We start from the raw sequence: 54,686 nt of genomic DNA, 5'->3' as shown, positions 1-54,686 counted from the left end.
TTCATGATCGTGTGCTCCGGGGTGTATTGGGTTGGTATGGAGCTGATGTTACGCCGCGGATTTTTTATGAGAACTTCATTGGCGTGATGGTGACTATCGACGCCAGCGATGTATGCCGCAAGTCCGGATTCAGAGCTTCTGCGCCCGAATGCATAGTTCTCCGGTGGCGCGGGTCAGGGCCAGATCATGCAGTGTGTCGTGTGTCAGGCCCTGCCGGGCCTTGGCCAGCCAGACCGGGCAATTGGGGTCGCGGCGATGGGGCGCGAAGTCGGCGTACTGGCGCAGCAGGCGGGTTTGCAGCTCGTCCAGGCGCGGACGAATCTGCCCGGCCAGATCCGGTCGCGGGGTGTCCGGCGCCGCACCAGCCGCCTGCCATTGCGCGAGCAATCCGTACTGCACCAGTTTGTTTGCCTCCATTTGTGCAGCGATCAACTGGGCGACTTCTTCGGGGTCGAGCTGGTGTTCGGTCGCCAGGGTGCGGGCATTGGCGATGACCTGGGCTTCGCGCGGGCTGTCCTGAATCGGCTTGCCACTGTCCCATTTGGTCAGGGCGACGAGGTCGCCGATGTTCAGGCGTTCGTTCAAGGTTGTCAGCAACGGACGCAACGATTCGGAGGAAACAGGGGGCTCGGCGGCGTGCGCCATGTGACTGAAAAGAACCAGCAGGGAACAGGTCAGAGCATTTCGCAACGGAGTCATGGGCAGGCGCGTTCCACAAAAAATAGTGCCGACATTTAAGCCTTGAGCAGAGGCGATGTCGACCGACTTTATCCCGCCCATCTAGCGTAATATCCCTCGCATCTCCCACCCCGAGAACGATCCTCAATGCAAACCCCCAGCACCATCAAACCGCTCTGGCAAACCTACCTGCTGTTCCTTGCGCCGATGGTGTTGTCCAACTTCCTGCAATCGATGTCGGGCACGGTCAACAGCATTTACATTGGGCAGATGCTCGGTACGCAAGCGCTGGCGGCGGTGTCGGGGATGTTTCCGGTGATCTTTTTCTTTATCGCGTTGGTGATCGGCCTGGGCGCGGGCGCCGGGGTGTTAATCGGCCAGGCGTGGGGGGCGCGCGAGGCACACATGGTCAAGGCGATCGCCGGGGCAACGCTGTTGCTGGGGGTGTTGATCGGCTTGCTGGCGGCGGTGCTGGGCAGTGTGTTTGCGCGGCAGGCCTTGCAGGGGCTGGGGACGCCGGCGGATGTGCTGGACGATGCGGTGGCGTATGCGCACGTGATGATGTGGATTCTGCCGTCGATGCTGGTGTTTGTGCTGTTCACGCAATTGCTGCGCGGAGTCAGCGACACCGTGTCGCCACTGTTGGCGCTGATTGTGTCGACCTCGGTCGGGCTGGCGCTGACCCCGGCGTTGATTCGCGGCTGGTTCGGTCTGCCACAGTTGGGCATTCAGAGTGCCGCCTTCGCCGGACTGGCCGGTAACCTGTCGGCCATGACGTGGCTGGCGTGGCGGCTGATTCGCAAGGACCATCCGCTGGCGCCGGACCGCGAGTTCTTCGCGGCACTGCGCCTGGACGCGGCGATTCTCGGCAAGGTGCTGCGCATCGGCCTGCCGACCGGGGTGCAGATGATCGTGTTGTCGCTGTCGGAGCTGGTGATTCTGGCGCTGGTCAACCAGCACGGCTCGCAGGCGACAGCGGCCTATGGCGCGGTGACGCAGATCGTCAACTACGTACAGTTTCCGGCGCTGTCGATTGCCATCACCGCCTCGATCCTTGGCGCCCAGGCCATTGGTGCCGGGCAACTGCAACGCCTGGCAGCGATCCTGCGCACCGGGCTGTTGATCAACGTGTGCCTCACCGGCGGTTTGATCGTGCTCGGTTACCTGTTGTCGCACTGGTTGCTGGGATTGTTCCTGACCGAAGATTCGACCCGGGCGATGGCTGAGCACTTGCTGCACATCATGTTGTGGAGCCTGTTGGTGTTCGGCTTCCAGGCGATCATCGGCGGCATCATGCGCGCCAGCGGAACGGTGCTGGTGCCGGTGATTATTGCGATTGTCTGTGTGGTCGGCGTGCAGTTGCCGGCGGCTTACTGGCTGGACGGTCAGTACGGTTTGCAGGGCGTTTGGATGGCGTTCCCGGTGGCGTATCTGGGCATGCTGGTGTTGCAGACGCTGTATTACAAACTGGTCTGGCAGCATCAGAAGATCGAGCGGCTGGTCTGAGCCCGAGCCACATCGGCAGACAAATGACATGGCACATTCGCCGGTTGTTTGCTTAAGTCAGTCGAGGCCTCGAAGGTTTGCCCTGTCCGGAGAATCCCATGCGTCCCCGATTCACCGCTGTGGCACTGTTTGCCTGCCTGTGCGTCACGAGCGCGGCGCAGGCCGCTGAATACAACCGCGTCAACACCACCGCCAGCCAGATCAGCTTTACCTACAACCAGATGGGCTCGCTGATGTACGGCACCTTCGGCAAGTTCGACGCGACACTGCAGTTCGACAGCGACAACCTCGCCGACGCCCACACCACATTGCACATCGACCTCAACAGCATCGACGCCGGCAGCACCGACGCCAACACCGAACTGGTGAAACCGGCGTGGTTCGATACGCAGCGCTTTCCCGTGGCGGTGTTCGAGTCCAGCCGTTTTACCCGGGTCACGGGCAATCATTATCTGATCGCCGGCCAGCTCACCCTCAAGGGCATCACCCGAGAGGTTCAGGTGCCGGTCGAGCTGAAACCGGACAGTTCGATCGGCATTTTCGACGGTGAACTGGTGCTCAAGCGTGACCTGTTCGGACTTGGGGCGGGGGAGTGGGCGGACACTGTGGTGTCCAACGACATCGCGATCAAGTTCAAGGTGGTGGCGCCACAGCAGTGACGCCAGCCGCTCAGGTCAATAGGCGCGCCAGTGTCCCGGTGCCCAGCGCCATTCACGTCCATCCCAACGATAGTGACCGGCGACCCAGTGATAACCGGGCGCTGGCATGACCGGCACGACTTCCACCGGCGGCGGTGGCCGATGCGGCCGTACCGGTTCGACAATGCAGCCCGACAGGGTGATCGCGACCAGTGAGGCGGCGAGCAGGGTTTTCAGGTTTCGCGACATGGTGATCTTCCCGGTAGATGAAGTTTGCAGGCGAGGCGGTTTCAACGGGCCCAGTGGCCTTCGACCCAGTACCAGTTAGGACCGCGCGCCTGCCAGTGGCCTGGTCGCCAGTGCGCGCCGTACCTCACCGGTTGCCAATGACCGGGCATCCACACGTAGCCGCGTCCTTCCCAGCGCCAATGGCCCTGATCCCAGACATAACCGGGGCGCGGGCCGGGCATCACTTCCATGCGCATCGGCGGCGGGGCTTGCTGAACGATCACCACCTGCTGGGCAAACGCAGGCGCACTGGCCAGCGCCGCCAGTGTCACAGGCACCAGCAACAGGGTTTTTCGCCATTTGAACAGTGAACGCAAAACGCTCATGACAACTCCTCAAGGCCTGCGTGAAAAAAGTGAACGCAGCTGAAGAATTGGACGCCAAATCGACGAAAGATCCGCTCCACGGAGGATGAAATTTTCTTCAGGTCAACCGCGAGCTCCTACATAAAGCAGGCGTCGGGACACGGTATGATGTCGCGGTTTTCCGCCGGAGTTCAGTTGTCATGCCACGCATCACCCACTACAAATCCCCATGCCCCGAAAGCGTCAACAGCCAGATTCTGCAACTGGTGGTCGATTACCTGACCGACATCAGCGCGGTCGGTCTTGGCCCGAGCAATCTGCTGTACAACGTCTATCAGTACGCGGTCGGCTATGAGGTGCATCTGTATCTGGAGGCGCTGAACGGTGAGAAGGGCACCGAGGTGGAGTTGCTGGTGGCGACGGCCGAGGATGATCCGGAGCAGGTCACCGGTTTCCTTTTGTACTTGCCGGTGCAGGGCGATTGGGAAGCGTGCAGCGTCGCCTACATGGCCGTGCGCGAAGGCTATCGGCGCCAGGGCGTGGCGCGGGCGATGATCGGCGAGATGGTCAGCCGTTATCCGCACGCCGAGCTGACCTGCAGTGTCGGCAAAGTGCCGTACTTCGAGGCGCTGGGGTTCGAGGTGATCGGCGCTCGCGAAACCCAGGTGTTGATGAGCACCCGGCATTACCGCAGCAATGGCCTGCGCGGTTTCATCGACACCACACCGATCTATCGCTCGCTGGAAGTGCAGCAGATCCACACCTACCTGCTGCAGAAAAACGGCAAGCGCGCGATGCTCGATGCCGAAAAACAGCGCGACCGGCATCTGGATCAAACTACCCGTCACGTCGAAGAATTTGTCCGTCAGCGCCTGACGCTGCACTGAGTCCTGAGTCCGGCGCAAAAAACGGACAAAAAAAGAGCCTCAAGGCTCTTTGATGGGGAGAAGTAGAGCCCATGAGGCTCAAGCTGCGCATGAAACAGGGAACAGGCTTGATTTGGGGTTCAGAACACCCGTTCCCTACGCAGTCGCTCAGGAGTCAAGCGCCTGCGTACCTTCATCATGGGAACGCGCGGGGGCTGACTCAAGTACCGCTAGTCGCACGGGCGGCGGCCCGTTCCACCATTGCGATGATGGTGGCGAACAATTCGTCCTTCGCTTGCCCGGCACTGATTTCAGCACTGGCGGCAGCATTCGACAACGCCTCGGCGGCACCGAGCATCGCGCGCAAACCGGCCTGGGTGATTTGCCCGCCAGCGGCCAGCGGTTGCAGCACACTGCGGCACTTTTCGAGGAAGATTGCCTCGTAGTCGCGCTTGATCTTTTCCAGCTCCGGCGTGCTGCCCAGCGCGGCAATCACTCCAGGAATCTCATTGCCCTGCAATAACACGCAATCGACGTACGCCGTGGCGATCACCGTCGCGGTGTCGATCAGCGTTGGCGGACACTGGTCGATCGCTGCATCCATCACCGCAGTCTGGCGAGTATCGAAGTCGCGATACAGCGCCGCGAGCAAGCCCGAGCGAGTGGTGAAGTGGTCGTAGACCACCGGTTTGGTCACCCCGGCCTTGTCCGCCAGATAACCCAGGGTCAGGGCATCGGTGCCCTCGGCCCGAATGATCTGCCAGGCGACGTCGAGCAACTGGCGGTTGCGATCTTCGCGCGACAGGCGACGTCGCGGTTGGGCAGGGGAATCGGCTTCGGTCATTTCTGTGGTTGACATCGGTTATATACCAAACGTAACTTACTGTTCGTAACTTACCAAGAGTACATAGCCCTTGGTCAGCGCAAACTTACAGGAGAATGACCATGCACGCATTGATTGTTGTGGCGCATCACGAACCGCGTTCGCTGACCCACAGCGTGGCAACGCAGATTGCCGAGGGCTTGACCCGCGCCAACCCCGCCAATACCCGGGAAATCGCCGATCTGTACGCCGAGGGATTTCAGCCGGTGTTCGACGCAGCGGATTTCGCCGTGCATCACCGTGAGGCGCGGCCGCCAGCCGACGTATTGGCGGAACAGGCACGGATTGATCGGGCCGACGCTCTGGTGCTGGTGTTCCCGGTGTACTGGTGGTCGATGCCGGCGTTGCTCAAGGGTTGGATTGATCGGGTGTTCAGCAATGGCTGGGCGTTCGATTTCGCTGGCGACCTCAAGCATGTGAAGAAGCTGCAGCGCCTGCGCGTGCATCTGGTCGGCCTTGCAGGGGCCGATGAACGCGCCTACGAACGCCACGGTTACGGGCCGGCGATGAAGGCGCAGATCGAACACGGGATTTTCGATTACAGCGGGGCGACGGTGGTCAGCTCGACGCTGATGGTGGAGTCGGAGGTGCGTGATCCGCAGGAGCATCTGCAAACGGCGCGACATATCGGCGCCCAGATGTTCATCTGAATCTCACCTCCTGCAGCAGCTGCCGAAGGCTGCGATCTTTTGATTTATGAAAGCAAGGTCAAAAGATCGCAGCGTGCCGCAGCTCCTACAGGTCAGCGGGCGCCGGGCCAGCCGGCCTTGGCGAGGGCGGCGAGCAGAGTTTCCTTATCCAGCCCAGGCACTGCATGCCCGTTGCCCGCGGTGCTCTCGCTGGCGAGCAGGGCGTTGATGATCGCTTCTTCGACCGCCTCGGTAGCCGCGAGGAACAGTTCGCTGATGTGGTCGTTGTTGACCATGCGCAAGCCGTCGCAGGTTGGCGCGCTTTTACCCTCGTAAGCGGCGGATGGCACCTGCTCGTTGCCGGTGGCAAAGGCAATGAAAATGTCGCCGCTGTGGTCTTCGTTACCGCCGCCGCTGCGCGCCAGACCGAGGCTGGCGCGCTGTGCCAGGCGCGTGCATTGATGCGGCAGCAGCGGTGCGTCGGTGGCCAGGCAGACCACGATCGAACCCATGCCCGGATGCGGCAGCGAAGCCCGCAGGAACGGCGAATCGACCTGCTCCATGTAGCGACCCACCGGATAACCGTCGACCCGCAACTCGCTGCGAATGCCGTGGTTGGCCTGGACGATCGCGCCCACCGTCCAGCCGCCCTGAGCGCTGCTCAAACGGCGTGAGGCGCTGCCGATGCCGCCCTTGAATTCATGGCAGATCATGCCGCTGCCGCCACCGACGGCGCCTTCTTCAACGGCACCGTCATGCGCTGAATGCAGCGCCTCGGCGACATGCTCGGGTTTGACGTGAAACCCATTGATGTCGTTGAGCAAGCCATCGAAGGTTTCCAGCACCACCGGCATGTTCCAGTAGAGGCGCCCGTCGTCCGGTTGCTGTTGGCGATCCAGCGCAATCAACGCATCGCGCACCACGCCGAGGCTGTGGGTGTTGGTGAAGGCGATGGGACTGGTCAGCAGCCCGGCCTCGCGAATCCACTCAAGGCCGGTGGCATCGCCATTGCCATTGAGCACATGCACCCCGGCGAAGCACGGTTGCTGGTTGGTCGAGCCGCGGCGCGGTTCGATCACTGTGACGCCGGTGCAGATGTCACGTCCGCTGTCGCTGCGGCCACGCACGTTACTGTGGCCGACGCGCACGCCGGGGACGTCGGTGATGGCGTTGAGCGGGCCGGGTTGCAGTTGGCCGATGCGGATGTTGAGGTCACGGGCACGGGGTTTCATGGGATGTCTCTCTATAAAAAGGCGGAAATGAATGAGCGGGACTGAACACAAAACCCTGTGGGAGCGTGGCTTGCCCGCGAAGGCGGTGTGTCATTCAAAGGAGATGTTGACTGACCCGACGCATTCGCGAGCAAGCTCGCTCCCACAGGGAACTGTGTTGGGGTTACTGGCCGTTCTTGACCTTGCTCCACACCCGCGTGCGCACGCGTTCGGTGGCTTTGGGCAGCGGTTCCAGGGTGTACAACGTGGCCATCGCCGCCGCGGACGGATACACCGCCGGATTATCCCGCGTGGCCGCAGCCACCAATGGCGTCGCGGCGCGGTTGCCGTTGGGGTACGACAGGTGATCACTGACCGGCGCGATGACTTCCGGGCGCAGCAGGTAGTCGATGAACGCCAGACCCTGAGCGCGGTTCGGCGCATCCTTGAGCAGCACCAGCGTGTCGAACCACACCGGCGCGCCTTCCTTGGGCAGGCTGTAGGCGATCTTCACGCCGTTGTGCGCCTGCTCGGCGTTGGTTTTGGCTTCGAGCATCGCCCCGGACCAGCCCACCGCCACACAAATGTTGCCGTTAGACAGGTCACTGATGAATTTCGACGAATTGAAGTAGGCAATGTGCGGGCGCAATTTGAGCAGCAGCGCTTCGGCTTTCTGGTAGTCCTCGGGGTTGGTGCTGTTGGGCGGCAAGCCCAAGTAGTGCAGGGCGACCGGGAGCATCTCCGACGGCGAATCAAGCATCGCCACCCCGCACTGGCCAAGCTTGGCGAGGTTCTCTTCCTTGAACACCAGATCCCACGAATCCAGCGGCGCCTTGTCGCCGAGTGCGGCGCGCACTTTGTCGACGTTGTAGCCGATGCCGTTGGTGCCCCACAGATAAGGCACGGCGTATTGATTGCCGGGATCGTTGTTGGCCAGTTTTTTCAGCAGATCGCTGTCCAGATTGTTCCAGCCCGGCAGTTGATCGCGCGGCAGCGGGGCAAGGGCACCGGCCTTGATCAGCGTCGGCAGGCTGAAGTTGCTCGCCACCACCACGTCGTAACCGCTGCGGCTGGTCAGCAGTTTGCCTTCGAGCACTTCGGCGCTGTCGAACGTGTCGTAAACCGGCTGAATGCCGCTGTCGCGCTTGAAGTCAGCCAGGGTCGTGGGGCCGATGTAGTCGTACCAGTTGTAGACGTGCACGCTTGGTGCGTCGGCGGCACTGGCGACGGATGCGACGCCAAAACAGGCGAGCAGGCCAAGGTTGATGCCCCGGTTGATATAGCCACGACGACAACGCATGATGCGGCACTCCTGGCCTGCGGCAGGCCGGTGATTGACAGGAGTGCTCAGCCTATCCGGGCGGGCACGCCTGACCCATTCCCATCATGGGTTACTCAAAAGGGGTAGAGCGTGGACGCGTTGTTGCAGGAGTTGCCGGTGCACCAAAGTCTGGCGCGGGTATTTGCCGCCGTCGGCCAGGACGCTTTCTGGCGCGCGCTGGTCGACACGCTGCGCCTGCTGTTGCCGCTGGACAACGCGCTGGTGGCGCTGATGAAGGCGGGGCAGGCACCGCAATTGCTGATCGACTTCGACAGCAAGGGCCGCGCCGATGAACAGGAAGAACTGGCCAGCTACAGCGCCGGGATGTACCTGCTCGATCCGTTCTACCAAACCGCCTCGACCGGCATCGCCGACGGCCTGCACAGCCTGGCTTCGGTGGCGCCGGACCAGTTTCTGCACAGCGAGTATTACCAGAGCTACTTTCGCTCGGTGGTCGGTGAGGACGAGTTGCAGTTCATGATCAACATCGAGGGCGGCGTGCTTGGCCTGTCACTCGGACGCTCGACGGCTTTCGATCTGGCCGAGCAGGGCCGTCTGCTGTGTGTGCGCGACTGGGTGTTGGCGGCGATGCGTCGCCATGTGCAACTGTTGCCGCCGCAAGGGACCGGCAGCGAGCCGGTGGCGGGGGATCTGGCAACGCTGCTCGATCGCTTCGATGCGCGCCTGACCACCCGCGAAGTCGACACCGCGCGGCTGATTCTGCAGGGCTTTTCCAGCAAGGCCATCGCCCAGCAGATGGGCATCTCGCCGGAGACGGTGAAGGTGCATCGGCGCAATCTCTATCACAAGCTCAATGTGAACGGGCATGGCGAACTGTTTGCGCTGGTGTTGCGTCCATCCACTGCCTGAACCTGTGGGAACTGGCTTGCCAGCAATGACGCCCTTAGAGCCAACCAATCCCCAAATGAATGCACGCATTCCAACTGTGGGAGCGGGCTTGCTCGCGAAAGCGGCCTCACAGTCGACCAGTCCCTGACTGAATGCACTCGATCAAATGGTGGAAGCTGGCTTGCCAGCGATGGCGGCCTGCCAACCGACCAACCTCCCACCTGAATGCACTCATTCCAACTGTGGGAGCGGCGGTGCGACGATTCGACTTGCTCGCGAAAGCGGCCTGCCAGACAACATCAAAACAACAGGGTAACTCTCGATACTCCCGCGCATATAAACCTAACCCCGCAACCACGTTTAAAGTACATGAACCGTTACGCCATACCGGCTACAACGCCTTGCGCCGTTACCTACGCGTACGCCAGAATCCGCCGGCTTACACGGCTATGCGACGGGCTTATCGTTTCCCTGTCACTGAAAATCAGTGATCGGGTTTGGTAGCCCGTCTGTAATAGCTGTATGGCAACACCTTTGCAGTCCCTTTGCGGGGCTCGGTTTTATGGTGGTCATGCGTGGGGCTCACTCGTGAGCGCCGGGTTCCTATTGCAGCCGGTCTACCAACCCGCGTATGGCCACCACCCCTCGTTTGGTAGCGAGAGTGATGGCTCCTGAATAACTGCAATAGGAGTACATCCATGTTCAAAGCCACACCCAACCCCCCAGACACCTCGATCCCGTACGACCCAGCCCTCGACCCGCAGAAGATAAAAGCGGCAACCGACCGCGCCATCAACTTCTACCTCAACCCCGGCGCACTGAAGATCTCGATCCCTTCAACCTCGTCATGCAAGGCGAACAGAATCTTCCTCATCGACCCCACCGTGGACGAGGAAACCTTGCTCGTCGAAGCCTGCGAATCGTTAGCCGCCGCCAGCGACATGGCCCGCGATATTGGCGATGTCGTCGACAACTCACAGCGCCGGGCCATGCTGATGCTGCATCAGGTGATCATGCTCAGTGAACTGATGGTCAACCGGGTACTGGACGGCCGCCGCGTGCCGAACTAATCACCCGGTCCCCTGTAGGAGCTGCCGCAGGCTGCGATCTTTTGATTTTGCTTCTAAAAACAAGATCAAAAGATCGCAGCCTTCGGCAGCTCCTACACGAAGTCATTCTTCCAAAGTACCTTGATCGGAGTTCCTGCTGATGTCCGAAACCCCACCCAATCCGCCGGCCACAGACTCGGTATCACCCTACGAATCCCTCAACTCCAGAAAACTCCACGAAGCCGCCGAACGCGCCCTCGACCACTACCTCGCGCCCGCAAACATCATGGCAACGCCGTACACCCCCAGCAGCATGTTCTTGGTCAACCCGCAAACCGACACCGAATCCCTGCTGGCCAACGCCTGCGAATCCCTGGCCTCTGCCACGGTCATGCTCGGCGATTTCGCCGGCACGCTGGAAGGGCCGAGCCGTAATATGGTGTTGGGCATTGCCCAAGTGGTGATGCTGGGCGAGTTGGCGGTGAATCAGGCGCTGGATAATGTTGTGCCCAAGGAATAGGCGCTGACAGTTCTGGCCTCTTCGCGAGCAAGCCCGCTCCCACAGTTTTAACCGGGTGTTGCTGTAACCATCGGCTCAGCGCATACCGATGTGGGAGCGGGCTTGCTCGCGAATGCGGTGTGCCTGCCAACACCTTAAGTGCCTGACACGGCCTCTTCGCGAGCAAGCCCGCTCCCACAGTTTTAGCCGGGTGTTGCTGTAACCATCGGCTCAGCGCATTTCGATGTGGGAGCGGGCTTGCTCGCAGCGGCAGTTCCTGCAGATCGGGCACCATCAAGCGGCGTGGGGTGAACCGGGCAGGGTGGCGGTATGTTCAGGCGAATACATCCAGCGCATCAACGAATGCCGGCCGCTGATCCCCAGCTTGATCGCGGCGCGCTTGAGGTAGCTTTCCACCGTGTTGACCTTCAACTGCAACTGTTCGGCCAGCTCCGGTGCGGTACGCCCGGCGAGCAGGCCGATGCACACTTCGGTTTCGCGATTGGACAGGCTCAGGCCCAGTTGCTGCAAACGCTCGTTGAAGCGCAGCCGCAGGTTTTCCAGGCCCTGTTGCGCGCCATCAGCGCTGGGCGACGGGTCTCCGGTGTTGGTCTGCTGGGGTTGCAGGGCGTGAATGTGTTTTTCCACCATCGGCAACAGCACCGGAGATATGTCCTGCAACAAACTCTGCTCTTGAGCCGAGAACCGTTGCGACTGGTCGTTGCGATACACCGAAATCACGTAGCGGTAGCCGTCCTTGCGCCGGGTCAGGTGTAATTGCGAGGCGTCGGCGCTGGCCGCGTCTGGCGTGTCCATCGGCTCGCTCGAGCGCGCGGCAATCTGTTCGCAGAATACCGTTTCAGCCTGCTGGGCCGAGTCTTTGCCGGTTTCCGGTGGGTGGCGATGGGCGGGGCGGCCCACCGGCTCGACGCGCATCTGGCGAATGTGTGTGGCGTCGACCGCCAGTTGTGTCTGGATCAGGTCATGCAGCATCCGCGGAAAATGCCGGCTGCCGGTGCTCGCAATGACTTTACCGATGTGGGGAAACAGGTGTGAATTCATAAACATCATCCATGAGTTGCAGGTGAAACAGTCCCATTCCTGACCTGCGTCGAGCATGTTCCCTGGTCGGCGCAAATGTCAGGAAGTGGATCCTATCCTAGTACAACGTTTGAAAGACGGTTTAATGAAGGCGTTATTAGCTCATAACTTCATCCACAGGATTGTGAGGTGAACCCAGGAATGGCGGCCTGTCGAGATCATTGTGGGAGCGGGCTTGCTCGCGAAAGCGGTGCGTCAGTCATTTGAGATGTTGCCCGGAATGACCCCTTCGCGAGCAAGCCCGCTCCCACAGGGTTATGCGGTGAACTCAGGAATGGCGGCCTGCCGAGATCCAGTGTGGGAGCGGGCTTGCTCGCGAAAGCGGTGTGTCAGCCATTTGAGATGGTGCCTGGAATGAACCCTTCGCGGGCAAGCCCGCTCCCACAGGGTTATGGGGCACCGCCTACCCGCAAGGCCTCAACTTGATTGGCGCAACGGTGGAGAGGGTCCTGAACCGGGCACCGTACAGTTTGATGATCGCCAAACCAATTCCCGAGGCGGATTGAGTTGGAGGCTGGCAAGCCTGTGTTGTGTCGCCAGGATTGTCCGTTATGAGTTGACAGTGAAACGCTTTTCAACCGATTTATCGGTTCCGGTTGTGTCAGTAATCTGTGCCCATGTTCAACGCAACGCCAACTACCTCAACAAAGAAAAGGGATTCAAACATGAGCACTGCAACCTACAACCGCCTGAACAAAGACGACGCCGTAGTCCTGCTGGTCGACCACCAGACCGGTCTGATTTCTCTGGTTCAGGACTTCTCGCCGAACGAGTTCAAGAACAACGTCCTGGCCCTGGCCGACCTGGCGAAATTCTTCAACCTGCCGACCATTCTCACCACCAGTTTCGAACAAGGCCCCAACGGCCCGCTGGTTCCGGAACTGAAAGAAATGTTCCCCGATGCGCCGTACATCGCCCGCCCAGGTCAGATCAACGCCTGGGACAACGAAGACTTCGTCAAGGCGATCAAGGCCACCGGCCGCAAGCAGATCATCATCGCCGGTGTCGTGACCGACGTCTGCGTCGCTTTCCCGACCCTGTCGGCACTGGCTGAAGGCTTTGACGTATTCGTCGTCACCGACGCCTCCGGCACCTTCAACACTACCGTCCAGCAAGCCGCGTGGAGCCGCATGACCCAGGCCGGCGCACAAATGATGAACTGGTTCTCGGTCGCCTGTGAACTGCACCGCGACTGGCGCAACGACATCGAAGGGCTGGGCAATCTGCTGTCGCAGCGGATTCCGAACTACCGGAACCTGATGAACAGTTACTCGGCGTTGACCACTCAGCAGAAGTGACTGCAGCGTTGTGAAAGTCAAAGCCTGCCCTGAAAAGCAGGCTTTCTCTGTTTGCGCCGCGGCATCAGCGTTACTACCCGGCGCGATGAACCGAGCGCTGACTTCTGCAGTTTTTTGATCAGACTCAGCTGGGTTTTCCGTGACGTTTACGGCTAATCTGCGCACTCGCTGACGACAATAAGACAACAACAGGAGTCACTGATGCAACCGATCCGTCTCGGTCTGGTGGGCTACGGCAAGATTGCCCAGGATCAACATGTGCCGGCGATCAACGCCAATCCCGGATTTCGTCTGGTGGCGGTCGCCACGCAAGGTAAACCCTGTGCCGGGGTGGAGAACTTTCACTCGTTGAGCGAGTTGCTGGAGAACGGCCCCGAGGTGGATGCGATTGCGTTTTGTACGCCGCCGCAAGGTCGGTTCGCACTGGTGCAGCAGGCGCTGGCCGCCGGCAAACATGTGTTGGTGGAAAAACCGCCGTGCGCCACGCTGGGCGAGGCTATGGCCCTGGTCAGTCAAGCGCAGCAACAGGGTGTCAGTGCGTTGTTCGCCTGGCATTCGCGCTACGCCCCCGGCATTGAAGCCGCCCGCGACTGGCTCGCCAGCCGCACGTTGCAAAGCGTGCAGATCGACTGGAAGGAAGACGTGCGCAAGTGGCATCCCGGTCAGACGTGGATCTGGCAACCCGGTGGTCTGGGCGTTTTCGATCCGGGCATCAATGCCTTGTCGATCGTCACCCGTTTGCTGGCGCAGCCATTGTTTGTCGACGCCGCCGAACTGCGCGTACCGGACAACTGCCAGTCGCCGATTGCCGCGTCGATCAAGATGTCCGACGCGAACCGGCTCGACGTGCAGGCCGAGTTCGATTTCGACCACGGTCACGACGAACTCTGGAGCATCGAGATTCGCTGCGCCGAAGGGGTGCTGCGCCTGGACAACGGCGGGGCGCTGCTGAGCATCGACGGCGTGCGCCAAGTGGTGTCGGAAGAGGGCGAGTACACCGCGGTGTATCGACACTTCCGGCAACTGATTGGCGATCGGGCCAGCGACGTCGATCTGCAGCCACTGCGGCTGGTGGCTGACAGTTTCTTTGTCGGTAGCCGGGTGGCGGTCGAACCGTTTTATGACCCGGCACGTTGATCAGTTGAAGCGGGAGAGCTGTCGCGTGATGACAGCGAACCTGAGCGTCAGGCCTAAGCTAATGCAAAAAAGGTATTTGTTCGTGGTTTTTAAGATCGTTTAGTTTTGTCTCACGACGAATCAAACGCATCAAACCGATAGACCCCCGATTGCCATGACGGCACACGCTGAATCGATCAAAGGCTCTTCAGGTTTGATTCACACGGGAGTGAATCATGCCGCATACCCTCGATATCACAGCGTTGCCGACGCTGGACCTTTCGTTGTTCGAAGGCACCGCGCAACAGCGTTATGAATTTCTTGAAAACCTGCGTCACGCCGCGCGTGACGTCGGCTTTTTCTATCTCACCGGCCATGGCATCGACAGCCACCTGCTCAAACAGGTGCAGGATCACGCCCGGCAGTTCTTCGCCTTGTCCGAGCAGGAAAAGACCGCCGTCGGCATGATCAATTCGCCGCACTTTCGCGGGTACAACCGTGCCGCTTCCGAGATCACCCGTGGTCAACCCGACTGGCGTGAGCAATTCGATCTCGGCGCCGAGCGCGAAGCGTTGCCGCTGGACGCGGACAGTCCGTTGTGGGCTCGGTTGCAGGGGCCCAACCAATGGCCGGCGGCGCTGCCAGAACTGAAACCGCTGCTGCTCGAATGGCAACAGGCGATGACGCGCATGGCGTTGCGTCTGCTGCGTGCCTTTGCCCAGGCGCTGTCGCTGCGGGCGGACGCGTTCGATCAGTTGTACGGCGACAAGCCCAACGAACACATCAAGTTGATGCGCTATCCAGGCCAGGCCGCCAGCGCGAGCCAGCAGGGCGTCGGCGCGCACAAGGATTCCGGGTTCCTCAGCTTTCTCCTGCAAGACCAGCAGGCCGGGTTGCAAGTGGAGGTCGAGGAGGGGCGCTGGATCGATGCGCTGCCCCGCGACAACACGCTGGTGGTGAACATCGGCGAACTGCTGGAGCTGGCCACCAACGGCTATCTGCGCGCCACGGTGCATCGGGTGGTGTCGCCGCCCGCAGGCAGCGAACGCTTGTCCATCGCCTTCTTCCTCGGCGCGCAACTCGATGCCGTGGTGCCGCTGTATCCGTTGCCCACCGCGCTGCTGCGCGAAGCGCGTGGCCCGGCGAGTGATCCGCTCAATCCGTTGTTTCGCGATGTCGGCTGGAACTACCTCAAGGGTCGGTTGCGTTCGCACCCCGACGTCGCCCGGCGCTTCTATGCCGACGCGCTGATGCCCGCCGCACCGGCTCGTAAAACCGCCAACGCCTGATTCATCACTCGCTCAAGGACTCCGCACATGTTGAAAAAAGCAGGTTTGACCCTGGCCGTGCTCGGCGCGCTGGTGACTTCGTTCGGCGCGCAGGCACTGGAGCCGTTGCGCGTGGCTGCCGACCCGGTGCCCCACGCGCAGATTCTCGCGTACATCCAGACAATCGATCCGCAACTCAAGCTCAAGGTCATCGAGATTCCCAACGGCGTGAACTCCAACGAGCTGTTGGTGCATGGCGATGTCGATGCCAATTACTTCCAGCATCTGCCGTACCTGAAATCCCAGGAACAAGCGCTGGGGCAGAAACTCGCGGTGGCCGCCACGGTGCATATCGAGCCGCTGGGCATCTATTCGCGCCGGCACAAAAGCTTCGCCGAGGTGCCGGAAAAAGGCACCGTCGCCGTGCCCAACAACGTCACCAACCTGAGCCGTGCGCTGTACCTGTTGCAGGACAACGGCCTGATCAAACTCAAGCCCGGCTTCAAGGATCCGGCAGCCGATCAGGCCACACCCAAGGACATCGCCGAGAACCCGAAACAGCTGAAGATCCTTGAGATCGAATCGCCGCAAATTCCTCGGGCGCTGGACGACGTCGACCTTGCGGTGATCAACGGCAACTACGCGCTGGAAGCCGGACTGGTGCCGGCCCAGGATGCGCTGGGGCTGGAGAAGGCCGAGCACAATCCGTACGCCAACATTCTGGTGACCACGCCGACACTGCAGAACGATCCGCGCATTGCGCAACTGGCCAAAGACCTGACCTCGCCGCAAGTGGCGAAATACATCACCGATAACTTCAAGGGCTCAGTGATTCCGGTGGAGGATGGCAAGCCATGATCGTCGTCGAGCAGTTGAGCAAGACCTACCCGGCGGCGCCGGCGCCGGCACTGGATCAGGTGTCGCTGAGTATTCCCGACGGCGCGATCTACGGCATCCTCGGGCGCAGCGGGGCAGGCAAGTCGACCCTGTTGCGTTGTCTCAATCTGCTCGAACGCCCGGACAGCGGGCGAGTCCTGCTCGACGGCGTGGACCTGCTGACCCTGTCCGCCAGCGACCTGCGCCGCCAGCGGCAGCGCATCGGCATGATTTTCCAGGGCTTCAATCTGCTGCATTCGCGCACCGTCTTCGACAACATCGCCGTGCCGCTGGAAATCGCCAACGTCGGCAAACCGTGGCGTCATGTGCGGGTGCGCGAACTGCTGGAACTGGTCGGCTTGACGGACAAGGCGCAAGCCTTTCCCTCGCAGTTGTCCGGTGGGCAAAAACAACGGGTGGGGATTGCCCGCGCCCTGGCCGCCGAGCCTGCGTATCTGCTGTCGGACGAAGCCACCAGTGCGCTGGACCCGGAAACCACCGCGTCGATTCTTGACCTGCTGCGCGACATCAACCGGCAACTGGGCGTGACCATAGTGCTGATCACCCATGAGCTGGAGGTGGTCAAGTCGATCTGCGATCACGCGGCGTACATGGCGGACGGGCGCCTGGTCGAGGCCGGCCCGGTGCCGCGTTTGCTCGCTGATCCGCAATCAAGTCTCGGCACTTCGTTACGTCCGACCTGCGGATTGCCGCTGGGCCACGACATCCCCGGGCTCAGCTTCCTCAAGCAATACGGCGTGCGGGCGGCTCAGTCATGAATCGCACGATCAACTGGGATGAAATCCTGCAACTGCTGTTCAACGCCACCGGCGAAACCCTGTACATGGTCTTGCTCGCGGGGCTGTTCACGCTGCTGATCGGTTTGCCGCTCGGGGTGTTGCTGTTCGTCAGTCGGCGTGACGGACTGTGGCCGCTGCCACGGCTCAATGCCGCGCTGGGTTCGCTGGTCAATCTGGGGCGCTCGCTGCCTTTTGTGGTGATGCTGATTGCGCTGATTCCGCTGACGCGTCTGCTGGTTGGTACGACCCTCGGCAGCACCGCTGCGGTGGTGCCGATCACCATCGGCGCGTTTCCGTTTTTTGCGCGGATCGTCGAGAACGCCCTGGATGAAGTCGACAAAGGCCGGATCGAAGCGATCCTCGCCATGGGCGGCGATATCCGTCATGTGATTTGCAAAGTGCTGTTGCCCGAAGCGCTGCCCGCGTTGCTGGCGGGGATCACTCTGACGCTGGTGATGCTGATCGGTTTTTCATCCATGGCCGGGGTGATTGGCGGTGGCGGCCTCGGTGATCTGGCGATCCGTTACGGCTATCAGCGTTTCAACAATGAAGTGATGGTCGCCACCGTGGTGGTGCTGGTCATTCTGGTGCAGGGTGTGCAGAGCCTGGGCGACCGGCTGGTGCGTTCGCTGGCCCATCGGCGTTAAGGAATTTTATGAGTGTCGTCGTGGCCCGCGCGCCGCTGATTCAGGTGCGTGAACTAAGCAAAACCTTCGGCTCGAACCGCGCACTGGATCGCGTCAGCCTGCAGATTCATCCCGCCGAAGTGGTGGCCTTGCTCGGTGCCAACGGTGCCGGCAAATCGACGCTGGTGAAAATTCTCGCCGGCAGCCAGCGCGCCGATAGCGGCGAGATTTACATCGACGGTCAGCCCCGGCAATTCAGCTCGCCGCTGTCGGCCCGTCGGGTCGGGATTGTCGCGGTGCATCAGCAGATCAACGAGGGCATTGCGCCCGGTTTGAGCGTGGCGGAAAACCTGTTGCTCGATGAATTGTGCAGGCCCGACGCGGAATTCTGGCTCAATCGCCAACGGGAGCGCGCCGCCAATATCGCCGCCGGGCTGGGACTGGTGCTGCCGCTGGAGCAGCCGATTGAACACCTGGGTCAGGCCGAACGGCAATTGGTGGTGCTGGCCCGGGCCTTTGCCTTGCAGCCGCGCCTGCTGATTCTCGATGAGCCGACCGCCGCGTTGTCGGACGCCGAGGCGCAACGGCTGTTCGGTCTGATCGACACCCTGCGCAGCCGGGGTGTGGCGATTCTGTACATCTCTCATCGCTTGTCCGATCTGCAACGGGTGGCGGACCGCGCCATTGTCCTGCGCGACGGGCGACTGGCCGGAGAGTTCAGTGCGCGGCAGTTGCCCGAGGCGGTGCACGCCATGCTCGGGCAGGCGCTGGACGGGCATGTCTACACGCCCGGCAGCGTGGGGCAAAAAGTATTGGGTGCGCGAGGTTTGCAGATTTTGCCGCGCTCCAGGCGTTTCGATTTCGACCTGCACCAAGGCGAAGTGGTGGTACTGACCGGGCTGCTCGGCGCTGGCAAAAGCGAGATCGCCGAAGTGCTGTTCGGCTTGCGCAAAGCCGTGGCTGGCAGCCTGCAACTGGACGGCATGGACTGGCTGCCGGGTTCGCCAAGGGCGGCGATTCGCAGCGGTGTGTTTCTCGCGGCGGAGGATCGCGCCAGTCAGTCGCTGGTGCCCGACTTTTCCCTGCGCCGCACACTGACCTTGCCGTTTCTGGAGCGCTTCACCCGTGCCGGTTTCATTCGCAACCGCGCCGAAGCCGCAGCGGTCGAGGCGCAAGTCGCGGCGCTGGGGATCAAGACCGCCGGCATCGAGGTGCCGATGAGTGCGCTGTCCGGCGGCAATCAACAGAAGGTCGTGCTTGGCCGCTGGCTGCTCGGAGAAGGGCGGGTGTTGATCCTCGACGAGCCGTTTCAGGGGGTCGACGTGCGCGCCCGCCGCGAGATCGGCCAACTGCTGCGCGACAGTGCCGGCGGCCGCGCGACCCTGGTGATTTGCGCCGATGTCGACGAAGCCCTGGAAATCGCCGACCGCATTCTGTTGGTGCGCGATCACGCGGTGGTCGCCGAATACCCGCGCGCCAGCCTTGAACGCGCGACCCTGGTCGCCGCGCTGGCCGGCAGCGACGCTAGCGAAAATCCCTTTCACGCCACGCCAAGGAGCAGAGCGAGTGCCTGATTCGAGTTCACTGTTGTCGTCCGCTACGGCACCCGCCGAGCGCCTGCTGCAAGCGCTGATCCGCTACGGCCTGTTGTGGCTGCTGGCGCTGATCGTGGTGTTTTTCAGTGTCGCGGAGCCGGCGTTTTTGCGCGTCGGCAATCTGTTCAGCATCTTGCAGTCGGTGTCGATCGTCGCGCTGCTGGCCCTTGGTGTGACGCTGACCATGGCCGTCGGCGGACTTGATCTGTCGATTGGGGCGGTGGCGGCGATGAGCCTGATGATCGCCAGTTACGTGATGGTGGTGCTCGGTTGGGGCGCGGTGCCGGCGGTGCTGATCAGTCTGGCCGGTGGCGCACTGGTCGGGCTGCTCAATGGCTGGCTGATCGTCAAGCTGCGGGTGCCGGACATTCTCGCGACGCTGGGCAGCATGTTTCTGGTGATCGGCGTGCAACTGATTCCCACGGGCGGACGCTCGATTGCGGTGGGCATGACCTTGCCCAGTGGCGTGGAAACCGAAGGCACGTTCAGTACGGCGTTTCTCGCCCTCGGCCGCGGACGCTTGTGGGACGTGGTGCCGGTGCCGGTGTTGATCACTGCGTTGGTGGCGCTGGCGGTGTGGCTGTTTCTCGAGCGCACGCGCATCGGCCGGTTGTTTTATGCGATTGGCGGCAACGAGCAGGCAGCGCGACTGGCAGGCGCGCCGGTGCAGCGCTTGAAGTTGCTCGCTTACGTACTGTCGGCATTGCTTGCCTCGCTCGGCGGATTGCTGTTGGCGGCGCGCCTGGGTCGGGGTGATGTCAGCTCCGGCAACGGTCTGGTGCTGGACGCCCTCGGTGCGGCGCTGATCGGTTTTGCCGTGCTCGGGGCGAAGAAGCCCAATGCGTTCGGCACGTTGGTCGGCGCACTGTTGGTGGCGTCGCTGCTCAATGGCCTGACCATGCTCAACGCGCCGTACTACGCGCAGGATTTCGTCAAGGGACTGGTGCTGGTGCTGGCCCTGATGTTCACCTTCGGCCTCGCGCATCGGGCGCGCTGAGCCGGTTCATTTGTCGCTGCAAGGAAGATGTATGCACGGTTCAATCAAGCAGTTCGCACGCCAATGCCTGGCCGGCGCGGTGCTCTCGGCATTGGCTTTGAGTGCTCAGGCCAAGGCATTGCCAGGTGCTCCGGCGCCGTTCGATAAAGGTCAGGTGCAGATAGCGCTGGTCGGCTATCTGTTTTCCGGGGACTTTCCCGAGGCGTACCTGCGCGGCGTGGAGAAACAGACCGAGGCGCTGGGGGCCAATCTGCGGGTGTTCGATGCGCGGCAGCAGGCGGCGAGTCAGGGCGAGATGATCGATCAGGCGATCGACCTCGGGGTCGACGGGATCATCGTGCAACTGGGCCTGGCGGAAACCCTCAAGGGACCGATTGACCGGGCGATCGCCAAAGGCATCAAGGTGGTGGCGTTCGACGTTGACCTGAACAGCCCGCAAGTGACTCAGGTCGAGCAGGATCACCATGCACTGGCGCGACTGGCGCTGGATCAGGCGATGAAGGACAACGGCGCGCGGTTCGATGCCGGTTACGTGTACATCAGCGGCTTCACCCCGATGGAGCGCCGCGACGAGATCTGGAGTCAGGTGAAACAGGCCAATCCGGGCATCATCGAGAAGGCGCGTTTCGGCACGCTCAACCCGCCGATTGCCAACTCGGTGGCGGATCAGGCCAGCGCGGTGTTGCGCGCCAATCCGGATATCAGCGTGATCTTCGCGCCGTTCGACGAGTTTGCCAAAGGCGCGAAGATCGCCGTCGACGAGGCCGGGCTGGGGCGCAAGGTGAAGATCTACAGCGCCGACATCTCCACCGCCGACATTCAGATCATGAAAGAACCTGACAGCGCCTGGGCGGCGACCGCCGCGGTCAATCCGCAAGTGGCGGGAGCGATCAGCGTGCGCAGTCTGGCGATGTTGATTGCCGGCGAAAATCCGGGACATCAGGTGTTGGTACCACCGACCCTGATCACCCGTCAGCAGTTGCTCGATCTGGACGTGAAAAACGTCCGCGACTTGGCGCAGAAACTCCCGGCGTTCGGTGATACCGCCAACGTAGCGCGGGCCGAGTGGATTCCTGTGGCGAACTGAATGCAGCCGTTATCACCGGGTGATGCGCTGTATGCGCGGCAGGCATCCTGACGCGCTTGGGAGTGAACATGCACAACAAAGCCATGCGTTTGCGCAACAGCCGCGCACCTAAGGCTGATCCGGCGCTCGGTCAACGTTTGCCGCCGGGGCAGGTGTTGACCGAGCGGTTCCCGATTCTCCACGAAGGCACGGTGCCGGAGTATGAATTGGCAACCTGGTCACTGCGCCTGTTCGGCAAGGTCGGGCGTGGCGTCGAGTTGAGTTTTGCCGACCTGCAAAGGTTGCCGCAGCGCGAGTTGCAATGTGACATTCATTGCGTGACACGCTGGTCGAAGTTCGACACGCAGTGGAGCGGGGTACATCTGCAGGATTTGCTGAGCGAGCTCGATATCCAGCCCGCTTCACGTTTTGTCATGGCCCACGCCGATCACGATTACCAGACCAACCTGTTGCTGGACGACCTGCTGCACCCGGACAGCCTGCTCGCCACCCATTACGCAGGCCAACCCTTGACCGCCCAGCACGGCTGGCCGCTGCGGCTGGTGGTCGCCGGGCGCTACTTCTGGAAAAGCGCCAAATGGCTGCGCGGCCTGGAGTTTGTCGACGAAGAACAACCCGGTTTCTGGGAACGCAACGGCTTTCACCTGCATGCCGATCCGTTTGCGGAGCAACGCTTCAGTGCTGACGCTTTGGACATTGCCGAAGATGCCTGGCTGGAAAAGGATTTCGACTAAGTTTTTTGCACTTGTTTGCAGTCAAGGTATCGGGTGACTGATCGACCGCTTTCGCGAGCAGGCTCGCTCCCACACTGGATTTCAGCCGGGAGTAAAAAGTCAGTTCACTCCAATAACAACTGTGGGAGCGGGCTTGCTCGCGAAGGGGCCAGCCCGGTCGATATTTTCGGTGACTGAACGACAGCTTTCGCGAGCAAGCCCGCTCCCACATTGGATCTGCGGTGGATGAAGGCAATGTGTTCACCCCGATCAACCTGTAGGAGTGAGCCTGCTCGCGATGAGGGTAGAACATTCAACTTCTTCAGTGGCTGATACACCGCTATCGCGAGCAGGCTCACTCCTACAAAAGATCTTTGGCTGATCTTGAATTAGTGGGTGTTAGTTAGGGTTTAAGTGTTTGCCCAGCAACACTTGTGTTGCTCTAAAAACAAATAATCCGCCCGATCTAACCTAAGTGTTATTGGTTCTTTTACGGCAAGCCTCCGCCCATCTAGCATCGGCGTTCAAGGGGAAACAACTAACTTTGGGGATTCTGCGCTTAACCAACTCAATACGTTTAACCAGCCTTCACCACCTTCCTGATTTCTAAAACTACAGCAGACATTGCCGTGCATTGATTGCCGAACCTTTATTGTCGGCAACGGCCGGGTATTAGCTGCGATAAAGGAGCTGTCCCATGTATCAGCGTTCCCGTTCATTACTGGCCATCGCGGTGGTCGGTGCGATCTGGCAAGTTCCGGCGCAAGCCGAAGACACTTCCACCCGCGTTGACGATGACACACGGCTGGGTACCGTGCTGGTCACTGGCACCCGTGGCACTGCTCGCACGGTTCTGGATTCTCCAGTGCCGGTGGACGTGTTGACCGCCGCCGATCTCAAGTCCACCGGCGCGGCCGACGGTGAACTGGGCCAGGCGCTGCAAACGTTGCTGCCATCGTTCAGCATGCCGCGTCAGTCCAACTCCGGTGGCGCCGACCACGTGCGCGCCGCACAGCTGCGCGGCATGAGCCCGGATCAGGTGCTGGTGCTGGTCAACGGCAAGCGTCGTCACACTTCAGCGGTGGTCAACGACTCGTCGAAAATCGGTCGCGGTACGGCGCCGGTGGACTTCAACTCGATCCCCATCAGCGCGATCAAACGCATCGAAGTGCTGCGCGACGGCGCCGGGGCGCAGTACGGTTCCGATGCGATTGCCGGGGTGATCAACATCATCCTCGACGACGCGCCCGAGGGCGGAGAAGTGTCCACCAGCTACGGCGCGTTTCACACCCATCAGGACGCCATCGGCAGAACCACCACCGACGGCCAGAACAGCGTGACCACCGCCAAGATCGGCACGCGCCTGGGCGAAGAGGGCGGGTTCATTCGTGGCGGCACCGAGTACAAAAATCGCAACCCGACCAACCGCGCCGGTTTCGATGGCTTTGCCGATACCCCGGACCAGCGCAATTACGTGATGGGCGACGGCCTGGCGCGGGACGTCAACCTGTGGTTCAACAGCGAGCTGCCGCTGGCCGGCGGCAAGGCTTACAGCTTTGGCACCTACAATCAGCGCCATACCACCGGCGCCGAATTCTATCGCTACCCCTACGAGCAGCCGCAGTTCTACCCCAACGGCTACCTGCCGCAGTCGCTGGGCGACAACAAGGATGTTTCAGCCACCGCCGGCTTCAAGGGCTTGATCGGCGAAGACTGGGACTTCGACAGCAGCGTCACCCATGGCCGCAACCGCTTCGACGGCTCCACCCGTCGCACGCTCAACGTCAGCCTCGGCGAGGACTCGCCGACGAAATTCGACACCGGCGATTACGAGCTGCGCCAGACCACCACCAACCTCGATTTCAGCCGCGAACTGCGCCTCGGCGGACGCTCGTTCGTGCTGGCGCTGGGCGGCGAATATCGCTACGAAAACTACCTGACCTACGCCGGTAACGAGGCCTCCTACATTGGCTCCGGCGCTGACGGTGCCAACGGTCTGCGCCCGAGCGAAGAATCGGACCTGGACCGCAACGTGTTTGCGACCTACGCCGAGTTGTCGGGCGATTTCACCGAGCGCTTCTTCGTCGACGCCGCCACGCGTTGGGAACATTACGACGATGCCGGCAGCAAACTCACCGGCAAGCTCAGCGGTCGCTACAAACTGACCGAGCAGTGGGCGCTGCGCGGTGCGGTGTCGAACAACTTCCGCGCGCCGTCGCTGGCGCAGAGCGGTTTCCAGAACACCACCAGCAACTTCGGCGAAGGCGGCACGCTCACCGATATTCGTGTGCTCTCGGTCAACGACCCGATCGCCCGCGCGCTGGGAGCCGAGAAGCTCGATCCGGAGACCTCGAAGAACTTCAGCCTCGGTCTGACCTTCCAGCTCAACGAACGCTTCGACGCTTCGCTCGATGTGTTCCGCATCGACGTCAAGGACCGCATCACCCTGTCGCAGCGCATCGGCAGCGACGCCATGGAGCAATACATCAACGACAACTTCGGCGTGGCCGGGGTGCATGACGTCAACTTTTTCACCAACGCCGCCGACACCAGCACCCACGGCGCCGAACTGGTGCTCAACTACCATCAGCCACTGTATGAAGGGCAACTGGGCTTGACCACCGCGTACACCTACAACCACACCAAAGTCACCAGCACCAAAGGCACACCCTCGCAATTGACGGCGTTGGGGATCGGCAACGATGCACTGGTCGGCGTTGAAGAAACCAACACCCTGACTGACGCCGCGCCCAAGGATCGTTTCGTGTTTTCCGCCAACTGGGCCAGCGAACACTGGGGCCTGCTCGGGCGTCTGACCCGTCAGGGCGAGACCACTCGCGTATTCGATTTCGGTGACTCGCAACCGGAGCAGACCTACGGCGCGGTGTGGCAACTGGACGCCGAGGTGACCTACAAATTTACCCCGAAATTCAGCGTCGCCCTGGGCGGCAACAACCTCACCGACAACTACCCGGAGCGCTCCGGCTCGGCGATCAACTATGGCGGCAACCTGCCGTATGACGTGCTGTCGCCGATTGGCACAAATGGCGCGTACTACTACGCCAGCGCCACTTACGGCTTCTGAGCCGAACCGCCACGGACGGCGGATTTTTTGCGGAACTCTGCATGAATAACTCCAACGGTCCCAAGCGTCACCTGCCGGTAATGCAGGCGTTGCTGATCACGTTGGGCATGGTGATCACCACCGACATCCTCAAGACCGCGCCGACCGTGGCGCTGAACGTCGGGCCGGCATATTTCTACTGGGTCTGGGTGCTCGGCGGCCTGGCGTCGATGGCCGGGGCGTTGTGCTTTGCCGAAATGGCCACGGCATTTCCACATCCTGGCGGCGACTATCACTTTCTGCGCACGGCCTATGGCGAGCGCATGGGTTTCCTGTTCGCCTGGTCGCGTTTTTCGGTGATGCACACCGGCTGGATCGCCTTGTCGGCGTTCATGTTTGCCGACTACGTCAATGCCGTGGTGCCGCTCGGTCGGTACGGCTTGGGGCTGTTTGCTGGCGGGGTGATCGCCGCGATGGTGCTGCTCAATCTGACCGGCAAGCACATCGGTTTCATCACCCAGACCTTGTTGGTTGGCTTGTTGGCGCTGGGCTTTCTGAGCATCGCCAGCGCCGGGGTGTGGCTGGCGTGGCAGGGGATTGAAGCAGCGCCAGCGAGCGTTTCGGTTGCGCTGGAAAACACCGGTATGGCCGGGTTTTCGACGGCGATGATTTTCGTGTTTCTGGCGTTCGGCGGCTGGAGCGATGCGGCGACCTTGTCGGCGGAAGTGCGCGATGGACGACGCGGAATCTTCATCGCCATGCTCGGTGCGCTGACGCTGCTGATGGCGATTTATCTGGCGCTGAACTGGGCGTTTGTGCGAGGCCTGGGATTCGCTGGACTGGCGGCGAGCAATGCACCGGCGGTGGAACTGTTGAACCGTGCATTCGGCGCGCCGGGGGTGCTGCTGATTCTGCTGATGGTGGGCATCGCGGCCATCGCTACCATCAACTCGACCTTGCTGGTCGGCGCCCGCACCACCTACGCCGCTGCCCGCGATGTGCCGCAGTTGCGTCGCTTCGGCGAGTGGCACGAACGCGACGGCGTGCCGCGCAAGGCCTTGCTGGCGGAGGGCGCGGTGGCGTTGTTGCTGGTGCTGTTCGGCAGTTTCACCCAGAGCGGCTTCAACACCATGGTCGAGTACCTGACCCCGGTGTACTGGCTGTTTCTGAGCTTCAGCAGTCTGGCGCTGATCATTCTGCGCCGGCGTTTCCCTGAGGTGCCGAGGCCGGTGAGGGTGCCGTGGTATCCGCTGTTGCCGCTGCTGTTTTTCGGGTTGTGCCTGTACATGCTCTATTCGAGCGTGACGGTGGTGGGGTGGGGCGCATTTCTGGGGATTGGCGTGTTGCTGGTCGGTGCGCTGCTGCTGGCGGGATTGAGCCGCGTGGCGTCGACGCCTCGGCAAGCTCTGGGGCAGATCAGCGATTAAAACGAAACGTCGGCCGGTTGCGACAGGCGCAGTACCGACAAGTCCCCGGTAATGCGTTTGTACGCCAGGCGAATCGCCTCGATGTTGCCGGCGTTCTGCGGATTGTTCTCGTGCAGGATCACGATCACTTTGGTGCTCAGCCGCTCCGGCTCCTTCGCCCCATGATCACGCCACTGTCCGTACGCATCGAACACGGTGAAACCGTCGGGAAACCGCGACGTCACTTCCTTGTCGAGAAACTCGCGCCAGCGCGCCGGACTGACCGCGCCTTCCTTGCCATCCACGGTGCCCACCGAGAAGTACAGCTCGGTGCGGATCCATTGCGCCTGTGCCGGACGCGTGGCGTCGCCTTGCAGGGTTGAACTGGTGGGGTCATGGGTGTGAACGGCGGCAGGCGGCGAGCTGGCACAACCGGCGACAGTGACGAACAGTGCGGCCAGTAACAGGCGTCTTTGCATGAAGCATCCCTTTTTATGAGTTGAGTACAGGGGCGCAATTATAGAGGGCGAGGTTAATAGCGATAAAAGATTAAAAAATGGTTTTGTGGTTGATTAGTGGAATAAGGAACGAACCAAGCCAGGATGCCAAATGTACCGCCGCCTTCGCGGGCAAGCCCGGCTCCCACAGGTCTCGTGGCGTGCACAAATCCCGTGATCCACACATCTCCCCCGTGGGAGCCGGGCTTGCCCGCGAAAGCGCTGGTTCAGTCAATAAAGATGTTGGATGCACCAGCGCCATCGCTGGCAGGCCAGCTCCCACAGGTTTTGTGGCGTGCACAAATCCCGTAATCAACACATCTCCCCAGTGGGAGCGGGCTTGCTCGCGAAAGCGCCGGTTCAGTCAATAAAGATGTTGGATGTACCGCCGCCTTCGCGAGCAAGCCCGCTCCCACAGGTTCTCGGTGCTTTCCAGCAGCGACGGCGTACTAACGCGTCGCTCAGCGCCCCTCATGCTGCTTGCGATAAGCCCCCGGTTGCACCCCCACCGACTTGGCAAACGCTCGGGTAAATGCGGCGATCGACTGATAGCCCACGGCCGCGCACACCTGTTCCACCGTGTGATTGGCCCGCAGCAACTGGCAGGCATGCCGAATGCGCAACGCCAGCAATACCTGCCCCGGCGATTGCCCGGCCAGTTCGTTGAAGCGTTTGAAAAACGCCGAGCGCGACAGGCCGATACTCGCCGCCATGCTCTCCAGCGACCACGGCAATTGCGGTTGTTCGATCAACTGGTCCAGCAACGGCGCGAACTGCGGATTGCGCGCCAAAGCCACGAGGCCGCCGAGGTTCTGGTTGTCGGCCATCTGTTGGCGCAACACATACAAAAACAGCAGATGACTCAAGCGTTCGAGCAGCGCCGAGGAGGGCGCCGGCAAGCGTTCGCACTCTTGCAGGATCAACTCGAACAAGGCTCGCGCCGCGCTCGAAGAAGGATCGCCCGCGCGCAGGATGATCCAGTCCGGCAGGCCTTCGATGATCAGCGACGACAATCCCGATTTGAAATGAAAGAACCCGCAGACCAGCCCGACACCGTCTTGCGCTTGGCTGTCGAGCGCGGTCATGGCTATGCGCGGCAGCGTTTGGGCGAGGGCCGGCTCTTCGGCGCTGGAGAGGCGGTAATTCAGATCCCGCAGCAGGAACACTGCATCCCCGGTGTTCAGCGGAATTGGCTGCTCCTGCCCGACAATGTGCAGCCAGCAACGGCCCTGCACGATCAGGTGAAAACTGGCGCGCGCCAGCCCGTGCGTACTCGCATGCCAGCCACCGCAATAGCGCCCGACGTGAAACAGGCTGGCATCGAGTTCGAGGCTTTCTAATAACCAATCAACCAGGGGGCTGGACGAAATCATCTAATGGAAACACTCAGGAGCAAGTAATCGCTACTTTAGAATATGGATCGAAATTTTTATAACCAACAGACTGGCCGGACACTCAACAGCAGGAGTCCACTCCATGTCGCGCGTCACTCTTCACACCGTGCAAAGCGCTCCCGAAGCCGCCAGACCGTTTCTGGAAAACGCTCAGAAGAACTCCGGATTCATTCCGAACCTGCTGGCCGTGCTGGCCAATGCCCCGGCCGCGCTGGAAACCTACGTTACGGTATCGGCGCTCAATGGCAAGTCCGAACTCAGCCTTGCCGAGCGCGAAGTGGTGCAACTGATTGCGGCCACCAACCATGGTTGCGATTTCTGTGTCGCAGGTCATACCGCCGTGGCGCTGAATAAGGCCAAACTGCCGCCGGAAGTGGTCAGTGCGCTGCGTGAGAAAGCCACCGTGCCCGTGGAAAAACTGGAAACCCTGGCCGCGTTTGCCCGCGAAGTGATTGCCACCCGGGGCAAGGTCAGCGACCAGACCTTCAACCAGTTCAAGGCTGCCGGCTACACCGAAGGCAATGCGCTGGAAGTGATCCTCGGCATCAGCCTGGCGACCCTGTGCAACTTCGCCAACGTGTTCGCCGACACGCCGCTCAACCCCGAGCTGGCGCCGTATCGCGCGTAATCGGCCAGCGCTTCAGGCTGCATCGTCTATGGTTGATGCGGCTGCGTACAAGGAGAGAAACGACATGCTCAATCAGGCATTGACGCAATGGCTGGAACACAACGCCCAGGCCCTGGATGCGGGCGACGGCGATCCACAACAGGTGCTGACGCAACTGGCGCAGGCCGGCGTGCTACGGGTCGGCATCAGCCCGGCGCTGGGCGGCAGCGGTGGTCACGTAAGTGATGCCGTGGAAACCCTGGCTGCCGTCGCCAGCCATTCATTGGCGGCGGCGTTTGTGTTCTGGGGCCAGCGGGCCTTCATCGAATATCTGTTGCACAGCCCCAACGCGGCGCTGAGGGAAAAACTGCTGCCGGCGTTGCTCCGCGGAGAGCTGGCCGGGGCTACCGGTTTGTCCAACGCGATGAAGTACCTGTCGGGCATCGAGGCACTGCAAGTGCGTGCCGCCCACACCGCAGACGGCTGGACCTTGAACGGGCGCCTGCACTGGGTGACCAATCTGCGCAAAAGCGGTTTCGTGGTGGCGGCGGCGATCGAGCACGAGGAGGGCGGTTCGCCGTTCGTGCTGGCGATCGCCGATGACGCTGCCGGCGTAAAACGTTCCGCCGATCTGCAACTGATGGGGCTGCAATCGAGCAACACGGCTGCGATCGATTTCGCCCAAGTGGCGGTCGGACGCGAATGGCTGCTGCATGAAGATGCGCGCAAGTTTCTGCCAGCGGTGCGCCCGGCGTTCCTCGGCTTGCAGTGCGGCATGGCGATTGGTCTGGCGCGACGGGCGCTGGCCGAGGTCGAAGGACATTTGCAGGACGGCCGTTCGATTCTGCTGGAGCCGTTGCAGGAACAACGCGAGCAACTGGCGCAGAGCGTCGATGCGCTCAAGCAAGGTTTGCACGACGGGCGTTTCCTGACCCAGCCGGGCGCCTTGTTCCAGATCCGCATCGCGCTGGCCGAATCCGCCGCCAACGCCGTGCAACTGGAACTGCAATCGAGCGGCGGCAAAGCTTATCTGACCGAGCACGGCAGTGGTTTCGCCCGGCGCTGGCGTGAGTCGGCGTTCGTGCCGATCGTCACCCCGAGCCTGGTGCAATTGCGCGCCGAATTGCAGCGGCAGAAACGGGAAGCGACGGCATGACGGCGCCGGTGCTGGAAGCGCAGGGCATCCGCCTCGGCTACCCGCGAGAGCAGGGCTGGCACACCGTGCTGGAGCACTTCGACCTGCAATTGCAACCCGGCGAAGTGGTGACGATTCTCGGCCCCAGCGGTGTCGGCAAATCCAGTCTGCTGCGAGTGCTGGCGGGTTTGCAGGCACCGCAACAGGGTCGGGTGAGCCTGCTTGGCGAGCCACTGACCGGCGCACATCCAAGGGTGGCGGTGGCGTTTCAGGACCCGAGCCTGTTGCCGTGGCTGACTTTGGAAAAGAACGTCGCCTTCGGTCTCGATTTCGCTCGCCAGCCGCACCTCACGGCCGAGCAGCGCAAGGCGCGGATCGACCACGCCATCGCTGCGGTCGGCCTCGAACACGCGCGGTTGCAGCACCCGGCGCAGTTGTCCGGCGGCATGGCCCAGCGCACCGCGCTGGCGCGGTGTCTGGCCCGTCAGCCGCAGGTGCTGTTGCTCGATGAACCGTTCGGCGCGCTGGATGAAATCACCCGCGCCGACATGCAGCAGTTGCTCCTGCAACTGATTGCCGAACACCACACCGCTGCCGTGTTGATCACCCACGACATCGACGAAGCCCTGCTGCTTTCCGAGCGGATTCTGCTACTGGGTAACAGCCCGGCGCACATCCTCGGCGAGTGGCGCATCGACCTGCCTCAGCCGCGTGCCGAGCTGGTCGAGGAACTGGGCGCGCTGCGCATCGACATCCTCAAAACCCTTCGGCGGGCAAGCCGCAACCCCCTCACTCAACCTGTGCCCGCTACGTCGGAGATTGACCATGTGCCTGGACGACTTCACTCACACACGTCGTGACTTCCTCAAACTCAGCGCGCTGCTGACCGCTGGCGGCGCGTTGCCGCTGCTCAACAGCCTCAACGCCCGCGCCGCGTCCGAGCCGAACGCGCCGGTGCGCATCGGTTATCTGCCGATCACCGACGCCACGCCGTTGCTGGTCGCGCACAACAACGGCCTGTTCGAGGTCGAAGGCATTCAGGCCGAGCGCCCGGTGCTGCTGCGCAGTTGGGCACAGGTGATCGAGGCGTTCATTTCCGGGCAGGTCAACGTGATTCACCTGCTGTCGCCAATGACCGTGTGGGCGCGTTACGGCAGCAAGGTGCCGGCCAAGGTCGTGGCGTGGAACCACGTCGGCGGCTCGGGCCTGACCGTGGCGCCGGGCATCACCGAGGTCAAACAACTCGGTGGGCAATCAGTGGCGATTCCGTTCTGGTATTCGATCCATAACGTGGTGGTGCAACAGCTGTTCCGCGACCACGGTCTGGTGCCGGTGAGCAAATCGGCGAGCGCCGCGCTGGCGCCGAACGAGGTCAATCTGCTGGTGCTGCCGCCGTCGGACATGCCGCCGGCCCTGGCGAGCAAACGCATTGCCGGCTACATCGTCGCCGAGCCGTTCAATGCGCTGGCCGAGGAACTCAAGGTTGGCCGGGTGCAGCGGTTTACCGGCGACGTCTGGCGCAATCACGCTTGCTGCGTGGTGTTCATGCATGAGCAGGATCTGAACAACCGTCCCGAGTGGTCGCAGAAAGTGGTCAACGCCATCGTCAAGGCGCAGGTCTGGACCCGCGACAACCGCGCCGAGGCGGCGAAACTGTTGTCCAAGGACGGCGCCAATCGCTACACGCCGCACGCGCAACCGGTGCTCGACCGGGTGCTGTCGCCGGCCACTAGCGACCGCGAGCAGTATCTGGCCAGCGGCGCGATCCAGCACAGCCATTGGGACGAGCAGCGCATCGATTTTCAACCGTACCCGTTCCCCAGCTACACCGAAGAACTGGTCAAACGTCTGAAGGACACGCTGATCGAGGGCGACAAGGGTTTCCTTGCCAACCTCGATCCGCAGCAAACCGCCCGGGATCTGGTAGACGATCGCTTCGTGCGTAATGCCATTGCTACAGTCGGCGGGATGAAGGCATTCGGATTACCGGAAAGCTTTGATCGCAGCGAGGAGTTCAGCCTCTGATGCGTCAGCGATCTTCTTCGACCGTTCATGGTTTGTTGGGTGTGGCGGGGCTGTTGTGCCTGTTGCTGCTGTGGTGGCTGGGCGTACACGTGTTCGGCGGCAACGACAGCCTGGCGCTGCGCTTTTCACCCGAGGCAACCCTGGCGAGCCTCGGCGAACTGCTGCTGCGCCCGGAGCTGTACGAGCATGTGCTGGTCAGCCTGAAGCGGATTCTGGTCGGTCTGCTGCTGGCGCTGCTGATCGGCGTGCCACTGGGCTTGATGATCGGCAGCTACCGGCATCTGGAAGCAGCGACCACGCCGGCGTTTCAGTTTCTGCGGATGATTTCGCCGCTGTCGTGGATGCCGGTGGTGGTGATGCTGATGGGCGTTGGCGATCAGCCGATCTACTTCCTGCTGACCTTCGCCGCCGTGTGGCCGATCCTGCTCAACACCGTGGCCGGCGTGCGCCAGCTCGACCCGCGCTGGCTGCAACTCAGCCGCAGCCTCAGCGCCACCCGCTGGGAAACCCTGCGCAAGGTGATCCTGCCCGGCGTGCTCGGCCATGTGCTGACCGGGGTGCGGCTGTCGATCGGCATTTTGTGGATCGTGCTGGTGCCGTGCGAGATGCTCGGCGTCAGCGCCGGGTTGGGCTACTTCATCCTCGATACGCGTGATCGACTGGCGTATTCGGAACTGATGGCGATGGTGCTGCTGATCGGCGTACTGGGCTTTGCCCTGGATGCGTTGGCGCGCTGGCTGCATCGGCGCTGGGCGCCGGCCTGAGGCTCATCGCGAGCAGGCTCACTCCCACAATGGATCAATGACAGGCATGCATTCCGTGTTCAGCGCAGAGCCCCTGTGGGAGCGGGCTTGCTCGCGAAAGCGGAGTGTCAGTCGCCGGAGATTTTGCCTGTGCCGGCGTCTTCGCGAGCAAGCCCGCCCCCACAACGGATCAATGGCAGGCATGCATTCCGTGTTCAGCGCAGAGCCCCTCTGGGAGCGAGCTTGCTCGCGAAAGCGGAGTGTCCGTCGCCGGAGGTTTTGCCTGTGCCGGCGTCTTCGCGAGCAAGCCCGCCCCCACAACGGATCAATGATAAGCATGCATTCCGTGTTCAGCGCAGAGCCCCTGTGGGAGCGGGCTTGCTCGCGAAAGCGGAGTGTCAGTCGCCGGAGATTTTGCCTGTGCCGGCGTCTTCGCGAGCAAGCCCGCTCCCACATTGGATTAATGACAGGCATGCATTCCGTGTTCAGCGCAGAGCCCCTGTGGGAGCGGGCTTGCTCGCGAAAGCGGAGTGTCAGTCGCCGGAGGTTTTGCCTGTGCCGTCGTCTTCGCGAGCAGGCTCGCTCCCACAAAGGATCAATGATAAGCATGCATTCCGTGTTTAGCGCAGAGCCCTTGTGGGAGCGGGCTTGCTCGCGAAAGCGGAGTGTCAGTCGCCGGAGATTTTGCCTGTGCCGTCGTCTTCGCGAGCAAGCCCGCCCCCACAACGGATCAATGGCAGGCATGCATTCTGTGTTTAGCGCAGAGCCCGCTCCCACAGGGGGGGCTGTTACGGGGCGGAGGCTGGTTTCGCCAGCGCAATCCCCGCATCCCCCAGTCGCTTGAGTATCTCGAACAGCAGGTCACTCTTGGTCCCGCCGACAATCCGTGGGCTGCCGACGTAGCCGGTCACCGTCAAGGTGATGCCATCCGGCGACAGCTTGCTGAAGCGCACGTACGACGCCGGTTTGTCGAGGATGTTTTCGTTTTCACGGTAGGTATTCAGCAGCAGTTCCTTGACCTGTTCGGGGTCGATGTCCAGCGGGAACATCAGCTCCAGGCTTGCCACCCCCTGGGCGCTGCCGCCGAGGGTGACGTTGCGCAGGTTCTGCGAGATCAGTTGCGAGTTGGGCACGATCACGATCGAGCGGTCGCTGAGTTGGATTTCCGTGGCGCGCACGTTGATCCGACGAATATCGCCTTCGACGCCGCTGATGCTGATCAGGTCGCCGACTTTCACCGGGCGCTCGGTGAGCAGGATCAGCCCGGAGACGAAGTTCTTGACGATCTCCTGCAAGCCGAAGCCGATCCCCACCGACAGCGCACTGACGATCCACGCCAAATTGGTCCAGCGCACGCCCAGCGACGACAAGGTCAGGAGGATGACCGTGGCATAACCGATGTTGGAAAACAGCGTGCTCAACGACGCGCACATGCCCGGATCCATGTCGGTCTTGGGCAGGAATTCATTGTCGAGCCAGCGGCGCAGGGCGCGGATCAGGTAGATGCCGATCAGCAACGCCAGCACGGCATTGATCAGATGCGCCGGGACTATGTTCAGCTTGCGCAACCCGGCGCCACCAAGAATGCCCATGACATTAGTGGTCAATTGCCCGAACGTGGTGCCAATGCCACCGACGAACAGAGTAATCACTGCCAGCAACAGCAACCCGGCACGGCTGGCACCGGACAGTACAATCGAAATCTGCTCCAGCCGCCGGTCGCCCATGCCCAGGGTCTGCTTGATGGTCTTGCCGGCCGAGTAGCGCGGCGAGAACAGGTATTCGCAGGCGTCCTTGACCACTTGAACCAGCAGATAGAACCCGGCCAACACGATATAGGCCCAGACCAATTCATAGGTGACGAAGCGGGCCAGCGATACGTAGCCGGTCAGCAATGCCAGCGCCGACACGCACATGCACACCGTGGCGATGCTGTAGATCGCCCCGGCAAACGTGCTGCCGGCCTCCGGTTCATTGGCCGTGAGCAACGCCTTGCGCACTTTGCCGACGCGCCACAGCAGCGGCACCAGAATCACGATCACCACGATGGCGATCACTCCGCGCTGGGCGATCACGATCTGGCTGCTCATGCCGGTGGCGTTGCTGACTTGCACCAGAGTCACCAGCACCAGCAGAGTGGCAGCGAGAATCCTTGGATAGGGCCGCAATGCCAGCGCCACCGAGTCGGCTATCGCCGGCAGCCGCCATGAAGGATGCTGAGTCGACAGCAGCGCGCGGCTCAGCGCGGTGATCAGGACGCAGGCGTAAACGGCTTTTTCGAACTCCTCGGAAAAAGTCTGCAGCATGGGCGTCAGTGGTTCGTGGCGGGTGCAGGCGTAGAACAGCAGATGCAGGGCGATGGCCGTGGTGCCCAGGGTCGCCAGCGCCGAGGCGAATGCCAGCGCGCTGCGGCGCAGGCGACCCTCCGGCATGCGGTGGATGCACAACCAGGTCAGCCCGCGCTCGGCGAGTCGGCGGCCGACCGTCCAGAAAGCCAGCGCCAGCAGCACCAGCACACAGGTGAAAAAGCGCTGCCCCGGTGCCCAGACTGTGGCCCAGGTGATGCTGACCTGATCGATGAAAAACTTCAGGCGCTGACGATCATCCGGCTCCGGCACCACCAACGGCGACCAGAAGTCCGGGCTCAGAATGCTGTCGGTGCGCAGCGTCAGTTCGCTTTCGAGCAGTGTGCGGCGGATGCCGGCGATTTGCGTGATCAGCTCGGCGGCGCTTTGTTTAAGCGCGGCAAGGCTTTTGAGCGTGGCATCGACCTTGTTTTTCTGCTCGTTGAGCTGCGCCCGTTGCGCGGCAATTTCCGCCTGTTCGGCGGCAATCTGCGTATCCGGCGCCGCGCCGAGCACCCCCAGTTGCACCGCCAGTTGTGCCTGCTGCGGCAACAACGACGCCGACAACCGATCGACATCCAGAATGAACGTCTGCACCCGGTCCTGCGGGCCTTCGAGCTGGTTGTAGTTGTTGGCGGCGGAAATCTGCTGCTTCAGCCCGTCGAGGCGCAATTGCAAGGCTTGCAGATCACTTTGCGAGACCTCCACCAGCGGCGCCGCAGTGGTCGCCGAGGGCGCCGGCAAATCCGCCGCCCACAACGCCGAACCGCCCGGAGCGAGCAGGAGCAGCGCGACAAACAACAATGAGTTCAATGTGTTGCGCATGAGAGGGGCCGGTTCTCGTTGATCACACAAGCTATGAGGTTAGGTGATCGAACCGGGCGCGGCGGAAAATTTCGGGGGGAGCAGGACGGGGGCGCAGCGTGGCTTGCGTGTTTCGCTGTGGTTGTCCTCATAATGCCGCCCATTTCCCATCACCCACCCAAGTTCGACAGCCATGCCTGAAGAGTTCGAAGTCCCAAGCCCCCACGAGCAACACATCGAGCACACCACCCATCATGCCCATGCACAAGGCGATCGCTTCGCCAGCAAGATTGCGGTTATGACGGCGATCATGGCGACCGTCGGCGCCCTGATGAGTTATCAGGCCGGTTCGACGGAAAGTGAGGCGGCGATGGACAAAAACAACGCCGCTATCCAGAAGACCGAAGCCGCCAACGAATGGAACTACTATCAGGCCAAGTCCAGCCGGCAGAACCTGTCGGATCTGGCCAGTCATCTGCCGGGACTGGATTCCGCACACTATGCTGCCGAGGCGCGACGCTACGGGGAGCAGAAAGAGGAGGCGCGCAAGAAGGCCGAAGTACTTGAGCAACAGGCTCGCGAGTGGGAGGAAAAGTCAGAGCAGGTGCTGCATCAGCATCACCGCTGGGCCCAGGCCATGACGGCGATTCAAATCGCCATTTCACTGGCAGCCATTACCTTGCTGACGCGCAAGGAATGGCTGCGGCGCGTCTCGTTTGGCGCCGCCGGTGTCGGCGTCATGTTGGGATCGCTGGCCTGGCTGCATATTTGAGCGCCTTGGACTCCGGCACGGGGCAGCGTTTATCGCGGGATTAATCACCCCGGATTCCATGGTTCATCAAAAGACCACCCGGCCGGAAATGCAGTGCTGAACGGCTCCGCCCACCCAGACGGTGCCGTCAACGCTTTCGATGTGCAGTCGGCCGCGGCGGCCCATGGTGGTGCCCTGGCTGACGGTGTAGCGCTCGCTGAGGATGCCCGCGCCGATCAGCCACTGACCCAGGCTTGCATTGAGGCTGCCAGTGACGGCGTCCTCGGTGCATTCCTCGCCGATGAAGGCTCTGACTTCCACATCCGTTTCAGCTTCAGACCCCGACCACGGCGCAATAACGCCGACATTCAGCCCCTGCAGCGCCGCGTAATCAGGCTTGATCGCCAGCACTTCTTCGCCACTCGCCAGCAACACGCCCGCCCAACCCGGGCCGTTGTCTACCCATTGGCTCGCGCGGATCTGCCCGGTGGCGAGGCCGAGTCCTTGTTCGATCAGGCGTAGTGTCACTGCCTCCAGCGGTCCGCTGCGCACCAGCGGTGGCGCGGAGAAGGCCAGTTGCAGGCCTTGCTTGCGTACCCGAATCAAACCTGCCGAGCACTCCTGAATAATCTCGACATGCTCAGGGTTGTCGTTGTGGGCCAGCCACACTTTGCAGCTGCCCAGGGTGGGGTGGCCAGCGAAGGGCAGTTCTCGCAGCGGGGTAAAAATGCGTACGCGGTAATGCGCTCCCGGCGTTTCGGGCTTCAGCAGAAAAGTGGTTTCACTGAGTTGCGTCCAGCGGGCAAACGCTTGCATCTGCTCGGTTGTCAGCTCATCGGCATTCACCACCACTGCCAGTGCATTGCCTTCGTAGGGGTGATCGGCGAATACATCGACTTGTTCGAATTGCAGAGCGCGTGGCATTGAATGTCCTTATAGGTTGAATCAGAAGGTCTCGTATGCGGATGGATTCGGGGCAAGGCTGCTGACCGTCAGGTGCCTGTCCATGACATTTCGATATGCGTGTCCGTCGTGCCAGTCTGGCGAAAGCCCAGTCGTTCATAGAGCTTCTGCGCCAGAGTGTTCGTGCGAAAAACGCCCAATTGCAATGGCACTTGACGTGCAGCGGCTTGCAGCTGAAGGTTCTTCAGAATGCGCGAGCCAATGCCCTTGCCTTGGTACTCGGGCGAAATAGCGATGTTCTGAACATGGATTCGATCTTCCTTGTCCAGAATCTGCACATAGCCAACAATCCGGCCGTTTTGTTCAATAACCGAAGTGGCTGCGCAGGCGAATTCCGTTGCGAAATTTGCGCGTTGCCAACTCTCATCCCAGCCCCATATTTTCTCGATGTGTTCGCGGAAGACTGCTCGATGCAAGTCGAAGAGGGCTGGCTGGTCGCTATCGGTGGCGGGGCGTGCGGTCATGCTGGTCTCTGATTTGTGCTTTTGACCTGGTGAGGCTAGTGGCTGCAACAACAAACGGCAATTCGGATCGATATGCCGCGCAGCATCTGACTGGCCCAAATACACTCAAAGCGCCACCCGCTGCAGAAACTTCCTGACCTCCAGCGAATACGCCCCCGGATGGGAAAACCTGAACATATGCCCGGTCCTCGGCATGACGACTTCCTGCGCTGCCTGTATCCCTTTCAGCAGGATCCCCGCAGCCTCTCTGCCGATCAGCCTGTCTTCCTCGGGCGTGAGGATCAGCGTCGGCACGTCGATCTTTGCCAGCAGGGCGGTGTAGTCGACGGTCTCGATCGAGCGCACGCGGCTGACGTAGGCCTTGTGTGGGGTTTGCTTGATGAAGAAGGCGCGGCTGTTGGCGGTTGACCAAGGGATTTCGCCTTCCTTGTCGAACGACGAAGCCAGTTGCGCGGCGTGGAAGCGCAGGGTGGTCTGTCGATAAAACGGCCCGGAGAAGAACGGCGCCAGCGCGGCCAGCGTTTTCAGCAGGGGCGAGGTGATCGGGTTTTTGGCGAAACCGCCGGACAGCACCAGGCCCTTGAGGCCTTTTGGCTGGCGCGTTGCAACCGCGATCGAGGCGACCGCGCCGTAGGAGTCGCCCACCAGCACGTAGCATTCGAGATCTTTCACTTGATCAACGATGAAGTTGGCGAGCGTTTCCAGATCAGCGACGTCGTCCGGTAAGCGCAACGTACGCATGGCGCGGTGCTGCAAGTGGCTGAGTTGGTTGAGCTGCCACGGCGCACCGGCGAAGCAAGGGACCATGACCAGCGTGGGCTCGGTTTGCATGAGAATTCCAGGAATGTTGAACGGATGTCCGCACTCTAAGAGCACCGAGGCGCGCGATCCAATGGCATTGGTGCAGCCTCTCGATGCACGAGGTCGATCATCAGTCGCCGATCAGCATTCTGGTGATCCATTCAACCGCCGGCTCGTTGGCGCGCCCGCGTGCGCGGACGACAAAGACCTCCCAGGTGGGCAGCGTCAGGGGCAATTCGAACAGGCTCAGTTGTGCGGTTTCCTGCATCTGCAAGGCGACACGTTCGGCGACTACGGCAATCGATTCCGATGCGCCGATCATAAACGGTACCGCCAGAAAACTCGGGCAGGTGACGCTGACCTTGCGGCTGCGACCGAGCTGTTCCAGCGCGTCATCGACAGCGCCCCGCGCGTCGCCCCGGGGCGAAATCAGAACGTGCGGCAGACGCGTGAAGTCATCCAGTTCCATATGCAAATGCTTGCCGCGCTTGACCAATGCCGGGTGCCCTTTGCGGGCGATGCCGACGAATCGCTCCTTGTGCGCGAGCTGGCAATCAAAGCGTTGCGGCACTTGCGCAAACGAACCAGAACCCAACACCAGGTCGATCTCGCCGGCGTCCAGTTGGCGCATCGCCGACTCGCCATCCACCGGCCCGAGTTTCAGCACCACCTCCGGCGCCGCAACCTGAATTTCCGCCAGCGCCGGGGCGATGACGGTCAGCACGGCGTGATCGGTGGCCGCTATCCGCAGTGTCGCCTGCAGACGCGCTGGATCGAACGGCCCCCGTGGGCTGGCGACCAGCCGCACCGATTCGAGCACCGCCGCCACTCTGGGCATCAGCTCGATGGCCAGCGGCGTCGGTGCCATGCCGCGAGGGTTGCGAATGAACAACTGATCATCAAACGCCGTGCGCAAACGCGACAGGGCATGGCTGGTGGCCGACTGCGACAGATGCAGGTGCTGCGCCGCACGACCGACGTGCCTTTGCGCCCAAAGCGCCTCAAGCACCACCAGAAGATTGAGGTCGAAACGCGTCAGATCCAGCGGCTTCATGGGGTGTTGGCCTTTTCATCATTCGATGTTCGCCACTTTCCTACAGCCACTGGCTGAAAGCTACAGCCCGATCTTTCCTGGCAGGCATGCAGGCGTGGTCGTCTGAGAAGGTATAGGGCGAGACGACGCGGTTGTTCAGCCGTCCTTTCCGTGGCGCGTAGGCGGTGTATTAAATGCCCGTCGATGTCGCCTGCAATGTACCCATGACAATTTTTTGATTGTGATGAGCGGCAGATTTTACGATGAGTCATCGCCCATTTAGAGACTCACCATGCACATCGCCATCCTGACCTTTGAAGGCTTCAACGAACTGGATTCGCTTATCGCGTTCAGCATTCTCAACCGCGTCAAACAGCCCGATTGGCGCGTGTCGATCGCGAGCCCGACGGAAAAAGTGCGCTCGATGAATGGCCTGGTAATCGAGGCTCAGGTGTCATTGGAGGAGGCGAGCGACGCGGACGCGGTGTTGGTGGGCAGCGGAAGTCTGACCCGGGATATCGTGGCGGATACCGAGCTGATGGCGCGGCTACGGCTCGATCCGCAGCGCCAGCTCTTGGGCGCCCAGTGCTCGGGCACGCTGATCCTGGCAAAGCTCGGCCTGCTCAATGACGTCCCAGCCTGTACCGATCTGATCACCAAGCCCTGGGTGGAGGAGGCCGGTGTGGCGGTGCTCAATCAGCCGTTCATGGCCAAGGGCAATGTCGCCACCGCTGGCGGTTGCCTGTCTTCACAATATATGGCGGCCTGGTTCATCGCCCGCCTGGCCGGTGTGGAGGCCACCCGCAACGCGTTTCATTATGTGACGCCCGTTGGCGAAAAAGAGCTCTACATCGATCGGGCGATCGCGAACATCGAGGCGTATCTGTAAAGCACGTTTAATCGACGCCTGAAGCAGCGAATCAGCTCTCACGGGTCTCAACCGGTTCGGCCGCCGCTTCGGCAGCCAGTTTCGCGCGGTCGGCCTTGCTGATGTACTTGGGCTTTTTCGGCGCCAGTTTGGCGCTGGCCTTTTTGGCCTTTTCCTTGAACAACTGCTGCAGTTTCTTTTGGCGGTTCATGTTTCTACTCAATTTGAAAGTACGGTGATGAGGATGGCAGCCTGAGCACTAAGCCCGAGGCTCGAGATAAGGCTTCACGGCGTCCTCAAGAATGTCCACCAGCTCGGGATCCATGAAGCGATAGTCATCTGGAATATCCAGCGTGTGGATCGGCTTGTGCTCAAGTAATCGGGCGTATTCGGCTTGCAGGCGATTGAGGTGCTTGCGTTCCATGACAAAGATGACATCGGCCCAGCGGATATCCGCCGGGCCGATGGGTTTGCGTGCGTTGGGGCTGGTGCCTGCCGAGCGGGCTTCGAAACCGGGTCGACGGCGCCAGATCGCCTCCGCCGTCGGACTGCGCCATTGGTTGCGGCTGCACACGAACAGGAGATTGGTCACACTTGATCCAGCAATTGGCGGGTGGTGCGGATGGGATAGTTCATGCCCAGTTGGCGCGCCCTGGCCAGTTTGTCAGTAGCCGCAGTAATACGAGTTGTGGGTATGGTAAGCGTGAATCGACGCAGTGGCTAGGTGGTTGAGCCGTTGAAGCCTTGCCTCTGCAGCCACTGGTCACACCAACGCAGTAAGGCGCTTGCCCGGATTTGAAATACCCACCATTGCCCGCTAGAGTCGCGCCCCTTGTCCGGCCAGCAGCGCCGGCGATGGCTGGGGAAGAGGGCGGCAGTTGAACGAACACACATTGTCCATGCGACTGGAGCGGGTGGCGGCGCATGTACCGGCCGGCGCGCGTTTGGCGGATATCGGCTCGGATCACGGCTATCTGCCGGTGGCCCTGATGCGCCGTGGCACCATCGTTGCGGCGGTGGCCGGCGAGGTGGCGCTGACGCCGTTCCATGCCGCGGTGCGCACGGTGTGCGACAACGAACTGCAGCAGCACATCCGCGTGCGTCTGGCCAGTGGCCTGGCGGCGATCGAGCCTGATGACGGAATCACCGCGATCAGCCTCTGCGGCATGGGCGGCGAGACGATTCGCGACATTCTCGACAGCGGCAAGGCGCGCCTGCGCGGGCACGAACGACTGATCCTGCAACCCAACGGCGGCGAGCAACCCCTGCGCCAATGGCTGATGGACAACGGCTACCGCATCCTCGATGAGGAAGTGCTGCAGGAAAACCGTTTCTTCTACGAAATCATCGTCGCCGAGCGCGGCGCACCGCTGAGCTACAGCGCCGAACAGTTGTACTTCGGCCCGTTGCTGATGCAGACGCGCAGCCCGGCATTCATCGCCAAATGGCAGCGCTTGTTAAGGCAGAAACAGAAAACCCTTAACAGTCTCAAACAGGCGCGCCAGGCTGTGCCCGAGGAGAAGCTGGAAGAGGTTGCGCGGCAGGTGCAGTGGATGACTGAGTTGCTGGCGTGATTTGCCGTGTTGGCTGTTGCACTCCTTCAGGTTTAAAGTCAGCTTAAAGGTTAACGTGCTGCGGAGTCGGACATGAGAATTGGTGAACTGGCAAAAATCAGCGGACTGGCGCCATCGCGTATCCGCTTCTACGAAGCGAGCGGATTGATCACTTCGGTCGCGCGCAAAGCCAATGGCTATCGCGATTACGCCCCCGACACACAGTGGGTGTTGCATATCATCACCGGCGCGCAGGCGGCAGGTTTCTCCCTGGAGGAAATCCGTCAGTTGATGCCGATGAATGCCAGCGGCTGGCAGCATGACCAGTTGCTCAGTGGCTTGAAGCAAAAGGTCGAAGAAATCGAGGTGCTGCAGCAACGGCTGGCGCAGAACAAGGAACAACTACTGCTGGTCATCAAGGGGATCGAGGGCAAACCTGCGGGGATGGCGTGTGCGGACAATGCGCAGAGGCTGATCCAACGGCTGTGCGAAGAAGGCGTGGCTTCTGCGCCCGACAAGCAGCCAGCAGCTGCGGCAAGAAAAGCAAACGCCCGTCAGGCATCCAGAGTCTGACGGGCGTTACAGCCTTCAGCGATTGCCAACCAGCGTGGCAAGCGGTTTTGGCGCATAGAGCGCACTCTGGAACTCAGGGACATATTCGTACTTGAGCATTTTCCCCAGCTTCAAGTCGCGCAAGTAGTTCGACAGGCTGCCATCGCCCAGTGTCAGCGTGGCGGCATCCGCGTCCCGGCTGGAACCGTGGCTGAGTTGGCGCGACACCGCGTAGCCATAGGCCAGTTGGCCCTGGTGATCAAGGTTGGTAAAGCTGCTGGTGACGATATCCTCATCGCGCGACAGTTTGTCGAGCTTCTTCGCAGTGAAGGACACGTCCGGTTTGCCGGTCTGGCTGTCACTGATCTCATAGATCACGGATTGCCCGTTTTCTTTGCGATCAATGCCGGTCAGCCACTTCGGCAGGTTGTAACCGACGACTCCGCGCACCCGCGCCAGCTCGGTATTGACCGGCAACTTGAGCACATAACCCCAGAAATCTTCTGACATCGACTGGCCAATCAACGTGAGCGGGCCCAGGTTGGCTTTGCCGGGTTTGTTGGTGATGATCGACACGGCAACTTCGTTATAGGCGTCGTTATCGCAATGCTCGTAGGTGTACGCAGTGAATGCGATCAAGCCACGTCCTGGCCAGACTTGCAGCGGTTGCACGGTGGCCAGTATTTCGGGCGGCATCAACGCCCGGAGCCGGTCGAGGTCGGCGGTATAGATCGCCGTGACACGACTGTTCTGGTAGTAGAAGTTTGGGGAATAGGACTCGAAGCCAATGTCGACCTTGTGCTTTTCCAGTCCTTTGAACCAGCTTAAATCAACGCCCGGGACTTCGGCGGCAATCACCCACAACGGCGGATTGGAGCGAAAGCGGTCATAGAGGCCACCCTTGACGACGGGTACTGAATGGCCGGCAATATCGATGGTGGTGGTCTCGGTCAGGTCGGACATTTCAGGTGTCTCCGCCAACGCAGCGTTGGCAAAAGTGGTGATCAGCAATCCTGTTAAAACGGCGCTTGCGAGTTTCAATCGGACTTTCTCCGGTGGGTAGGCACTACAAAAAGATTTAGCGCGTTCGTTCGTCGGCGTTGAGCACCGCCATCACGGCTTCAGCCACGGCTTTGGGTGATTGAGGGTTCTGCCCGGTCACCAGTCTTCCATCGGTAATGGCAAATGAAGTGAACGGCAGCCAGCCCTTGCGGTAGTGCGCGCCCTGGCTCACCAAGCGGTCCTCAAGAAAGAATGGCACCTGATTTTTCATGCCCGAGAGCAGCTCTTCGCGGTCAGAGAAACCGGTGATGTTTCGGTTCTTGATGATCAATTGGCCTTGGCTGTCCTTCAGATCCAGCAGACCCGCTACGCCATGGCACACGGCCGACACGAGGCCGCCCTGGTTGTAGATGGTTTCGGCGACACGGCGCAGGTCAGGGTTGTCGGGAAAGTCCCACATGACGCCATGGCCCCCGGTGAAGTAGATGACGCCGAAGCGGGACGGATCGACCTCGGCGATCGGCAGCGTATTGGCCAGGCGCGCGCGGAACGCAGGGGACTGCAAGTGCTCCCGCGCAGCCTTGTCCATGTACAACCAGCCCAGACTGCGTTCGTCCAGAGGCACCGCGCCACCCTTGGGGCTGGCAAACACAGTGGTGTAGCCGGCGGCTTCCACCACATCGGTGAAGTGGGTCAGCTCGGTCAGCCACAACCCGGTGGTATCGGTTCGAGAGGGATAACTGGCGTGATTGGTCATGATCACCAGGATCTGGCGATCCTTGATAGCCGCCGACTCAGCATTTGCAAACGTCATGAAAGCACCACCTATCAATAACAGGGCAGAGGAAACAAGGGTCTTGAGCATCATCCGGGCTCCATCGAGCAAGCAGGTCGGCGCATGCTCACCTTAAACCTCACTTCAAGGTCAACCCCGCTGCTGCGAATAATTTGCGTCGATGCCATCGGACTTTTGCTTGACCCTCAACCTGACTTTAACGCTAGCGTCTGACGCTGATTGGGCAAGGCAATAACGCCGGTCATCAATCCACTCAGGAGCCACGCATGAGTCAGCAAGACCTACCGGATACACCGATGAAATGGATGATTTATGGCGCCAACGGCTATACCGGCGAACTGATCGCTCGCGATGCCGTCAGGCGTGGACTCAGGCCGGTGTTGGCCGGACGTAGCCGCGACAAGGTCGAAGCGTTGGCCCGGGAGCTGGGTCTCGAAGCCCGAGTATTCGGTCTGGATGACCCTGCGCGGTTGCTGGCGCAGATCAAGGAGCACGGATTGATTCTGCATTGCGCGGGGCCGTTTTCCGCAACCGCCGCGCCGATGATCGAAGCCTGCCTGCGAGCCGGCGCACACTATCTGGACATCACTGGCGAGATTGCCGTATTCGAACATGCGCAGTCTCTGAATGAGCGGGCGCGGGCAGCGGGGTCAGTCATCTGCCCCGGCGTCGGCTTCGATGTAGTCCCGACCGACTGCGTTGCCGCCGCCCTGAAAGACGCGCTGCCGGATGCGACGCATCTGGCGCTGGGCTTCGATTCACGTTCGAGCTTTTCACCCGGCACTGCCAAGACTTCAATCGAAGGCCTGGCGCAGGGTGGCAAGGTCCGACGTGACGGCAAGATTGTTTCCGTGCCGCTGGCCTATCGGGTACGGCGTATCGATTTCGGTGCCGGGGAGAAGCTGGCGATGACCATCCCTTGGGGCGATGTGTCCACCGCCTGGCACACCACCGGCATCGCCAATATCGAGGTGTTCATACCGGGTTCGGCGGGGATGATTCGCGGCGCCAGGCTCGCCAACTGGATTCGTCCGTTGCTGGGACTGTCGTTTGTGCAGCGGCTGCTCAAGGCGCGCATCGGCAAGACAGTGACCGGCCCGGATCAGGCAAAACGTGCTGACCAAGGCACCTATGTGTGGGGCGAGGCCCGCAATGCGCGCGGTGAAAGCAAAGTCGCCCGCGTGCACACCGCGAACGTTTACAGCCTGACGATCGACGCTGCGTTGGCGGTGGTTGGCTATCTGTTGCAGACACGTCCGCCCGGCGGTGCCTACACACCTGCGCGGTTGTTGGGCGCGGATCTGGTGACGCACTTGCCTGGGTCGAGCGAAATCAACATTGAATGACCTTGAAAAAAGTCGTTGACCTTCAAGTTCACTTCAATCTTATGGTGGCCTCATCTCCAGTTGAGGACTGCCCCATGAATGTGTTCGACGCCCTGACCTTACCCAACGGTTCAACCATCAAGAACCGCATCGCCAAAGCCGCCATGGAAGAAAACATGGCGGACGCCGACCAGGCGCCCTCTGCAGAACTGATGCGTCTGTATCAGGCATGGGCCGACGGTGGTGCCGGGCTGATCATCACCGGCAACGTGATGGTCGATGGCCGCGCCATGACCGGGCCGGGCGGCGTGGTGCTGCAGGATGATCAGCAACTCGACAAGTTCAAGCGCTGGGCGCGGATCGGCCGTTCTGCTGGTGCGCAGTTCTGGTTGCAGATCAATCATCCGGGGCGCCAGATGCAGTCCAACCTCGGGCAGAAAACCTGGGCGCCGTCAGCGGTGCCGCTGGAGCTGGGCAAACTGTCCAAGCGTTTCGCCACGCCGCACGCCATGACCGCCAGTGTGATTGAGGACGTCATTCAGCGTTTTGCGCACACCGCACGCCTCGGTGAACAGGCCGGCTTCACTGGGGTGGAAATCCACGCCGCTCATGGCTATCTGTTGAGCCAGTTTCTCTCGCCACTGACCAATCAAAGGACGGACGAGTGGGGCGGCTCTCTGCAGAACCGCGCGCGGTTGTTGGTCGAGATCGTCAAGGCGGTCAGGGCGGTGGTTTCTGCAGAGTTTGCCGTAGCGGTCAAACTCAATTCCGCCGATTTCCAGCGCGGCGGATTCACCGCTGACGATGCGAAAAAGGTCGTTGAACTGCTCAACGATCTGGGCGTGGATCTGGTGGAACTGTCCGGTGGCAGCTACGAAGTTCCGGCCATGCAAGGTGAGGCGCGCGATGGTCGCACGTTGGCTCGCGAGGCCTATTTCGTCGAATTTGCCCGGGACCTGCAGACCGTTGCCAAAATGCCAGTGATGGTCACCGGCGGCATCCGCCGTCGTCCGGTTGCCGAAAGCGTCGTGCACAGTGGCGTGGACATGGTCGGCATCGGTACTGCGTTGGCCATCGATCCGTACCTGCCGCGTGACTGGCTGCAGGGCAAGGACAACGCCCCGCAATTGCCGCCGATCACCTGGAAAAACAAGGCCATCGCCGCCCTGGCGAACATGGCGGTGGTGAAGTTTCAGCTGGGTAAACTCAGTCGGGCGCAAAAGCCTGATCCGGGGGTGTCACCGTTACGCGCGCTGATTTTGCAGCAGATCGCCATGGCGTTTCGCACTCGGCAATATCGGCGCTGGGTGGAAAAGCGTTCGGCGTGAGTCGCAAGGCATTTCAATCTTGACGTTGGCGGACGTTCTGACGAGAGCCCGCCAAGTCAACCGATGGCAAACTGTGGGCGCAGTTTTCTTATTTCGGGCCAAGGTCATACGGTCGCAGATCGCTAGAATGCGGTTTTGAAACTTCAGTATGGATGCGCAAGCGCTCGTCCAAAGGAGATATCCGTGATAACAGGGCAGTGTCTTTGCGCTGCAGTACGCTACTCCCTCACAGTGGAACCGCGCTTTTTCTATCGCTGCCACTGCTCACTGTGCCGCAAACAAACCGGTGTCGGGTTCAACCTCGCTACTCTGGTCAGCGCTCGGGACTTTCGTTGGGACGCAGGGCAGGACTCGATCAGCAGTTGGGTCAAACCCAGCGGTTACAGGAATGATTTCTGCGCACAATGCGGCTCGACTTTGCCCAACCCGCTTCGCGGATCACCTTACGTGTGGATTCCGCTCGGACTGCTCGATGAGGATCTGAGCATGGAATGCGTTGGCGATTTCTGTGTGGACGATGCCATGTCATGGGATACGCAGCGTTCAACGCAGAGTTATCACGGGGCGGTGGAGTCACTGGCGTTTCTTCTGCAAAAACTCCGGGTCAATCCTGATTGACCCGAAGCTCGCGCTGCAATTACTTCCTTAGATACGCAAACATGTGCTGCACATAATCCGCCTTGCCCAGCGGCACACCGTTGTGGCGCAGGATGTTGCAGGCAGAACACTTTGCGCAGGAGTCTCCCCATGGCATTTGCCGTAGGCTCAATGATTGGCAGCGTCGCTCAACTGTTGAAGCTCAAGTTGCCTGGCAGCACTCGCTTCGAGGGTCGCACGCTCTACATCCAGATACCGATGAATGCTTTGGAGGTTGGCAATTTTCTGTTTGATTTCGGCCATCTTCTTTTCAATCAGCTTTGCACCATCAGCACAATCGATCAGCTTGTTGCGCTGCGCATCCAGAATCTCGCCTATTTCCCCCAAGGAAAATCCCATGCTTTGCGCGCGCTGGATAAAGTCCAGATCCTGCAGGGTTTGCTCGGTATAGACACGATAATTGTTGGTTTGCCGCAGCGGTGAGATCAGGCCGATCTGCTCGTAGTAACGCAACGTATGACGGCTGGCGCCGCTGCGAGCCTCGAGTTCGCCGATTTTCATGAAAACACCGCTTGACTGTAGAGTTGGGTCGATACTTTACGCTTGATTTCTCACCTTCAACAAGGAGCAGGGAAATGAGCGTGGAGTGCTTTGTCACGGGGGGAACCGGCTTCATCGGTCAACATTTGCTGGCGAACCTGAGTGCAAAAGGTCACACCCTTCGGGTGTTGATGCGTCGCCCGGAGCGGCTGGCTGCGTTGCGCGAGCAAGTTGATAGTTTAGGCGGGTGCGCGACACGGGTATTTGCCGTGGCTGGCGATCTGGAACAGGACAATCTCGGGCTGAGCCTGGCTGATCAGGAGGTGCTGAGGCGCGCCAGCGTCATATTCCATCTGGGCGCTCACTTCGCATGGGGGCTTTCGATGGAGCAGTCTCGTGCGGTGAATGTGGAGGGGGCAAAGCGTGTGGCGCGGTTGGCGGCTGAGCAAAAAAGCCGTTTAGTGATGATCGGCGGCTACATGCTGAACAATCATGAACATCTGCAACGCATCGGCATTGATCCTCGTCAGCCGGAGTTGACGAACTGGCCCGCCGTCTACCGGCGTGTCGGTGGTTACGAGGCAAGCAAGCTGGAGGCGCATTTTGCGACCCAGCAGGTCATGTCCGCCAAGGGTGGTGAGATGACCGTTGTCCACCCTGCGACGGTCTGTGGCCACAGCCGCACCGGGCATATCGTTGACGGTCAGCCGCTGGTGGCGCTGATACGCAACCTGGTGCAGGGCAAGCTGACTGCAGTGCCCGGTACCGCCGAGCACTGGCTGCCACTGGTCACCGTGGATTATCTGGTCGAACTGGTGGCTGTTTGTGCTTTTGATCCTGCCATGGTGGGCGAGGAACTGCTGGCGCTTGATGATCAAACGCCAAACTTGCGAGAACTCCTGGCACAGGTGGCTAAACCTTTGGGCTTGAAGTCTCCCAAACATCACATTTCACTCCGACTGCTGAAGTGGCTACTGAGTATTCCTCCGGTCGCGTGGTTTTTGAATACAAAACCCGAAGCCTTGGACTTTATCCAGACCACTCGTTTCAACACCGCGGCGGTCGAGCAATTTGCCAACAGGCATGGAATAGCCAAACCGGATATACGTCAGGCTTTGCAGCACACGGCAACGTTCGTCAACGCGTATTGCATAGCCAAGGGCCAGGCACTCTGACGTCTCCCTTGGGCGGCGCCGTCGATACAGGGCGGCATGCTATCGAACGATAATTCAGCGACAAGGATCGTCACCGCGCAGCCTCGTATGCGCGGCAAGATCTTGTTTCGCTACTCACGGAACTGTCGCGAGACCGGCGTCGCTTTTACAACGCAAACGTAGTCCCACGCGTATTTACAAACAACGAGTAGATCGAGTGACTACTGGCCATGAACAGTCGATTGCCTTCGCGCCCGCCGAAGCACAGGTTCGGGCAGCGCTCTGGCAGCGAGATGTGCCCGATGGCCTTGCCCTGCGAGTTGAAAACACGCACGCCGTCGAGTTTTTCCAGGTCGGCCTTGGGATCACCATTACCGCCCCAGCCGCACCACAGGTTGCCCGCTTCGTCGCACTTGATGCCGTCAATCGCGGCATAGTCCAAGCCTTCGATGTGCTTGCGGCGTTCACCCAGGGTGCCGTCGTCTTTCACCGCAATCGCCCAGATCAAGCGATTGGGCTTGGCGCGACCTTCGACGACATACAGGGTCTTTTCATCGGGAGAAAAGCACAGGCCGTTGGGGCCGTTGAGGTCGTCGATTACCCGAGTGACTTTTTGGCTCTCACCGTCGATGCGGTACACGGCGTGGGGTTGGGTCGGGGTGACTTTGTGGCCTTCGTAGTTGTTGCCGGTCTGGAATGGCGGATCGGTGAACCAGATCGAGCCATCACTTTTGCAGACAATGTCGTTGGGAGAGTTGAAGGGCTTGCCGTCGAAACTGTCGGCCAGCACGGTGATCGTGCCATTGTGTTCGGTGCGCGTGATGCGGCGCCCTTCGCCAGTGGTGGTGGAGCCTTCGCAAACGATCAGACGCCCTTGTCGATCCCGGCACATGCCGTTGGAGAAGTTTGAGTGTTCGCGGTACACCGTGAAGGAGTCGGTGATTTCGTCCCAGCGCATGATGCGATTATTGGGGATGTCGCTGACCAACAGATAGCGGCCATCACCGACCCACACCGGTCCTTCGGCCCAGCGCATGCCGGTAGCGAGCTTTTCAACACTGGCGTTGAAAACGCGTAGCTCCAGGAAACTGTCGTCGAGGATATGAATCAGTGGATCAGGGTAGCGCTGACTCAAGGGTTCGGCGGCATCGGAGAAGCGGGGCAGTGCGGCGCTGCCGACAGTGGCGAGCGTGGCGGAAACAGCGAGCGACTTTTTCAGGAAACTGCGGCGGGTATTGCCTTTCGCTTGGTCAAGGCTTTGAGGCTTGGCGGACAGGAATGAGTCCATGTAGCGATCTCCGTGGTTTTATTTTTGTTGAGGAGACGTAGTAATGCCCTGTGATAAGACATCGTACAAGATGGCATGCCGTTGCCAGCGCTGCATTTTATCGCGGTTGAACTGCTCAAAACGCTGATTGGAATCGATCTGGCCGACACGGCGCTAACGCGGTCGCAAAGCCTCCCCCGACGATCTCCTCGGCCACCAGTCGTCCTACGACTGCCGCCAATGTCACGCCCGGATGCATGACGCAAACATAGGCACCGCTGAGGTTCGGCAGATAGCCAATGACTGGAATGCCATCGACCGGCATTGGCCTGAGGCCGACGCACGCCAGCTCAGGCTCTATGGAAGTCACTCCATGCAGTTCGTGCTGGATGGCTTTGGCCGTTCTCTGCGCGATAGCTAGCGCGCTGTTTTGCGGTGCCTCATCTATATAGTCTTCCGCAGCGAGCATCCTGCCGTCGGTGTCTTGCCTGATTTCCATCTCGGAGCTGGAAATAATGGTGTTCACCCGATGCGGTTGGGTTTTGTAACGGATGAATATTGCGGGTGAGGCGTCGATGGGCAGGGTGACGTTCAGTTGATCCACCAACAGCGGGGTGGCGGTTCCGGCTGCCAGTACGACAACGTCGGCATCGTGCTTGCCCGTCGCAGTGATCACGCCGCTGACGATACCGTCCAGAATCTGCAAACCGAGCACTGGCGTCTGGGTGAGCAGAGTCGCTCCTTGCGCCTGCGCACCTGCAATCAAGGCCCGCGTTGCCTGCACGGCATCCAGCGCGCCTTCTTCGGCGGCAAAGAACGCCCGTTCTGGAGGATGTTTGAGGTTGGGTTCAAGCTCGAGAATCTGCGCGCTATATATAGAAGGCGCTTGAAACCGGCCGTCGCCGTAAGACAGCGCACCGGTCCAGCGCACCTTTAGCCCCGGCAGCTCGGATTCGAGTCGGCGGTATTCTGCGATGGCCGCTGCGCGCAACGGCGCAATGGAATCCGGTCCGCCGTGCGAAGTGTTGATCCAGGCGAAGGAGCGGCCCGTCACACCGGACGCAATCTCACCGGCCTCGACCATTATGACGTGTGCACCTTTCGCGGCGAGATGATACGCAACTGACGCGCCGACGATTCCCGCGCCGATGACGATGATTCGTTTACTCATATCAACCTCCGTTGTCGAGGCGCTGACGTTACTACATCGCCGTCCTTTGACGCAGGCTTGCCTGGCCCGGTGATATCAGGGAAGCTGCGCCGAATCCGGTTACGGGTCAGTTGTTGAATTGTTCAGGGAAGCGTTGATGGCACTCAGGGTGTTGGTGATTGGCGGGTATGGAAACTTTGGCAGTATCGTTTGTCGGCATCTGATCGACATGCCGGGCGTCGAACTGGCGATCTCGGGGCGCGATCCGCAGAAGCTGGAGCGCAAGGTCGCTGAGTTGGGGGCGAGCTGCGAGCGCTGGTGTGGTGATGCGATGGGCGCCGGTTTCACCGCTGCTCTGCGCGCAATGAATATTCAACTGGTGATTCACACGGGCGGCCCGTTTCAGGGGCAATCCTATGCAGTGGCCGAAAGCTGCATCGAGGCGGGCGTCAATTATTGCGATCTGGCGGACAGCCGGACGTTCGTCAATGGCATCGGCACACTCGATGCACGGGCGAGGGAGGCCGGTGTCGCCATCCTCAGTGGTTGCAGTTCGGTGCCGACGCTGTCGTCGGCGATCATCGATGAGCAGCGCCATCACTTCAAACGCATCGACTCGATCGAGCACGGCATTTCCTCGTCAGCGAAAATGCCGGGGTTGTCGACGATCGAGGGTGTACTGGCGTATGCGGGCAAACCGATCCGCCAACTGCGCAATGGTCAAGTGCATGAGGTGATGGGCTGGGAAGACCTGACCCTGCGCAAGCTGCAGAACCTGGGCACTCGTGCGCTGGCCAATGTTGATGTGCCGGACATGGACATCTTTGCCAGCCGGTTTGGTGCGCACACATTGAGTTTCAAGGCAGGCGCTGGCCTCAAGCTCGGCGGCGTAGCCAATTATCTGTTTGCGCTGGCGATGAGGAAAGGGCTGGTGCGTGACCACAGGGTGTGGGCGGCCCGGTTGCATCGCTGGGGGACATGGTTTGAGCGTTTCGGTGATGGCAAAAGTGCAATGTATATAGATGTGCGAGGTGTCGGTTTGAACGACCAGCCGTTGTCGATGATGGCGCAACTGACCGCGCTGAATGACAAGGGGCCGGAGATCCCTAGTTGTGCTGCCGTCGCTCTGGCCGCGAAGATCGCTCGAGGTTACTTGCCCGAACCGGGGGCTCGTCCATGTGTTGGTGAGATCAGCGTCGACGAATACTTGGCAGCGATCAACGATCCGCAGAATCTTGGCCTGTCCGTGATTTTCTCTGACGGGATGCGTTGAGCATGCTTTATCTGAGCGTGAAGTACGTGCATGTCATCGCTGCGATTTTCCTCTTTGGCTTCGGCATGGGTTCCTATCTGTACCTGATCGCCGCCAGTCGCACGGCCAATCCGCAAGTGATTGCGCATGTGGCGAGAATGGTCGTGCGCTATGACGCCTGGATCACCACGCCGGCAGGCTTCATCCAGATCGCGACGGGTTATTGGCTGACAAGGTTTTCCGGGTTGCCCTTGACCACGGACTGGGTGCTGATGTCGTTGATTATGTTCTTTATAGTGGGCTCGCTTTGGCTGCCGGTGCTGTTGCTACAGAAACGTTTGCTGTGGATGGCGGCGGACGCGGTGCAATGTGGCGCAAGGCTTGATGCTGATTACCGGGCTGTTTATCGGCAGTGGTTCTGGATGGGCGTTTGCGGGTTTCTCGGGATGTTCGTGATTGTCTTGATGATGGTGACGAAGATGACGCCGGGGCAGTGGCTGCAGTTGATGTAGCTGAGCATTCACATTGGCGACTTGAGAAAGCGTCGTTCGTGATCGGGGTCGGGTAACAGGCAGGTGTCGTACTTGCCGAAGATCCAATAGCGATTCAGTGCGACGCGGTCGTAGGCCCAATCTCTAAGTGCTCGTGGGAAAACTCGCAGAAGCCTGACCAGCGACCATCGAGCCGGCAGTTGTGCAATCACTTCGAAGAACGCATCGGAGCGCACCCAGTAATGCTGGTCGCGGATCACCGCCATAGTGTCGAATTCGTCCACCGGGAGACCGGCCCATGCCAGCAAGGCCTGACCTTCTGGCGATTGCACTGCCGCCAGGCGCACTCGCTGTTTGTTGTCGTGGCGAATCAGAAAACGCGCCCAGCCGTTGCATAGCTTGCAGACGCCGTCGAACAGCACCACGGTCTCGCCTGGATTGAGCAGGGGCGCTGGGGTAGGGCGTATTCGGGAGCCGGGCAAGGGCCGGGATCCAGGAAGTTGGGCTGTCATTGTGAGGCATCATCCGAAGGCGTTGTTTTAGGCGATGGACCGTATGCTGCGTATCTGTTGACGGTGCG

At 61.0% G+C, this 54,686-nt stretch carries 57 protein-coding genes and 1 pseudogene (1 of these 58 running past the window's edge); 34 read left to right on the top strand and 24 right to left on the bottom strand.

Annotated elements, in window-relative coordinates; translation table 11 throughout:
- Together V3W27_RS13955 and V3W27_RS13950 are read right to left on the bottom strand one after the other, a co-directional pair.
- Positions 1 to 5, bottom strand: the 5' portion of a protein-coding gene (locus tag V3W27_RS13955; RefSeq protein ID WP_247268635.1) for a phage infection protein. The gene continues 436 nt to the left of window position 1, outside the view; the window shows 5 of its 441 coding nt (coding positions 1-5); the start codon lies at positions 3 to 5; its stop codon lies off the left edge, out of view.
- Positions 6 to 129: 124 nt separating this feature from the next.
- Positions 130 to 699, bottom strand: a complete 570-nt coding sequence (locus tag V3W27_RS13950; protein WP_330206855.1) for a chorismate mutase — start codon at positions 697 to 699, stop codon at positions 130 to 132.
- A gap of 126 nt (positions 700 to 825) precedes the next feature.
- Here V3W27_RS13950 and V3W27_RS13945 point away from each other — a divergent pair, with 126 nt between their 5' ends.
- Both V3W27_RS13945 and V3W27_RS13940 read left to right on the top strand, forming a co-directional pair.
- Positions 826 to 2,184: an MATE family efflux transporter gene (locus V3W27_RS13945; RefSeq protein WP_027614711.1), complete on the top strand. Its 1,359-nt coding sequence runs from the start codon at positions 826 to 828 to the stop codon at positions 2,182 to 2,184.
- Between the two features lie 98 nt (positions 2,185 to 2,282).
- Positions 2,283 to 2,843, top strand: a complete 561-nt coding sequence (locus tag V3W27_RS13940) for a YceI family protein (protein ID WP_330206854.1) — start codon at positions 2,283 to 2,285, stop codon at positions 2,841 to 2,843.
- A gap of 15 nt (positions 2,844 to 2,858) precedes the next feature.
- Here the strand turns inward: V3W27_RS13940 and V3W27_RS13935 are convergent, their stop codons facing one another.
- Together V3W27_RS13935 and V3W27_RS13930 are read right to left on the bottom strand one after the other, a co-directional pair.
- Positions 2,859 to 3,071 (bottom strand): YXWGXW repeat-containing protein, encoded by a 213-nt coding sequence (locus tag V3W27_RS13935; RefSeq protein WP_027614713.1) that lies wholly within the window; start codon positions 3,069 to 3,071, stop codon positions 2,859 to 2,861.
- Between the two features lie 41 nt (positions 3,072 to 3,112).
- Entirely contained in the window at positions 3,113 to 3,436 is a 324-nt protein-coding gene (locus V3W27_RS13930) for a YXWGXW repeat-containing protein (RefSeq protein WP_096795611.1), read from the bottom strand.
- A 179-nt stretch (positions 3,437 to 3,615) separates the two neighbouring features.
- Between V3W27_RS13930 and V3W27_RS13925 the strand changes: the two genes are divergently transcribed.
- Positions 3,616 to 4,302, top strand: a complete 687-nt coding sequence (locus V3W27_RS13925; protein WP_330206853.1) for a GNAT family N-acetyltransferase — start codon at positions 3,616 to 3,618, stop codon at positions 4,300 to 4,302.
- Positions 4,303 to 4,501: 199 nt separating this feature from the next.
- Here the strand turns inward: V3W27_RS13925 and V3W27_RS13920 are convergent, their stop codons facing one another.
- A complete protein-coding gene (locus tag V3W27_RS13920) occupies positions 4,502 to 5,140 on the bottom strand; it encodes a TetR/AcrR family transcriptional regulator (RefSeq protein ID WP_247268638.1) in 639 nt (212 codons plus the stop codon).
- Between the two features lie 86 nt (positions 5,141 to 5,226).
- Between V3W27_RS13920 and V3W27_RS13915 the strand changes: the two genes are divergently transcribed.
- On the top strand, positions 5,227 to 5,814 hold the full coding sequence (locus V3W27_RS13915; protein WP_330206852.1) for an NAD(P)H-dependent oxidoreductase: 588 nt from the start codon (positions 5,227 to 5,229) through the stop codon (positions 5,812 to 5,814).
- 92 nt (positions 5,815 to 5,906) lie between these two features.
- Here V3W27_RS13915 and V3W27_RS13910 read toward each other — a convergent pair whose 3' ends face one another.
- Positions 5,907 to 7,025, bottom strand: coding sequence for a DmpA family aminopeptidase (locus tag V3W27_RS13910; protein ID WP_330206851.1), 1,119 nt, complete (start codon positions 7,023 to 7,025; stop codon positions 5,907 to 5,909).
- Between the two features lie 163 nt (positions 7,026 to 7,188).
- Complete coding sequence (locus V3W27_RS13905; RefSeq protein ID WP_330206850.1) at positions 7,189 to 8,304, bottom strand: polyamine ABC transporter substrate-binding protein; 1,116 nt, start codon at positions 8,302 to 8,304, stop codon at positions 7,189 to 7,191.
- Positions 8,305 to 8,415: 111 nt separating this feature from the next.
- Here V3W27_RS13905 and V3W27_RS13900 point away from each other — a divergent pair, with 111 nt between their 5' ends.
- The 3 genes from V3W27_RS13900 (at position 8,416) to V3W27_RS13890 (ending at position 10,743) form a co-directional block, all read left to right on the top strand.
- Positions 8,416 to 9,195, top strand: a complete 780-nt coding sequence (locus V3W27_RS13900; protein ID WP_330206849.1) for a helix-turn-helix transcriptional regulator — start codon at positions 8,416 to 8,418, stop codon at positions 9,193 to 9,195.
- Positions 9,196 to 9,872: 677 nt separating this feature from the next.
- On the top strand, positions 9,873 to 10,244 hold the full coding sequence (locus tag V3W27_RS13895) for a DUF6124 family protein (RefSeq protein WP_247268643.1): 372 nt from the start codon (positions 9,873 to 9,875) through the stop codon (positions 10,242 to 10,244).
- Between the two features lie 139 nt (positions 10,245 to 10,383).
- Positions 10,384 to 10,743 (top strand): DUF6124 family protein, encoded by a 360-nt coding sequence (locus V3W27_RS13890; RefSeq protein ID WP_247268644.1) that lies wholly within the window; start codon positions 10,384 to 10,386, stop codon positions 10,741 to 10,743.
- Positions 10,744 to 11,016: 273 nt separating this feature from the next.
- On the opposite strand, the gene V3W27_RS13885 is transcribed toward V3W27_RS13890, so the two are convergent.
- Entirely contained in the window at positions 11,017 to 11,784 is a 768-nt protein-coding gene (locus V3W27_RS13885; protein ID WP_330206848.1) for a helix-turn-helix transcriptional regulator, read from the bottom strand.
- Between the two features lie 704 nt (positions 11,785 to 12,488).
- Between V3W27_RS13885 and ycaC the strand changes: the two genes are divergently transcribed.
- The 12 genes from ycaC (at position 12,489) to V3W27_RS13825 (ending at position 26,690) form a co-directional block, all read left to right on the top strand.
- Entirely contained in the window at positions 12,489 to 13,121 is a 633-nt protein-coding gene (ycaC, locus tag V3W27_RS13880; RefSeq protein WP_330206847.1) for an isochorismate family cysteine hydrolase YcaC, read from the top strand.
- Positions 13,122 to 13,322: 201 nt separating this feature from the next.
- Complete coding sequence (locus V3W27_RS13875) at positions 13,323 to 14,258, top strand: Gfo/Idh/MocA family protein (RefSeq protein WP_330206846.1); 936 nt, start codon at positions 13,323 to 13,325, stop codon at positions 14,256 to 14,258.
- Between the two features lie 215 nt (positions 14,259 to 14,473).
- A complete protein-coding gene (locus V3W27_RS13870; RefSeq protein ID WP_330206845.1) occupies positions 14,474 to 15,526 on the top strand; it encodes an isopenicillin N synthase family dioxygenase in 1,053 nt (350 codons plus the stop codon).
- A 27-nt stretch (positions 15,527 to 15,553) separates the two neighbouring features.
- The gene (locus V3W27_RS13865; protein WP_097087879.1) at positions 15,554 to 16,363 is read left to right on the top strand and encodes a MetQ/NlpA family ABC transporter substrate-binding protein; all 810 of its coding nucleotides are present in this window, start codon (positions 15,554 to 15,556) and stop codon (positions 16,361 to 16,363) included.
- Entirely contained in the window at positions 16,360 to 17,160 is an 801-nt protein-coding gene (locus V3W27_RS13860) for a methionine ABC transporter ATP-binding protein (protein ID WP_330206844.1), read from the top strand. The genes V3W27_RS13865 and V3W27_RS13860 overlap by 4 nt, the downstream gene beginning before the upstream one ends.
- Positions 17,157 to 17,828 (top strand): methionine ABC transporter permease, encoded by a 672-nt coding sequence (locus V3W27_RS13855; RefSeq protein ID WP_222019117.1) that lies wholly within the window; start codon positions 17,157 to 17,159, stop codon positions 17,826 to 17,828. Before V3W27_RS13860 ends, V3W27_RS13855 begins: the two co-directional genes overlap by 4 nt.
- Positions 17,829 to 17,836: 8 nt before the next feature.
- Positions 17,837 to 19,381: a sugar ABC transporter ATP-binding protein gene (locus V3W27_RS13850; RefSeq protein WP_330206843.1), complete on the top strand. Its 1,545-nt coding sequence runs from the start codon at positions 17,837 to 17,839 to the stop codon at positions 19,379 to 19,381.
- Positions 19,374 to 20,399 carry an ABC transporter permease gene (locus V3W27_RS13845; protein ID WP_330206842.1) on the top strand — a complete coding sequence of 342 codons (1,026 nt, stop codon included), beginning with the start codon at positions 19,374 to 19,376 and terminating at the stop codon, positions 20,397 to 20,399. Before V3W27_RS13850 ends, V3W27_RS13845 begins: the two co-directional genes overlap by 8 nt.
- Positions 20,400 to 20,430: 31 nt before the next feature.
- Positions 20,431 to 21,486, top strand: coding sequence for a substrate-binding domain-containing protein (locus V3W27_RS13840; protein WP_330206841.1), 1,056 nt, complete (start codon positions 20,431 to 20,433; stop codon positions 21,484 to 21,486).
- A 68-nt stretch (positions 21,487 to 21,554) separates the two neighbouring features.
- Positions 21,555 to 22,220: a sulfite oxidase-like oxidoreductase gene (locus V3W27_RS13835; RefSeq protein WP_330206840.1), complete on the top strand. Its 666-nt coding sequence runs from the start codon at positions 21,555 to 21,557 to the stop codon at positions 22,218 to 22,220.
- A gap of 676 nt (positions 22,221 to 22,896) precedes the next feature.
- A complete protein-coding gene (locus tag V3W27_RS13830) occupies positions 22,897 to 25,284 on the top strand; it encodes a TonB-dependent receptor plug domain-containing protein (RefSeq protein WP_330206839.1) in 2,388 nt (795 codons plus the stop codon).
- 41 nt (positions 25,285 to 25,325) lie between these two features.
- Positions 25,326 to 26,690, top strand: a complete 1,365-nt coding sequence (locus V3W27_RS13825; protein ID WP_330206838.1) for an APC family permease — start codon at positions 25,326 to 25,328, stop codon at positions 26,688 to 26,690.
- Here the strand turns inward: V3W27_RS13825 and V3W27_RS13820 are convergent.
- The gene (locus V3W27_RS13820) at positions 26,687 to 27,148 is read right to left on the bottom strand and encodes a DUF3574 domain-containing protein (RefSeq protein ID WP_150368014.1); all 462 of its coding nucleotides are present in this window, start codon (positions 27,146 to 27,148) and stop codon (positions 26,687 to 26,689) included. The genes V3W27_RS13825 and V3W27_RS13820 overlap by 4 nt on opposite strands.
- A 479-nt stretch (positions 27,149 to 27,627) precedes the next feature.
- Complete coding sequence (locus V3W27_RS13815; protein WP_330206837.1) at positions 27,628 to 28,539, bottom strand: AraC family transcriptional regulator; 912 nt, start codon at positions 28,537 to 28,539, stop codon at positions 27,628 to 27,630.
- Between the two features lie 103 nt (positions 28,540 to 28,642).
- On the opposite strand from V3W27_RS13815, the gene V3W27_RS13810 reads away from it, so the two are divergent.
- The 5 genes from V3W27_RS13810 (at position 28,643) to V3W27_RS13790 (ending at position 33,091) form a co-directional block, all read left to right on the top strand.
- Complete coding sequence (locus V3W27_RS13810; RefSeq protein WP_047599763.1) at positions 28,643 to 29,188, top strand: carboxymuconolactone decarboxylase family protein; 546 nt, start codon at positions 28,643 to 28,645, stop codon at positions 29,186 to 29,188.
- A 64-nt stretch (positions 29,189 to 29,252) separates the two neighbouring features.
- A complete protein-coding gene (locus tag V3W27_RS13805; protein WP_330206836.1) occupies positions 29,253 to 30,323 on the top strand; it encodes an acyl-CoA dehydrogenase family protein in 1,071 nt (356 codons plus the stop codon).
- Entirely contained in the window at positions 30,320 to 31,162 is an 843-nt protein-coding gene (locus V3W27_RS13800) for an ABC transporter ATP-binding protein (protein ID WP_330206835.1), read from the top strand. The genes V3W27_RS13805 and V3W27_RS13800 overlap by 4 nt, the downstream gene beginning before the upstream one ends.
- Positions 31,128 to 32,327 (top strand): ABC transporter substrate-binding protein, encoded by a 1,200-nt coding sequence (locus V3W27_RS13795; RefSeq protein WP_330206834.1) that lies wholly within the window; start codon positions 31,128 to 31,130, stop codon positions 32,325 to 32,327. The genes V3W27_RS13800 and V3W27_RS13795 overlap by 35 nt, the downstream gene beginning before the upstream one ends.
- Complete coding sequence (locus tag V3W27_RS13790) at positions 32,327 to 33,091, top strand: ABC transporter permease (protein ID WP_330206833.1); 765 nt, start codon at positions 32,327 to 32,329, stop codon at positions 33,089 to 33,091. Before V3W27_RS13795 ends, V3W27_RS13790 begins: the two co-directional genes overlap by 1 nt.
- A gap of 767 nt (positions 33,092 to 33,858) precedes the next feature.
- On the opposite strand, the gene V3W27_RS13785 is transcribed toward V3W27_RS13790, so the two are convergent.
- The gene (locus V3W27_RS13785; RefSeq protein WP_330206832.1) at positions 33,859 to 36,240 is read right to left on the bottom strand and encodes a DUF3772 domain-containing protein; all 2,382 of its coding nucleotides are present in this window, start codon (positions 36,238 to 36,240) and stop codon (positions 33,859 to 33,861) included.
- A 172-nt stretch (positions 36,241 to 36,412) separates the two neighbouring features.
- Here V3W27_RS13785 and V3W27_RS13780 point away from each other — a divergent pair, with 172 nt between their 5' ends.
- Positions 36,413 to 36,991 (top strand): DUF4337 domain-containing protein, encoded by a 579-nt coding sequence (locus V3W27_RS13780; RefSeq protein WP_003224278.1) that lies wholly within the window; start codon positions 36,413 to 36,415, stop codon positions 36,989 to 36,991.
- A 66-nt stretch (positions 36,992 to 37,057) separates the two neighbouring features.
- Here V3W27_RS13780 and V3W27_RS13775 read toward each other — a convergent pair whose 3' ends face one another.
- The 4 genes from V3W27_RS13775 to V3W27_RS13760 all read right to left on the bottom strand — a co-directional run bounded on the left by V3W27_RS13775 (position 37,058) and on the right by V3W27_RS13760 (position 40,252).
- On the bottom strand, positions 37,058 to 37,894 hold the full coding sequence (locus V3W27_RS13775; RefSeq protein WP_330206831.1) for a PhzF family phenazine biosynthesis protein: 837 nt from the start codon (positions 37,892 to 37,894) through the stop codon (positions 37,058 to 37,060).
- A 68-nt stretch (positions 37,895 to 37,962) separates the two neighbouring features.
- A complete protein-coding gene (locus V3W27_RS13770) occupies positions 37,963 to 38,397 on the bottom strand; it encodes a GNAT family N-acetyltransferase (protein ID WP_330206830.1) in 435 nt (144 codons plus the stop codon).
- 105 nt (positions 38,398 to 38,502) lie between these two features.
- Entirely contained in the window at positions 38,503 to 39,228 is a 726-nt protein-coding gene (locus V3W27_RS13765) for an alpha/beta fold hydrolase (RefSeq protein ID WP_330206829.1), read from the bottom strand.
- Positions 39,229 to 39,328: 100 nt separating this feature from the next.
- Positions 39,329 to 40,252, bottom strand: coding sequence for a LysR family transcriptional regulator (locus V3W27_RS13760; RefSeq protein ID WP_330206828.1), 924 nt, complete (start codon positions 40,250 to 40,252; stop codon positions 39,329 to 39,331).
- 271 nt (positions 40,253 to 40,523) lie between these two features.
- On the opposite strand from V3W27_RS13760, the gene V3W27_RS13755 reads away from it, so the two are divergent.
- Positions 40,524 to 41,120: a DJ-1/PfpI family protein gene (locus tag V3W27_RS13755; RefSeq protein ID WP_096797689.1), complete on the top strand. Its 597-nt coding sequence runs from the start codon at positions 40,524 to 40,526 to the stop codon at positions 41,118 to 41,120.
- A 31-nt stretch (positions 41,121 to 41,151) separates the two neighbouring features.
- Here V3W27_RS13755 and V3W27_RS13750 read toward each other — a convergent pair whose 3' ends face one another.
- Both V3W27_RS13750 and V3W27_RS13745 read right to left on the bottom strand, forming a co-directional pair.
- Positions 41,152 to 41,310, bottom strand: a complete 159-nt coding sequence (locus tag V3W27_RS13750; RefSeq protein WP_081730283.1) for a DUF2986 domain-containing protein — start codon at positions 41,308 to 41,310, stop codon at positions 41,152 to 41,154.
- Positions 41,311 to 41,358: 48 nt separating this feature from the next.
- A complete protein-coding gene (locus V3W27_RS13745) occupies positions 41,359 to 41,691 on the bottom strand; it encodes a low molecular weight protein tyrosine phosphatase family protein (protein ID WP_096797690.1) in 333 nt (110 codons plus the stop codon).
- 286 nt (positions 41,692 to 41,977) lie between these two features.
- On the opposite strand from V3W27_RS13745, the gene V3W27_RS13740 reads away from it, so the two are divergent.
- Positions 41,978 to 42,673 carry a tRNA (adenine(22)-N(1))-methyltransferase gene (locus V3W27_RS13740; RefSeq protein ID WP_330206827.1) on the top strand — a complete coding sequence of 232 codons (696 nt, stop codon included), beginning with the start codon at positions 41,978 to 41,980 and terminating at the stop codon, positions 42,671 to 42,673.
- Positions 42,674 to 42,745: 72 nt separating this feature from the next.
- A complete protein-coding gene (locus V3W27_RS13735) occupies positions 42,746 to 43,225 on the top strand; it encodes a MerR family transcriptional regulator (protein ID WP_330206826.1) in 480 nt (159 codons plus the stop codon).
- Between the two features lie 15 nt (positions 43,226 to 43,240).
- Here V3W27_RS13735 and V3W27_RS13730 read toward each other — a convergent pair whose 3' ends face one another.
- Complete coding sequence (locus V3W27_RS13730; protein ID WP_330206825.1) at positions 43,241 to 44,245, bottom strand: acetoacetate decarboxylase (ADC); 1,005 nt, start codon at positions 44,243 to 44,245, stop codon at positions 43,241 to 43,243.
- Between the two features lie 37 nt (positions 44,246 to 44,282).
- Entirely contained in the window at positions 44,283 to 45,074 is a 792-nt protein-coding gene (locus tag V3W27_RS13725; protein ID WP_330206824.1) for a type 1 glutamine amidotransferase domain-containing protein, read from the bottom strand.
- Positions 45,075 to 45,268: 194 nt separating this feature from the next.
- Between V3W27_RS13725 and V3W27_RS13720 the strand changes: the two genes are divergently transcribed.
- The 3 genes from V3W27_RS13720 to V3W27_RS13710 all read left to right on the top strand — a co-directional run bounded on the left by V3W27_RS13720 (position 45,269) and on the right by V3W27_RS13710 (position 48,273).
- Positions 45,269 to 46,348, top strand: coding sequence for a saccharopine dehydrogenase family protein (locus tag V3W27_RS13720; protein ID WP_330206823.1), 1,080 nt, complete (start codon positions 45,269 to 45,271; stop codon positions 46,346 to 46,348).
- A gap of 74 nt (positions 46,349 to 46,422) precedes the next feature.
- Positions 46,423 to 47,655, top strand: coding sequence for an NADH:flavin oxidoreductase/NADH oxidase family protein (locus V3W27_RS13715; protein WP_330206822.1), 1,233 nt, complete (start codon positions 46,423 to 46,425; stop codon positions 47,653 to 47,655).
- Positions 47,656 to 47,838: 183 nt separating this feature from the next.
- A complete protein-coding gene (locus tag V3W27_RS13710; protein ID WP_330206821.1) occupies positions 47,839 to 48,273 on the top strand; it encodes a GFA family protein in 435 nt (144 codons plus the stop codon).
- Positions 48,274 to 48,292: 19 nt separating this feature from the next.
- Here V3W27_RS13710 and V3W27_RS13705 read toward each other — a convergent pair.
- Together V3W27_RS13705 and V3W27_RS13700 are read right to left on the bottom strand one after the other, a co-directional pair.
- A pseudogene (locus V3W27_RS13705) lies at positions 48,293 to 48,379 on the bottom strand (DUF1993 family protein); the annotation flags it as partial.
- Positions 48,380 to 48,420: 41 nt separating this feature from the next.
- On the bottom strand, positions 48,421 to 48,813 hold the full coding sequence (locus tag V3W27_RS13700) for a MerR family transcriptional regulator (protein WP_041074696.1): 393 nt from the start codon (positions 48,811 to 48,813) through the stop codon (positions 48,421 to 48,423).
- A gap of 74 nt (positions 48,814 to 48,887) precedes the next feature.
- On the opposite strand from V3W27_RS13700, the gene V3W27_RS13695 reads away from it, so the two are divergent.
- Positions 48,888 to 49,967 carry an SDR family oxidoreductase gene (locus V3W27_RS13695; protein ID WP_247268672.1) on the top strand — a complete coding sequence of 360 codons (1,080 nt, stop codon included), beginning with the start codon at positions 48,888 to 48,890 and terminating at the stop codon, positions 49,965 to 49,967.
- Between the two features lie 145 nt (positions 49,968 to 50,112).
- On the opposite strand, the gene V3W27_RS13690 is transcribed toward V3W27_RS13695, so the two are convergent.
- Together V3W27_RS13690 and V3W27_RS13685 are read right to left on the bottom strand one after the other, a co-directional pair.
- Positions 50,113 to 51,234: an SMP-30/gluconolactonase/LRE family protein gene (locus tag V3W27_RS13690; protein WP_330206820.1), complete on the bottom strand. Its 1,122-nt coding sequence runs from the start codon at positions 51,232 to 51,234 to the stop codon at positions 50,113 to 50,115.
- Positions 51,235 to 51,349: 115 nt separating this feature from the next.
- The gene (locus V3W27_RS13685; protein ID WP_330206819.1) at positions 51,350 to 52,384 is read right to left on the bottom strand and encodes an NAD(P)/FAD-dependent oxidoreductase; all 1,035 of its coding nucleotides are present in this window, start codon (positions 52,382 to 52,384) and stop codon (positions 51,350 to 51,352) included.
- Positions 52,385 to 52,520: 136 nt separating this feature from the next.
- Between V3W27_RS13685 and V3W27_RS13680 the strand changes: the two genes are divergently transcribed.
- Together V3W27_RS13680 and V3W27_RS13675 are read left to right on the top strand one after the other, a co-directional pair.
- On the top strand, positions 52,521 to 53,636 hold the full coding sequence (locus V3W27_RS13680) for a saccharopine dehydrogenase family protein (protein WP_330206818.1): 1,116 nt from the start codon (positions 52,521 to 52,523) through the stop codon (positions 53,634 to 53,636).
- Positions 53,637 to 53,638: 2 nt separating this feature from the next.
- Positions 53,639 to 54,127 carry a DUF2269 family protein gene (locus V3W27_RS13675; protein ID WP_330206817.1) on the top strand — a complete coding sequence of 163 codons (489 nt, stop codon included), beginning with the start codon at positions 53,639 to 53,641 and terminating at the stop codon, positions 54,125 to 54,127.
- 8 nt (positions 54,128 to 54,135) lie between these two features.
- Here the strand turns inward: V3W27_RS13675 and V3W27_RS13670 are convergent, their stop codons facing one another.
- Positions 54,136 to 54,588, bottom strand: a complete 453-nt coding sequence (locus V3W27_RS13670; protein ID WP_183785223.1) for a thiol-disulfide oxidoreductase DCC family protein — start codon at positions 54,586 to 54,588, stop codon at positions 54,136 to 54,138.
- Positions 54,589 to 54,686: the final 98 nt, after the last annotated feature.

Source organism: Pseudomonas sp. AM14(2022), from assembly GCF_036346455.1.
GTDB classification, from domain to species: domain Bacteria; phylum Pseudomonadota; class Gammaproteobacteria; order Pseudomonadales; family Pseudomonadaceae; genus Aquipseudomonas; species Aquipseudomonas putida_A.
This window is presented reverse-complemented; position numbering and strand designations above follow the sequence as displayed.

What these genes read in the sequence shown, in the direction of transcription:
- V3W27_RS13835 (WP_330206840.1), top strand. Translation starts at nt 21,555, where the DNA reads ATGCACAACAAAGCCATGCGTTTGCGCAACAGCCGCGCACCTAAGGCT.
- V3W27_RS13935 (WP_027614713.1), bottom strand. Translation starts at nt 3,071, where the DNA reads ATGTCGCGAAACCTGAAAACCCTGCTCGCCGCCTCACTGGTCGCGATC.
- V3W27_RS13950 (WP_330206855.1), bottom strand. Translation starts at nt 699, where the DNA reads ATGACTCCGTTGCGAAATGCTCTGACCTGTTCCCTGCTGGTTCTTTTC.
- V3W27_RS13875 (WP_330206846.1), top strand. Translation starts at nt 13,323, where the DNA reads ATGCAACCGATCCGTCTCGGTCTGGTGGGCTACGGCAAGATTGCCCAG.
- V3W27_RS13865 (WP_097087879.1), top strand. Translation starts at nt 15,554, where the DNA reads ATGTTGAAAAAAGCAGGTTTGACCCTGGCCGTGCTCGGCGCGCTGGTG.
- V3W27_RS13770 (WP_330206830.1), bottom strand. Translation starts at nt 38,397, where the DNA reads ATGACCGCACGCCCCGCCACCGATAGCGACCAGCCAGCCCTCTTCGAC.
- V3W27_RS13945 (WP_027614711.1), top strand. Translation starts at nt 826, where the DNA reads ATGCAAACCCCCAGCACCATCAAACCGCTCTGGCAAACCTACCTGCTG.
- V3W27_RS13755 (WP_096797689.1), top strand. Translation starts at nt 40,524, where the DNA reads ATGCACATCGCCATCCTGACCTTTGAAGGCTTCAACGAACTGGATTCG.
- V3W27_RS13890 (WP_247268644.1), top strand. Translation starts at nt 10,384, where the DNA reads ATGTCCGAAACCCCACCCAATCCGCCGGCCACAGACTCGGTATCACCC.
- V3W27_RS13830 (WP_330206839.1), top strand. Translation starts at nt 22,897, where the DNA reads ATGTATCAGCGTTCCCGTTCATTACTGGCCATCGCGGTGGTCGGTGCG.
- V3W27_RS13820 (WP_150368014.1), bottom strand. Translation starts at nt 27,148, where the DNA reads ATGCAAAGACGCCTGTTACTGGCCGCACTGTTCGTCACTGTCGCCGGT.
- V3W27_RS13685 (WP_330206819.1), bottom strand. Translation starts at nt 52,384, where the DNA reads ATGAGTAAACGAATCATCGTCATCGGCGCGGGAATCGTCGGCGCGTCA.
- V3W27_RS13780 (WP_003224278.1), top strand. Translation starts at nt 36,413, where the DNA reads ATGCCTGAAGAGTTCGAAGTCCCAAGCCCCCACGAGCAACACATCGAG.
- V3W27_RS13815 (WP_330206837.1), bottom strand. Translation starts at nt 28,539, where the DNA reads ATGATTTCGTCCAGCCCCCTGGTTGATTGGTTATTAGAAAGCCTCGAA.
- V3W27_RS13805 (WP_330206836.1), top strand. Translation starts at nt 29,253, where the DNA reads ATGCTCAATCAGGCATTGACGCAATGGCTGGAACACAACGCCCAGGCC.
- V3W27_RS13800 (WP_330206835.1), top strand. Translation starts at nt 30,320, where the DNA reads ATGACGGCGCCGGTGCTGGAAGCGCAGGGCATCCGCCTCGGCTACCCG.
- V3W27_RS13775 (WP_330206831.1), bottom strand. Translation starts at nt 37,894, where the DNA reads ATGCCACGCGCTCTGCAATTCGAACAAGTCGATGTATTCGCCGATCAC.
- V3W27_RS13720 (WP_330206823.1), top strand. Translation starts at nt 45,269, where the DNA reads ATGAGTCAGCAAGACCTACCGGATACACCGATGAAATGGATGATTTAT.
- V3W27_RS13940 (WP_330206854.1), top strand. Translation starts at nt 2,283, where the DNA reads ATGCGTCCCCGATTCACCGCTGTGGCACTGTTTGCCTGCCTGTGCGTC.
- V3W27_RS13795 (WP_330206834.1), top strand. Translation starts at nt 31,128, where the DNA reads ATGTGCCTGGACGACTTCACTCACACACGTCGTGACTTCCTCAAACTC.
- V3W27_RS13715 (WP_330206822.1), top strand. Translation starts at nt 46,423, where the DNA reads ATGAATGTGTTCGACGCCCTGACCTTACCCAACGGTTCAACCATCAAG.
- ycaC (WP_330206847.1), top strand. Translation starts at nt 12,489, where the DNA reads ATGAGCACTGCAACCTACAACCGCCTGAACAAAGACGACGCCGTAGTC.
- V3W27_RS13810 (WP_047599763.1), top strand. Translation starts at nt 28,643, where the DNA reads ATGTCGCGCGTCACTCTTCACACCGTGCAAAGCGCTCCCGAAGCCGCC.
- V3W27_RS13695 (WP_247268672.1), top strand. Translation starts at nt 48,888, where the DNA reads ATGAGCGTGGAGTGCTTTGTCACGGGGGGAACCGGCTTCATCGGTCAA.
- V3W27_RS13855 (WP_222019117.1), top strand. Translation starts at nt 17,157, where the DNA reads ATGAATCGCACGATCAACTGGGATGAAATCCTGCAACTGCTGTTCAAC.
- V3W27_RS13930 (WP_096795611.1), bottom strand. Translation starts at nt 3,436, where the DNA reads ATGAGCGTTTTGCGTTCACTGTTCAAATGGCGAAAAACCCTGTTGCTG.
- V3W27_RS13860 (WP_330206844.1), top strand. Translation starts at nt 16,360, where the DNA reads ATGATCGTCGTCGAGCAGTTGAGCAAGACCTACCCGGCGGCGCCGGCG.
- V3W27_RS13925 (WP_330206853.1), top strand. Translation starts at nt 3,616, where the DNA reads ATGCCACGCATCACCCACTACAAATCCCCATGCCCCGAAAGCGTCAAC.
- V3W27_RS13785 (WP_330206832.1), bottom strand. Translation starts at nt 36,240, where the DNA reads ATGCGCAACACATTGAACTCATTGTTGTTTGTCGCGCTGCTCCTGCTC.
- V3W27_RS13760 (WP_330206828.1), bottom strand. Translation starts at nt 40,252, where the DNA reads ATGAAGCCGCTGGATCTGACGCGTTTCGACCTCAATCTTCTGGTGGTG.
- V3W27_RS13735 (WP_330206826.1), top strand. Translation starts at nt 42,746, where the DNA reads ATGAGAATTGGTGAACTGGCAAAAATCAGCGGACTGGCGCCATCGCGT.
- V3W27_RS13690 (WP_330206820.1), bottom strand. Translation starts at nt 51,234, where the DNA reads ATGGACTCATTCCTGTCCGCCAAGCCTCAAAGCCTTGACCAAGCGAAA.
- V3W27_RS13920 (WP_247268638.1), bottom strand. Translation starts at nt 5,140, where the DNA reads ATGTCAACCACAGAAATGACCGAAGCCGATTCCCCTGCCCAACCGCGA.
- V3W27_RS13895 (WP_247268643.1), top strand. Translation starts at nt 9,873, where the DNA reads ATGTTCAAAGCCACACCCAACCCCCCAGACACCTCGATCCCGTACGAC.
- V3W27_RS13700 (WP_041074696.1), bottom strand. Translation starts at nt 48,813, where the DNA reads ATGAAAATCGGCGAACTCGAGGCTCGCAGCGGCGCCAGCCGTCATACG.
- V3W27_RS13915 (WP_330206852.1), top strand. Translation starts at nt 5,227, where the DNA reads ATGCACGCATTGATTGTTGTGGCGCATCACGAACCGCGTTCGCTGACC.
- V3W27_RS13850 (WP_330206843.1), top strand. Translation starts at nt 17,837, where the DNA reads ATGAGTGTCGTCGTGGCCCGCGCGCCGCTGATTCAGGTGCGTGAACTA.
- V3W27_RS13905 (WP_330206850.1), bottom strand. Translation starts at nt 8,304, where the DNA reads ATGCGTTGTCGTCGTGGCTATATCAACCGGGGCATCAACCTTGGCCTG.
- V3W27_RS13825 (WP_330206838.1), top strand. Translation starts at nt 25,326, where the DNA reads ATGAATAACTCCAACGGTCCCAAGCGTCACCTGCCGGTAATGCAGGCG.
- V3W27_RS13885 (WP_330206848.1), bottom strand. Translation starts at nt 11,784, where the DNA reads ATGAATTCACACCTGTTTCCCCACATCGGTAAAGTCATTGCGAGCACC.
- V3W27_RS13750 (WP_081730283.1), bottom strand. Translation starts at nt 41,310, where the DNA reads ATGAACCGCCAAAAGAAACTGCAGCAGTTGTTCAAGGAAAAGGCCAAA.
- V3W27_RS13725 (WP_330206824.1), bottom strand. Translation starts at nt 45,074, where the DNA reads ATGATGCTCAAGACCCTTGTTTCCTCTGCCCTGTTATTGATAGGTGGT.
- V3W27_RS13675 (WP_330206817.1), top strand. Translation starts at nt 53,639, where the DNA reads ATGCTTTATCTGAGCGTGAAGTACGTGCATGTCATCGCTGCGATTTTC.
- V3W27_RS13680 (WP_330206818.1), top strand. Translation starts at nt 52,521, where the DNA reads ATGGCACTCAGGGTGTTGGTGATTGGCGGGTATGGAAACTTTGGCAGT.
- V3W27_RS13910 (WP_330206851.1), bottom strand. Translation starts at nt 7,025, where the DNA reads ATGAAACCCCGTGCCCGTGACCTCAACATCCGCATCGGCCAACTGCAA.
- V3W27_RS13765 (WP_330206829.1), bottom strand. Translation starts at nt 39,228, where the DNA reads ATGCAAACCGAGCCCACGCTGGTCATGGTCCCTTGCTTCGCCGGTGCG.
- V3W27_RS13840 (WP_330206841.1), top strand. Translation starts at nt 20,431, where the DNA reads ATGCACGGTTCAATCAAGCAGTTCGCACGCCAATGCCTGGCCGGCGCG.
- V3W27_RS13870 (WP_330206845.1), top strand. Translation starts at nt 14,474, where the DNA reads ATGCCGCATACCCTCGATATCACAGCGTTGCCGACGCTGGACCTTTCG.
- V3W27_RS13790 (WP_330206833.1), top strand. Translation starts at nt 32,327, where the DNA reads ATGCGTCAGCGATCTTCTTCGACCGTTCATGGTTTGTTGGGTGTGGCG.